Raw genomic sequence first — 56,342 nt, 5'->3', positions numbered from 1 at the left:
AATTCCCTCCTACTATAACTGGATAACCTGGTTTTCCTATGTCCAATATACTCGATTATGCCTATTTTTTCACTTTTTTAAAATTGTATTGAAACAGATGTTGACATGAAATTTCTGTTATAATACAATGAACTTAAATAATCAAACTATTTAGAACAAAAACACAAATCAGGAGGCTTCAATATGATTCAAAACATTATGGAGTTTTTTAGAAACCTGCCGGCAAAGCAATGTTCAGAATGCGGGAAGTCGATCGACGAACAGCATGAATGCTACGGAAACAAGTGCGAAAAATGCATGGGAATGACAGATTTATAGAATAATATATTTAAAGCCAGCCCACACAGGGCTGGCTTTGCTTTTATTTGGTCTGCTCTGCAGCAGCTGCAAATTTTTTCTTGTGCATGGCAGTAAAGTAGACAAAGGATCCTGCAATGAACAAGGCTCCAAAGCTCAGGAGAATTGCCGCATTCTCCCACATAAAATCAAAATTGCCGCTTGAAATGACTGCCTTAAAACCGGAAACTGAATAGGTCATAGGCAAATATGAACTGATTGGCTGAAGTGCATTAGGAATCAGCTCAAGCGGAAAAGTACCGGCACTCGTTGTCAGCTGGAGTATTAAAATAATAATTGCAACAAACCGGCCTGGGTCACCCATGACAGTAACAAAGAATTGAATAAGCGCTATGAAAGTCAAACTGGTCAGGATTGTAAACAGAAGAAACAATGGTACACTCTGCACTTCCAGGCCAAGTCCCAGCAATAGGATCACCGCTGCAATAAGACCTTGAATAATGCCTATTCCTGCAAGGATTCCGAACTTGCTTGCAAACCAGCTGAATCCTGAGCGCGGAACGCCAGCCGGTTCCCTAAGCGGGAATACAATGGAAAGCAGCAGAGCTCCAACAAAAAGACCAAGAGACAGAAAATAAGGTGCAAATCCTGTACCGTAGTTTGGAACTTCAGTAACCTTCTCATTATCTATTTCTACCGGATTTGCCATCATGTTATAAGTTTTATCACTGGCATTTACTGATGAAGCATTTTCAGCGCCATCAGCTAATTTATTTGCTAACTCAGACGATCCTTCATAAATTTGTGAATTACCCTCAGCAACTTTGCCTGCACCAGCTTCAAGCTGCTTCGAGCCGTCTGCAAATGCAGCTGAACCTTGTGTCAGTTTGCCAAGACCGCCTGACAAATCTGCTGCACCGCCTGCAAGCCTTTCTGCTCCGGCCTGTGCTTCACCAAACTTCTGAGCAAATGTTTCCATTCCCGCATCGAAATCTTTATGGCCCTGTACCAGCTTAAGAGAGCCATTTTCCAGCTCGGCTGTTCCCTGGGCAAGCTGATTTATTCCCTGCTGGAGCTGCTGCTGTCCTGCCTTTAACTGCCCCATTCTTTGGGACAATTCGGCTCCTCCACTAGATAGTTTGCCGGCTGATTCGGCAAGCTGGGCTGATCCGGTTTTCAGCTGTGCAAGTGCAGTCTGAAGCTCAGCCTTTTCAGGAGAACCTTCTGGAAGCTGCGATAAGATGCTCTGCAGCCTTTGTTCTAAAAGAGCAGTGCCTCCGCTGAGTTTTTGCGCTTCCGTCTGCCATTGCTCCAGAGATGAAGATAATGTGTTTGCTCCATTTTCAAGCTGTTCGGTTCCATCGATCATAACTGGAAGTTTTTCTTTTACCGTTAAGATTCCTTCTTTTGTTTGTGTAACACCTGCAGAAAGATCTTCACTTCCTGACTCTAGCTGACCAGAAGCATTTCTCAATTCCGATTGGCCTCCTGCAAGTTTGCCTAAACCTTCTGAAAGAGATGTAGCTCCTTCTGCTATTTCCATAGAACCCTTGCTTGCTGTGCTTACGCCGTTATTGAACTCAATGGATTTATCGGCCAAAAGCTCAAGTTTCTCATGCAAGGTTCTGGAGCCGTCCTTTAGATCAGCTGCTCCTTCACTGATTTGAAGGGCACCATCACTTGCCTGTCCAATGCCATCTGCAAGTTCCCCTACCTTATCAAACATGGTTTCTGCATATGTTTCAGTTACTTTTTCTGACAGTGACGCTTTAATTTTTTCAACAGCTGTCCCGCCAATTTGAGCAGACAAGAAATTATAGCTCTCATTTGGAACGTAAATCAGATTCATTTTCTGCGGTTTGTCTTCCAGCAGAGTGGTAGCATTCTTGGAAAAGTCCTTAGGAATTTCAACCAGCATATAGTATTGCTGATCATTTAGATCCTTGTATGCCTCTTCTTTATCAACAAATTGAAAGTTAAAGTCCTTGCTTTCCTTTAAATTATCAACAAGATCATTGCCCAGGTGCAATTCATTTCCTTCCAATACAGCACCGGCATCTTCATTAACGATGGCAACCGGGAGATCATCTAAATGATCGTATGGATCCCAGAATGCCCACAGGAACATTCCACTGTATAAAACCGGAATAAACATGACTGCTATAATCGGAATCAGCAGCTTTTTGTTTTTTATTATGGCTGAAAACTCCTTAAGGAAAAGTTTGCTTTTCACCGTAAATCCCTCCAAATTACTTTTTGACCAATTTTCTCATTTGGTCATTTTTCTGAAAAAATAGAGGACTATCTAGTTCGATAATCCTTTCATAATGTATTGTTCAAATAGAAGAGCTATTTTTTCTTTTTCCAGTGGTTCATGACGCTGTTCCCAATCAAAAATAAGTGCAATATAAAGCTTAAGCATGACAAAGGAAGTCAGTTCCGGATCGCATTCCCGGATTTCTCCTCTTTCAATGGCAAGTGTAACTTTATCTTTTACATATTTAATTATCGCATCCTCCACTTTCCCAATCACCTCCGTAACAGCAGGAGTGCCCATTTCCTTTGCTTCCTGGAAAAGCTTTATTGTCAGCTGATGCTTCATGCGGAATTCAAGTATTTTATACAATCCCCGATGAACATTTTTGTGAAATGGCAAAGAAGGATCAAGCGCTTCATCGGCTGCATTTTTCATTTCCGTGATAAGCGTATGGATAATTTCATCAAACAGCTCTTCTTTATTTTTAAAGAAATTATAGATAGTGCCTTTTCCAACATTCGCAAGCTTTGCAACCTGATCCATTGTGGTTGCTTTATAGCCGAAAAGAGAAAATGATTTTGTGGCTGCTTCAAGAATCTGCTGTTTCCGATCTGCTGACATAAACTCACCTCTTCGAAAATGACTAAATGAACAATTTGGTCATTAGTACAAAAAATAATTTATCATACTCTATTTGAAAAAGCAACCTGAAATGATGCCAATTTAAAAAGCTGTCACACACGGACAGCTTTTGGCTTGTTGAGTTGCAGGTATTCTAATGTATTTCGAACTGCTTCTTCTGCCTGATCTATGCAGTCTGGAACACCAAGACCTTCATACGAACTTCCTGCCAGAAAAATGCCCGGGAGTTCATCCTGCGCCTGTTTCTTTGCCAGTCCGACGCGTTCTTTATGTCCAACGGTATACTGAGGCATAGAATCCTTCCATCTTGTTACATAACTAAATTCAGGATTCATATTAATATTCATCGTTTTATTTAAGTCATCAAGCACAACTTTAACAATTTGATCATCTGACAGATCCACAACTGCTTCATCACCGGCTTTGCCAACGTAACAGCGCAGAAGCACTTTTCCTTTTGGGGTAGAATGAGGCCATTTTTTATGTGTCCAGGTACAGGCAGTAATGGTGTAATCACTGTGGCGTGAAACAACAAAACCCGTTCCGTCTATATCCTTTTCAATCGCATCCTCTGGAAAAGCCAGAGCTACAGTTGCCACTGAAGTGGACGGCATTTCTTTAAACTGCTCAAAAAGTCCCCGGCCGGAGAAAATGCTGCACAAAGCATGGTGGGGAACAGCCATAACTATGCAATCTGCATTAAGGCTTTCTCCCCCATTCATTTCAAGGGTATAGCTTTCGCCATTCTTAATAACCGATTCAATGCGATGGCCTTTCAGAACAGTCCCGGGTTCAAGCTTGCTCTCGAGAGCATCGACAAGTGATTGAAGCCCTGATTTCAAAGTAAGGAACATACCTTCTTTGCTCTTGCTGTTTCCGGCTTGTTTCGGCTGAGAGCCTGTTGCCTTTTTCATTCCAAGAATTAAACTTCTATGTTTCTGCTCAACCTGATAAAACTGCGGGAAGGTGGCCATTAGGCTCAATTGATCAATATCGCCTGCATATATGCCAGAGAGAAGCGGTTCAATCAAGTTATCGACAACTTCGTCACCAAGCCTTCTTCTGAAAAAGGCACCAAGAGACTGATCAGTGGAAGGATTGGAGCGAGGCAGCACAAAATCAGCCGCTGCTCTTGCCTTTCCTGCGGGAGAGAATAAGCCGGTTGTAATAAAAGGAGCAATTTGTGTCGGAATTCCCATGATGGATCCGCCAGGCATTGGATATAGACGCTGCCTTACAAGTACATAGGATTTGCCGGATGTATTCCTCACAAGTTCCTTTTCCAGGCCTGCTTCCCTGGCAAGACGCGTTGCACTTTGCTTGCGGGCCAAAAAGGAATCTGGCCCTCTTTCGATCACAAAACCGTCTCGTATTATTGTTTGAATCTTGCCCCCAAGGCGATGTGAAGCCTCTATGAGCTTAACGTCCAGAGCCAAGCCCTTTTCTTTAGCTTCCTTCTGCAGATAGTAAGCTGCAGCAAGACCCGTAATTCCTCCTCCGGCAACAATAACTTTCTGTCTCTCTCCCTGCACGGTAAATCGCCTTCTTTTCTAATTTTTTGCATTATCGCAGTCTAACAGGCAGCAAGCCCCACTGAGTGAAGCTCCGCTTTATCTATTCAGCAATTTAAAAATGGCATCTGACATTGCATCAATAAACTCAGGCTGAGAATTCGGCATTTCAGGGCGGTAATAGCTTGCTCCCAGCTCATCAGTGACAACTTTGCATTCATAATCGTTATCGTACAGCACTTCAAGATGATCCGACACAAAACCTACAGGTGTGTACACGAATGCTTTGTAGCCTTTATTTTCATAAAGATCTCTTGTCAAATCCTGCACATCAGGCCCAAGCCATGGCTCAGGTGTGTTTCCTGCACTTTGCCAGCCGACAGCATAGTTGTTGACACCAGCCTGTTCGGCTATGAGGTCAGCTGTTTCCTGCAGCTGGTGCGGATATGGATCTCCGGATTGCAGGATTTTTTCCGGCAAACTATGTGCAGAAACAATTAACACTGCAGAATCTTTTTCGTCAGCAGGCATTTTATCGAAGGTTTCTTTTACCCGATCAGCCCAATATTTAATAAACTTAGGCTCTTTATACCAGCTTTCAACTGACGTTATTTCAAGGCCGCCAAGCTTTTCAGCCTCTTCCTTGGCTCGGCCGTTATATGATTTCACGCTGAAGGTTGAGAAATGAGGTGCAAGAACAATGCTTACAGCTTCCTCAATCCCATCTTCATGCATTTGTTTAACCGCATCTTCTATGAAAGGTTCAATATGCTTCAATCCAATATACATTTTGAATTCATACTCGTCCTGAATTTCATTTAAATGCTGCTCAAGCTTTTCAGCCTGATCTTTAGTAATTTCTGCAAGCGGCGATATTCCGCCGATCGCTTCATACCTGCTTCTTAAATCTTCAAGCATTTCCTCAGAAGGCTTTCTTCCTCTGCGGATATGTGTATAGTAACGCTCAATGTCTTCTTCCTTATAGGGAGTTCCATAAGCCATTACAAGTAAACCCATTCTTTTTTTACCCATGTCATCCACCTCAAATTCTGTCTCCAGTTTTTATTGTGCCAAAAAACAAATCGATTACCAAAACTAATGCTCATAGCAATATGCAAGTGCAGCCTGCTATCGCTTTAAGCCAGCCGGAGGCTACTTGCTTAATTTTGAGGCAGAGTATTCGTGAATAAAAGCAGTCAATTTCTTTAATGTATCAGGATTAACCTCTGGGAAAACACCGTGTCCAAGGTTGAAAATATAACCCGGCTGAGCCATTCCCTGATCAAGAATAGCTTTTGCTTTTTCCTCGATAACCTCCCAAGGGGCAAGGAGAATCGCAGGGTCAAGATTACCCTGAACTGTTTTGGTGATGCCTTTTGCCCTGGCTTCCTGAATCGGAAGTCTCCAATCAAGCCCCACTACATCGAGCGGCAGATCATGCCACTCCAGTGCAAGATGGCTTGCGCCTACACCGAACATGATCAGAGGAACATTCTCTTCTTTCAGGGCAGAGAAAATGCGATTCATTACCGGCTTGATAAAATAGCGGTAATCTTCCACATTCAAGGCACCAACCCATGAATCGAAAATCTGGATGGCTTTTGCACCTGCTTTGACTTGGGACTTCACGTAGGTAATAGTCATTTCTCCAAGCTTATCCATTAATGCAAACCAGGCTTCAGGCTCTGCATACATAAATGCTTTTGTTTTGTTGTAATTCTTTGATGGACCGCCTTCAATCATATAACTGGCAAGAGTAAACGGAGCACCTGCAAAACCGATAAGAGGAACAGTCAGCTGTTCTTGAGTAAGAAGCTTAATAGTATCCAGGACATATGGAACATCCTCTTCCGGATTGATTTCACCAAGCTTCTCTACGTCTGCTTTGGAACGGATTGGATTTGATATAACAGGGCCGATTCCTGATTTAATTTCCACATCCACCCCAATGGCTGGAAGCGGTGACATAATGTCTTTATAAAGAATGGCAGCATCATTGTTATACTGCTCTACCGGCAGCCTTGTTACATAAGCACAAAGCTCAGGCTGGTGTGTAATTTCGAATAGGGAGTACTTTTCTTTAATTGCTCTATACTCCGGCTGTGAGCGGCCGGCCTGGCGCATGTACCATACAGGAACATGCTCTGTCTGTTCTCCTCTTGCTGCTTTCAGAAATGTATCATTAAATGAGTTCGTCATTAAATTTTTATCCACCTTTCAAGACTTGTCTGCGTATTATTGTAATATATATGTAAGCAAATTAGAAATCTCGAATATCTATCCTTTATGACTATATCCTTTTTTCTCTGTTTTTGTATAGATATGAACACCAAATGTCAAAAAATTGACGTTTTTAACTGTTTAAATAAGGGAAAATTGAAGATTGTAAGGATATAAGCACAATATAAAAATATTTTAAATAATGAACACTATAAAAATTATCCAAGTGGAGTGAAAAAAATGAAGCTTTATATGGCCAGAGGAACTTACGATTTTTTGAAGAAAATAGAGGAAAAGCAACCCGATGAAAACATGGTTACAATGCAGAATACGGATAGTGCTTTATTAATTCATGAAACTTCAGGCGCCTCCATCTTTAAGGAGCCCCGTTCCTATGAAGTAATCGATTCTTCCGGAACCTTCTCGGGCGCAGGATTTGCCGTTCTGAATAATGTACCTGTTACAGATGAAGGCAGGCCGCTATTTGAGCACCGGCTGAAAAACAGGGCAGGGCTTATCGAAAATGTACCGGGATTTATGGCTATCCGTGTCCTTCGGCCTCTTGAATCCAACACATATGTCACCCTGACTCTATGGCAGGATGAAAAGTCATTTAAAAACTGGCAGAATTCCAAAGCATATGAAAAAGCACATGAAAAGCGCGGAACGGAGAGCGGCATTGATAAGACACCGAACATTTTTTCCAGCGCACCATATATGACTCAATATTATATCCCTGAAGAAGAGTAACAAGAAGCATGCTGGACCTGGAAGTTCAATTGTATCTTTCTTATTGTAAAAAAGGATGAGCTATTACTACTCATCCTTTTTCCGCCTGTTTTTTTATAATTCCGTTTCGGTTGGCGTAAACGGCTGCCTGTGTACGGTCTGTAACGCCCAGTTTACTGAGGATATTGCTTACGTGGGTTTTGACGGTTTTGATGCCAATGAACAATTCCTCACTGATTTCCTGGTTTGTCATCCCTTCCCCAATGCAGAGCAGGACATCAAACTCCCTTTCAGTTAAATCATCATGAGGCTTTTTCTCTTTTTCTCTGAAACGGCTTACCATTTTCCCCGCAACCTTTGATTCAATGACAGGCTCACCCTGCGCAGCTTTCTTAATGGCATTCACAACTTCAGCAGCATTGGCCGTTTTCAGCATATAGCTGAAGGCACCCGCTTCAATGGCCGGAAAAACTTGTTCATCATCGTAAAAGCTGGTTATAATAATAATCCTGCACTCAGGGTAACTTTTTAAAATCTCCCTTGTCGCTTCAATTCCGTTCCCATTTTCCATCAGGAGATCCATCAAAACGATTTCCGGCCGCTCTTTCAGTACAAGCTTTACAGCTTCATTCCCACTGCCTGCTTCCCCAATGATCTCTATGCCGGACTCAGTAGCCAAATAAGAAATAATGCCCCTTCTTACCATTTCATGATCATCCACAACTGCTATCCTGATCATTTCAGCCTCTCCCCTTTTGCCGGAATTTTAATATCTATATAAGTTCCTTCGTTTTCTTTGGATCTTATTTTGAATATTCCGCCAACTTCTTCACAGCGTTCCCTCATAGTTTTCAGTCCGTATGAAGTGATTCTCTCTTTATGAGGATTAAACCCTTTTCCATTATCAGCAATAAAAAGAAAGATGTTATCATCCTCTTCCGTTAGGGTTACTCTGATCTTTCCTGCATCCGCATGACGGAGCACATTTGATAAAGCCTCCTGGACAATCCTGAATAAATGCTCTTCCGCTGCTTTAGAAATGTTTTCGATCTCATCAATACTTGCATGGAATTCAATGTTTGTCTTTGCCTTTAACTCCTGTATCAGCTTAATAATACCATCGCAAAGTCTGTCATTACTCAGCTGAACAGGCCTAAGATGGAGGAGAAGCGCTCTCATTTCCCCCTGGGCTTTCGCAGCGATTTCAGAGATTTCATTTAACTGTTCTCTCGCTTTATCACTATCCAAATCAAAAACTCTCAGGGCTGCTGAAGACATCATACTTAATGCGAAAAGCTGCTGGCTCACTACATCATGCAGATCCCTGGCCAGGCGCTGTCTTTCTTCCATTACAGCTGCTGAATGGGCTGTTTGTGCCAATGCAGACTTTTCATCGGCAAGCCGCTGCATGAAAAAAACCTGCTCCTGAATATTTTCGGCCAGCTGATTCAGTTCATCTGATATTAATCCTATTTCATCTTTTTCATAAGATTCCATCCGATCAGCATACTTGCCGCTTCTTAAGGTCGAAACAAATAATAAAATATCACCGAGCCGCCCTTTTATTAAGTAGCTGCCCTTGAGCCCAAAATAGGCACCCGTAAGGAGTAATACCGTTAAAACATACAAAAACAGCCAAAATGTGCTCTTAATAGTCAATGGTGATCCAGAATTATAAAATAGATAGACCTGCAATCCGACAAAAAAGATTAATGAACTTATAATGGCCATCATAATAAAGCTCTGCACAAACCAATACCTGATTCCGCTTTTTCTCATCTTATACCCCTATACTTTATCGATCCGAATGGATCCAATTTTTACTTGTACAGCGATTTTCAGCTTTCTGGATGCTTCATCATAACCAGGTGACTTATAGTCAAGGGTTCGATTGATGTCACTTGTCTTTTGATCAAATATGCGGATGTCTCCTATATTAATATTTGACTGGATCATTACCGGAATGTTTTCGGGGATGATCATTTTCACATCGCCAATCCACCCTCTCACAATGACAGGCGTCTCTTTCTCCGGGATGAAAGCTTTGCTGAAATCGATAAAATAATCACCGATCATTGTATATAAATCCATCGGCTCGAGAGACCAATTCGGCTGTTTAAAATCCACATCGCCAATTGAAAAGCCTCTTATATTTTTTAGCGGCTGAGGGCTTTCATATTTTGAGATATTAATGACTTTTTTCTCAGCTGCACCTTTGTCTTTCCCATAGATATCTGCCGGAAACTCCTGTTCAAAATGTATCTTTAAACGATCTTTTTTCAATAGAATATTAATGCCGATGAAAATAAGAAACAGGGGCCAGAGTTTCCAGATTTCCATAAACCTGAATTCAATTATTCCGAAACGATCAAGGATTAATAGCAATGAAAATACAATTAGAAATAACCCTGTAAACATCCCGCTCCGGCTTTTCTTCAGTATGTATGACAGCAGATAATAAAAACCGGCAGCCATCAGGATAAAGGGGTAAATTACGACAAAAACCTCTTTTATTTCCAAGGAAATGACACCTATGTTCATAAGAAGAAGCAAAACCCCAATAGCTGATAAAGTTATCGCGAAGATTATTTGATTAACGGACCTGTATCTCATAGGCTTTCCCTTCCCTCTTTTCTCCTATTCTTGTATTCGCTAGTGCAAAAACATTTTCCTCCTGTACATTCATTTTATCAGTCAGCAATTCTATTGAAACATCCCCCGGTGTGTTTCAGCCTCCTCCTCTGGACGGATTCAATTCATATCACCATTTATTTCATTCCATCATATTCTGTACTACATTCCGAATCGGGTGATTCGCCTAAACCGGCGCTTCTCTTATGGAATTTTGAAAGGGGGAAAATTAAGTGGGAGTTGAGTTAACAGCCATCCATTGGATATATGTTCTTTTTATTCTCTTCATCATTGGCTTCATGGTTATGAAGAGAGATACAACTCTTGTCTGTATTGCGGGCATCTTTTTAATTGCCATTACAGCTACCGGCTCCTTAAGCGGCTCAATCAGCAGTATTTTTAACAGCTTTATATTTGCGATAACAGAACTTCTTTCCACTATACTGGTCATTTCCATTATAGTGGCCATGAGCCGGACACTGACCACAACCGGAATTAATGATGTCATGATCTCTCCTTTTACCAGATTAATCAGAACACCGGCACTTGCCTACTGGACGATCGGAATTTTGATGATGGTCATCTCCTGGTTTTTTTGGCCATCTCCTGCTGTTGCCTTAATGGGGGCCGTCCTTCTTCCCGTAGCCATCCGGGTAGGATTACCTGCTCTGGGTGTGGCAATGGCCATGAACCTGTTCGGTCATGGCATCGCACTATCCGGAGATTTTATTATCCAGGCTGCCCCGAAGTTAACTGCCGACGCGGCAGGTCTTCCTGTAGGCGAGGTCATATCAGCCAGTGTTCCGCTTGTTATTATTATGGGTGCAGTCACGACTATAACCGCTTTTTATCTTATCAAGAGAGATATGAAAAGCGGCAAGCTGACTGCAGATACTGGGCTTACTGGGGATACACCAGCTGAACTTCAGGCTGATGCCAGTCAAAAACATCGGCTTTCACTTAAACAAAAACGTTTTTTTGCGTTATTAATTCCAATCTTATTTGCTGCTGATGTAACAGCCATGTTTGCGTTAGATCTTCAGGGCGGTGACGCAACCGCTTTGGTAGGCGGTACATCGATATTTATTCTCCTTCTGATAACGCTCGCTGCCCATCGGAATAGGGGCCTTGAAAAAACTACAGCCTATTTAGTTGAAGGCTTCCAATTTGGATTTAGAGTATTTGGTCCTGTCATTCCAATTGCAGCTTTCTTTTATCTGGGGGACGCTGGATTTTCTAAGATGATAGGAGACTTTTTGCCAAAGGGCTCTCATGGAATTGTTAATGATCTTGGAGTGGGGTTAGCATCTGTTGTCCCTTTAAGCAAAGAGGTAGGCGCCATTACACTGACTATCGTTGGAGCCATTACGGGGCTTGATGGTTCCGGTTTTTCCGGCATCTCACTTGCCGGCTCCATTGCAAATCTATTTGCGACAGCTATCGGCACAGGTGCGGCAACCTTAACGGCCCTCGGGCAGGTAGCTGCCATCTGGGTAGGCGGTGGCACTTTGGTTCCCTGGGCTCTTATACCTGCAGCCGCAATCTGCAATGTAGATGCTTTTGAACTGGCCCGACGGAACCTGCTTCCGGTCACAATTGGTTTAATCGTGACAACTATTGCAGCCATGTTCCTCATCTAAAACAACAAAGAGACTATCGGCGATAGTCTCTTTGGCTGTTAAGCTGATTCTCTCTTATATGATTTCCTTCTGAACATTGACTTTAAGGCCGCGTAAAGGGAAATTGATATGAATACCCAAATATAGCCTGCTGCAAATCCTGCTGCAATATCAGAAGGATAATGTACACCCATCACGATCCGGCTGATCCCCATTAAAAAAATCCAAATGCCGGCTATAATCCCCGCGATCCATTTCGCTGACGCTTTCTTCAGCTCGGTAATGATAAAATAGGCTATAATCGTATACAAAATCATCCCAATCATCGCGTGCCCGCTCGGAAAGCTGAGACTTGCCACATCAACCAGATGCTCCTGATCAGGGCGCGGCCTTCCAACAGACTCTTTAAGCCACTTATTTACTTCATTTCCCGCTGCAACAGCAAAAACAACAGCTGCCATCGCCTCATAATTCCTATACTTGAACCAAAGCAGCGCTAAGAAAGCCAATGTAATAATCCCTACACCGATTTTACTCCCCATATTGTCCATGGCTTCAAAAAATGGATGGGTGCTTTCAGAAAATAATCCTGTAAAGAATTTTGACAAATAACGGTCAAAATCAAGAGGTTGTCCGTTAGATACGGCAACAAGAAAATATAGAAAAATTGATGCGGATACAGTCAGGAAAAAATATGTCCATTTAGATTTAAGCATTTCCAATCCTACTAATACCTCCCATTTTGGTCTTAATTTATAGTATCATCTCTACTTCACTTTTATTATGGTAATTTTGCATAAAAAAACATTTTCCCTTTATCCCATTAAAGAATGTTATAATAATGGAAAAATTACATCGATAGGAGAGGAAATCATGTCTGAATCACTATTTAAAAAACTGGAAAGCTATTACGATGAAATGGTCTCCATCCGGCGCTATCTTCATCAGAATCCTGAAGTATCCTTTAAGGAAGAAAAGACCGCTCACTATATCAAAACCTTTTATGAAAATCTGGGAATTGAAGTCCGGAGCCATGTAGGGGGAAATGGAGTGGTTGCCAGAATTCATGGCAGCAAACCAGGAAAGACCATCGCTTTAAGAGCCGATTTTGATGCACTTCCGATCCAGGATGAAAAGGATGTCCCATATAAATCATTGATCCCTGGTGTAATGCATGCTTGCGGACATGATGGACACACGGCCACTTTACTTGTACTGGCGAAGGCGCTCAATGAACTTCGCGATGAATTAGAAGGTACATATGTAATGATTCACCAGCACGCCGAGGAATATGCCCCGGGCGGAGCAATTTCGATGATCAAAGATGGCTGCCTTGAGGGTGTCGATGCCATTTTTGGAACTCATCTGTGGGCATCAGAACCAACAGGGAAGATCCAATATCGGGTTGGCCCATTTATGGCGGCAGCAGACAGATTTGAAGTTACCATCCAAGGAAAAGGCGGGCACGGAGCACAGCCTCACAAAACGAAAGATGCAATAGTAACTGCCTCCCAGCTGGTTGTCAATCTTCAGCAAATCGTCAGCAGAAAAGTAAATCCAATTGACTCTGCTGTTGTAACAGTTGGTTCTTTCGTAGCTGATAACGCATTTAATGTAATTGCAGATAGAGCAAAATTGATTGGTACTGTCCGCACATTTAACGAGGATGTCCGCACTAATATCGAAGAGGAAATCGAGCGCATTGTCAAAGGAACATGCTACACAGCAGACAGTGACTATGAGTATCGGTTCCACAGAGGCTACCCTGCAGTTATAAATCATAAAAGGGAGACTGAATACCTGGCTGAACTGGCTGGGAAAATTGATGAAGTCAAATGGACAGAAGAGACAGACCCTGAAATGGGCGGTGAAGATTTCGCATACTATCTGCAGCATGTGAAAGGCACCTTCTTCTTTACCGGGGCAAGACCTGAAAATACATCAGAAAATTACCCGCACCACCACCCCAAATTTGATATTGATGAAAAAGCCATGCTAATCGCAGCAAAAACACTGGGAACAGCAGCTTTAAACTATCATAGCTATCAGGAAAGCAAGGACTCTGTAGAAGTAGGACAATAAGAAGAAATTCGAGTGTAAGTTAAAAACAGCCCCAAGCCTAATCAGGCCTTGGGGCTGTTTTTAATATCCGCAGACGATAAGCATTTTTAGCGGTTTCACCTAAGTGGTCAAGCAAATTATAGTTTGCATACGCCCCGACAGCAGCACCTATACCCGGCACCAGCTGGAGCATTTTGACAAAGTCGATATAATCCCGGTATTCCTGCTGAAATACCTTCCAGTCCATGTCACCCAATGTTTCTTTCCTGTCATCCCATTCTTCAACCAGCTTCAGCGTTTCTTTCCTTTTATCATCACTGGAAAAAGCGAGCTGAAAAACGTGGAGGAGAAACAGGCGTTCTTCATATTCATTTGTGTTAAATCCATAGATGGAAGCAGTTTCAAAAAGAAATTTCATCTTAATGCTCAGCAGTAATGGAAAATCAGCAATGCCAAGGAGAATTCCCCCTGCCCCGGTTCCTGCACCTTCGACAGCAGCTGTTTTGCGGTAAGCTGCAACCTTCTCTTCAAGCATGTGATCCATCATTTCCAGGCTGCGGCCGGCAGATTGTTTTTTTCTGGTGAGTGCATTTGATCCAATCAAAGTGGCCTTTACCATATTCTTTATGCTGTCTGTGATTATTTGATGAGCTTTTTCAGGTATTATACTATTTACCTTTGTTTGAGCTTTTTTGGAAAGGCGATTCAGCATACTGGAACGCTTGTTAATCCGTCTCTTCCATTCATCAATTTCTTTATATGCCTTTAATTCATACTCCTTCATTTTTCTACCTGCCTTTTTTCCAGGATGACTCTATATACGCACAAAAGACAGCAATAGTTTCATTTTAAGCACGGCTGCCAGACAGCCGTTTCTGAATATAGATATGAGTATATACGTATGCAAATAAAACTCCAACGGCTAAAGCCAATAGAGAGGCCAGCCATCCGCCATTTGCCAGTACAGCAAGCGATAAAAAGAATGCCTGAACATAAAGGATTCCTGTCAGCAGCTGTTTAAAGGACTTCTCCTGTACATTCCCTTTAACCGGATATAAATTCACCCACAGCTTATCCTGATGATGGTTCCATAAGGGCAGCAGCTGAAATCCGGTTAGGTACATGAATAACGGCACAAGCAGGATTTGTCCCATACCATAAGAAATTAAATAAATTGCTCCAGCACCAATAATGGTTAAACGAATGAATAAACCGAAGTAATCACCGGAACGGAGAAATGTACGGACATAAAGGTTTTTAAAAGTTGCATCCTGTTTAAATGGGATACCTGAAAGCAGCCAATCAAGCCACTTCCGTCTTTTTACGCGGTCTTTCAGCTTTGGAACATCTGTAAACATATTGGCCAGCCTGTAGAAGGATGTCATTCTTCTCTCTTCCTGATCAATCAAATATTCCCATTTCAGCCCTTTATCCCTGGATTTCATGGTAAAGAACAAATACAGCAGGATCAGCAGCACACCTGCTGCCAGCATAAAAATGGGGGAAGCACCGCTAAAAAGAAAATATAAAAACACAGCGTTAACAGCATAACGGACACATGCATCCAGTATGTGTACGCTTGTTTCGATATAATATTGTATCTTCCAACGTATCAGTAAATTGATCATTTTTAGAGTCAGCAGAATCAGCAGAAAGGGTAAAAACACTTTAAAATTGCCATCATTCACCGCTGCATACAAGGGCAATAAAACTCCCAGCCCCATAACAAGGAGATATGAATGTACAAAAAAGCTGACTGCCATCGAACGTCTGAAATAACCTGAAAGCCTGTCTTCAAGCGGCAGCAGAAAAATTTTATCTGCTTCAGAAAAAAATGTATAAATCGGGCTGTATGTAACCAGGAGAGCTAAGATGATTGCTATAACCGCAGCAGCAGGAAAATCACCGGGCAGGGTTTTTATCCACTCCTGATAATAAAAAGCTGCAGTTCCCAGAAGAAACACCATGACAATGACAATATGGCCATTAAAGATATAACGGAGATAGCGGGAAAGCTCTTTGACTGTCCTCCCGAATCTCTCCTTCCATAATTGTTTTTCTTCAAACATAATCTTCTTCCTTTGTGAGCTGGATATATAAATCATCTAGGGTTGCTCCCGGCATTGCAAATTGCTGCTGCAGCTCCGCTAAAGTTCCCTTCGCCCTTACTTTGCCTTCATGTAAAATCACAAAACGATCACAATACCTTTCAGCCGTCGCCAGAATATGGGTGGACATAAGAATGCCGGCACCGCTCTCTTTCATTTTCTTCATCAAATCGAGAAGTGACTGGATGCCAAGCGGGTCCAGACCTACAAATGGTTCATCAACAATGTATAATGACGGCTGCACCAAAAAAGCGCACATGATCATTACTTTCTGTTTCATCCCTTTAGAAAAATGAGCTGGAAACCATTTCAGCCTTTTTTCCATTCTGAATTCCTTCAGCAGTGTTTCTACTCTTTGTTTATACTCTGTTTCAGGCAGACCGTATGCCATGGCTGTAATACGCAAATGCTCTTCGAGTGTCAGTTCATCATACAAAATCGGGGTTTCCGGAACAAAAGTGAATTGCTTGCGATATCCTTCCTTATCCTTAAGGAATTGCATGCCATTAATCGATATTTCGCCCTCCTTCGGTTCCATTAAGCCAATTACATGTTTGATGGTCGTACTTTTTCCGGCTCCATTAAGGCCAATCAGGCCGACGATTTCATTTTCACCCACTTCAAAGGAGACATCCTTTAAGACCGGGTTTCTCGTATAGCCGCCGGTAACGTTTTTAATTTCAAGCAGCGCCATTCTCAACGTCCTTCCTACTATGTATAAGTCCATTGTAAAAAAAGCCAAAGTAAATTGTCCAGTTTGGGCAAAATTCCTGTATATAAATTTCGGGGCGGGACATTCTAATCTATGAAGGGGAAACAAATCATTTGAACATCATTCAGATGATCAAAACTTGAAATGAGGTGTCTGTCGCAGACAGTTTCCTTTCAGTATAAGCTTCAAACGTTCCTAATAAGGGGATGGTTGCATTGCACATGAAACCTGATGATCTTAAACACTTGATCGCTTTACCCGAAAGTGGTCACTAAGTCATTTTTAAATGAGGTGTTTGTTAAAGACTATCATCCATGCTTTATACGCCTGTAAAAGCTTATAAAGAAAATAAGGGGATGGTCCGATTGAACAAAGATCGATTTTCTCTAGATATGAACACAATTCATTCATAAATGAGGTGTTTGTTAAAGAGAATTTACCTGAAGTAGAAACGTACCAATAGAAGCTTCCCCTTCACGAAGGCAGGATTCCAAGCGGATCCTGCCTTTTATTTTATGGATAATACTATCCATCCACTTTTGCTTTTTTGTTTTTTGGAGGATATGGTAGAATTGTGAAAAAGAAATTTGGTTAGGAGCTGACATAATGAACGATTGTATTTTCTGTAAAATAATCAATGGCGAGATTCCTTCAGCCAAAGTTTTTGAAAATGACCATGTGATGGCATTTCTGGATATAAGCCAGGTCACAAAAGGGCATACACTTGTCATTCCGAAAGTACATAAAGAAAACTTGTATGAGATGGATGCTGAAACAGCCCGGAACTATTTCGAAGCTGTGCCGGAGATTGCCAGAGCCATCAAGGCCGAATTCGATCCAATTGGCCTGAATTTAATTAATAACAACGGTGAACACGCCGGGCAGACCGTTTTCCATTTCCACTCCCATCTTATTCCCCGTTATGGTGATGGAGATGGCTTAGGGGTTGTGTGGAAATCACATCAATCTGATTACTCAGCAACAGATCTCAAGGAAATCTCTGATGCCATAAAAAAACATCTATAACCCTTTGATCCTCCTGTTTCTGCAGGGAGGATTTTTTTCTCCAATTTTTCAAAATGTTCATTTTTTTCTCTGTACAAATCAATATAATTTGTTAACATATTAACTATCTTTATTTCTTCACAGCGTTATAGTGAATTGATTTTATATTTGGAGGGAGAAAAATGTACCGTGCTCTAAATTTTAATGCAGGCCCCGCAGCCCTGCCGGAAGAGGTATTAAAAGAAGCGGAAAAAAGTTTGCTGAACTTCGGCAATACAGGAATGGGCATTATGGAGTTGAGCCATAGAAGCAAGGAATATCAGGCAGTACATGATCAGGCAATCACACGCTTAAGAAGGCTGCTGGCCATCCCGGATGACTTTGAAGTGCTATTTATTCAGGGCGGGGCCAGTCTCCAGTTTTCCATGGTGCCGATGAATCTGCTGGGAAAAGACCAGGCAGCCCATTATGTTCTTAGTGGTTCCTGGTCAGAGAAAGCTTTAAAAGAAGCAGATAAAATTGGCGAAACTGTCATTTCTGCTTCCAGCAAGGATCAAAAATACAGCTTTATCCCCAAATTTAGTCAAGATGATATGCCGGACAATGCTGCCTATCTTCATATTACCAGCAACAATACAATTTACGGCACACAATGGCAAATCTTTCCTTCAAATAAAAAAACACCATTAGTAGCAGATATGTCAAGCGATATTTTAAGCCGTCCTTTGAAAGTAGACCAATTTGATTTGATCTATGCCGGTGCCCAGAAAAATCTCGGCCCTTCCGGTGTAACAGTAGTCATTATCCGAAAAGAACTATTAAAAAGATCTTCTGAAACGCTCCCTGTAATGCTGAATTACAATACATTTGCCAATAACAACTCTTTATATAACACACCTCCTACTCTTTCAATCTATTTACTGTCACTTGTGCTTCAGTGGGCAGAGCAGATAGGCGGCCTTGAGCAGATTGAAAAGGCCAATGAGAAGAAGGCAAAAATGCTCTATGATGTTATTGATGAAAGTGAAGGCTTTTACATAGGGCATGCCCATAAAAACAGCAGGTCCCGTATGAATGTTACTTTTAATCTTCACAGCGAAGATCTCTCCAGGGAATTTCAGAAACAGGCAAAAGAAGCAGGATTCGTCGGGCTTGGGGGGCACCGTTCTATTGGCGGCTGCCGCGCATCCATTTACAATGCTGTGCCAGAGCACCATGTTGAAAAGCTGGCCGCCTTTATGAAAGCTTTTAAAAATAATAATTAAAAAATATAGCACCTTTGAATTCCAGTGATATATGTTATAATGAGTTAAAGTTTTTCGCTGCAGGCAAAGAGTGCACTGCAGGAGAGACGACAGAGAATAGCAGAGGAGAGATGAGAATTGAATACAAAAAATTTAGTGGCCTTATCCCTATTGGTCGGGATGGGCGCAGTGCTTCATGCCGTTGTTCCAGGGTTCTTTCTCGGAATGAAACCGGACATGATGCTTACCATGATGTTTTTAGGAATAATCCTTTTTCCAGACACCAGAAGCGTTTTGCTTTTAGGTTTAGTCACAGGCCTGATTTCCGGATTTACCACAACCTTTCCTGGAGGATTAATCCCGAATATCATTGATAAGCCGGTTACTGCATTCACCTTTTTCGCCTTGTTCCTGATCGTAAAGAAATTCAGGAAGAATATCGTCAGTGCAGCTGTCTTAACAGCAGCAGGAACAATTGTATCCGGAATAGTGTTTTTAACTTCGGCATACCTGATTGTCGGACTGCCGGGGCCTTTCACTGCATTATTTGCAGCAGTTGTACTTCCTGCAGCTGCAGTTAACACCGCTGCAATGGTAATCCTTTATCCTGTAGCACAATCAATCGCAAACAGAACGAAGCTGACTAAAGTGACGATCAGCCAATAATTATACAGAAAGCCCGCAAATAAGCGGGCTTTTTTATTTGAAAACTATTTAGAAACTGCCGACAATCAGACCCAGCAGGAACAAAAACGCCCCGCCTGCCGCTAAAGCAGCCGCCCTTTTTTTTAGAACATATTTCGGAGGATAGACTCCGGGTTTCTTTATTGAAAGGAAAAAATGGATACCTCCTAAAAACAGCACCACACTTAATGCAAAAATTCCCGCCGCTGCACCGGACAACATGCCTCCCCCTTTCGTAAAATACTTCTTCTATTGAATTGTATGCCTGTTTGCCGTGAGCTATGAGGATATGGTTTACTCTTATATGTTTTGTGATATAGATATAAATAGAACACTTTTCATTTTCAGCTTTAGAAAAATGAAGATTGTAGTAAAATAGACATATAAATAAGATTCTGAGGTGATGGTTATGAAAGCCAAATCGTTATTGCTTGGACTATTAGCTGGCGGTGCTGCAGCCGGCATATCCACCCTATTAACTGCACCTGCTCCTGGAAGGGATACCCGACGGCAGTTAAAAGAAAACACAAACCTTCTGAAAGAGCAGCTTTTAGAATTAAAAACCGAATTGATGGCCATAAAGGATTCCGCTTCATTTGCTTCTAAGGAAGGTAAAACAGCCTTTAAGGAATTCTCAAGTGACATCAAATATTCAATCAGCAATTGGAAAAACGAGATTCTTCCCCATCAGCACAGGCTGCAGCGTGAATTGCAGGAAATTGAAGCAGCCATACACGAACTTGAAACAAATATAAAATAAATAAAAAAACCCTTCTTTTTTCTTTGGTTAAAAAGAAGGATTTTTTTATTTTTGAACGAAAACTAATATATTATTAAAATGCTTCAAATTTTTTTAAAACTTTAAATTGGCTTTCATCCCTTGACCTTAAGCCTTTTGTAGAAATATTTAATTATATTTCTAAAAATTTTGTAAATTTATATCTTTATTAATTTTTGTTTTATTGGCATAATGATACTATAAAAGAAAAATAAACTTCCGGCTGAATAGCCAGAATAATTAATTTTACAAAGTAGGTGAACTTTTGAATGTCGGACAAAGCAATTTCTATAAAGGAAGCAATGATTTTCAGCCAGCGAGTGGCACAGCTGAGTAAAGCCCTGTGGAAGTCTATAGAAAAAGATTGGCAGCAATGGATTAAACCCTACGATTTAAACATTAATGAACATCATATTTTATGGATTGCCTATCATTTAAACGGAGCATCAATTTCCGATGTTGCCAAGTTTGGTGTAATGCATGTTTCAACTGCATTCAACTTCTCCAAAAAGCTCGAAGAACGGGGTTTTCTTCAATTTTCTAAGAAAGAAAGCGATAAACGAAATACCTATATTAAATTGACTGAGGATGGCGAAAAGGTATTATTAAGTCTTATGGAAACCTATTCACCTGAAAAAAACGCCGTGTTCTCTGGTGCAATGCCACTAAGAGAGCTTTATGGAAAATTTCCTGACATCATCGAAATCATGGCGATAGTCCGTAATATATATGGTGACGATTTCATGGAGATCTTTGAAAAATCTTTTGCAAACCTTGAAAATCAATTTGATGAAGATGAGGGCAAATTAAAGAAAAAACAAGCAGAAAAGGAACTTGTTTAATTAATAAAGTTCCTTCCATCAATATGTAAACCCTTACAAAGCGAATCACATGCATTCGCTTTGTATTTATGAAAACGGTTGCTCACCGCTTCACATTGGTTTCATTTTAGTAAAGTTTTTATTCGACAAAATCTGTTTGTTTTCCCTATTGATTTTTTTATTTATTCATCGTAAAGTATCATAAGTGAGTTTGAAAGATTACTATTTTACTCCTTGTGGAGGTATTTTTATGATGAATTGCTGGAAGACGATTAACTTCACGAAGCAATATGGATCGCAGAGACTTTTTATTTTGTCTTCCTTAACTATGCTGGCTACTTTCATATTTACATATGTTCCTGCAACGTATGTATTTATGCCGGGCTCCTTTTACGATAATTATTTCATTTTCTTTGCAGCGGGACTATGGCTGATGTACCCAGTCCATAAGCTGCTTCACTATCTTCCGATTGCACACCTTGGAATAATCGTAAAAAAACAGCTGATAATTAAATATGGATTTATGCCAATTATATATATTCGAATAACGGAGCCTATTTCAAAACGGCTTTTCTTGACTGCCACTCTGGCCCCTATGTTCATTATAAACAGCCTGATTCTGGCTGCTTGCTTTGTTTTTCCTCATTATGTACATTATTTAGTCATTCTGTTTGCTTTCCATGCAGGCCTGTCTTTTTCTGACATTGTCTGCGCAAAAAACGTCCTTTATGCTCCAAATCAATCTTTTGTAGAAGAAAATGAAGATGGATTTGAGATTTTACTTCGTTCGAACCATTAGCAAAAATCCCGGGTATCCTGACAAAGGATACCTTTTACTTACCTGACAGGCAATCTTAAATACTATCTTTTTTTTGTGAACTTTGTTATTGTAATTAACAGACAAAACATGTTACAGCAATCATATGACTGCCCAAGGAGGGAATCTTGGATGATCTCCATCTTTATTATTTTTGCCGTTTTTATTTTATTTTATATCAACAAGATGACAAATTCACTTTGTCTCCAAAAAGAGATTCCTGAGGAACGGCAGCCCAAAGTATTCAGAACCATTAATATTCTTATCACCATATTGCTAATCTCTTCATTTGTAGAAATCTTGTATGCTTAGGATATCCTAAGCGCTCTTACCATGAGCAAAAGCGGCGGAAAATTTCCGCCGCTTTTTATATTGTGAAGGTTTTTATCTTAGTAAAGCCAAGATGCTCCTATGATGATCAGCAAAATGAATAACACGACAATTAGCGCAAAACCTCCGCCGTATCCGCTTCCTCCGGACATTTGGAATCCTCCTTTCGATTTGCGGCACAGAGCCCAGCAGATGGACTCTATACCCAAACTAGGCTTACAGCCAAGCTGCGCCTACAATTATCAATAAGATAAACAATACAACGATTAACGCGAAACCTCCGCCGTATCCTGCACCCATGGATAACACCTCCCCTTTAGGCTGCTACCATATCCTATTCATTTGCCTCTGTGGTCGGATAGGCTACTATCCCGGCTATCCAAACTTTTTTAGGCTGCTTGAATTTGAAACCTCTCATCAGAGGATTCCATGTATCATATGTACAATTGTCCTGAATGGGATGGGCGAACACCCAATTTTTTTTAAAAAACAATGGTTTATGGACCAAGCATTACTTTCTTCTTTTGTTATTTTTTTCATTTATGGTATAGTAGAGAATGTGATAAATGAAGGCACTGTGAAGGAAATTGCTGGTTTTTAAGAAGTCTAAAAATTCAGCAGAAGACAGCAGTCAAGCTCACCAGAGCCAAATTTGAAAATTAATTTAGGAGTGTTCAACATGAAGAAATGGATGCTATCGCTCTCCATTGCAGCCGGAGTAATTGGATTAAGCGCATGCAGCAGCACCGGCGGCGACTCAGGAGATGTCGTTGTTGAAACAAAGAGCGGAAACATTACAAAGGACGAGCTTTATGAAGCAATGAAGGAAAAATACGGCGAACAGGCGCTCCAGGAGCTCATTTATGAAAAAGTTCTTTCTGATAAATACAAAGTAACAGACAAAGAACTTAACGAGAAAATTGATGAACTAAAACAGCAGCTTGGTGCTAACTTCGAGATGGCACTTATGCAATATGGCTATAAGGATGAAGAAGATTTAAGGGAAACCTTTAAAACAGGCTTACTCCAGGAAAAAGCCGCTATTAAAGATATTGAAGCAACAGAAAAAGAAGTGAAAGAATACTACGATAACTACAAGCCGGAAATTAAAGCACGCCACATCCTGGTAGAGGATGAAAAAACGGCGAATGAAGTAAAGAAAAAGCTTGATGAAGGCGGAAAGTTTGAAGATCTGGCCAAAGAATATTCTAAAGATCCTGGATCTGCTGCAAATGGCGGAGATTTAGGCTGGTTTGGACCAGGTAAAATGGTTCCTGAATTCGAAGAGGCAGCTTATGCCCTTGATGTGAATGAAATCAGCGCTCCTGTTCAATCAGAACATGGTTTCCATATAATTCAGGTAACTGAGAAAAAAGAGAAAAAGTCCTTTGATGAAATGAAGAAGGAAATGGAATATCAAGTAAAAGTCTCCAAGCTTGATGGCGAGAAAATACAGCAGGCAATGGATCGTGAACTAAAGGCTGCTGATGTTGATATTAAAGATAAGGAACTAAAAGGGGTTCTTGATAAACCTGAAGCTGAAGGTGAAGGTGGAACTGAAGCGAAATAAAAAAAACGGGGCTCCATGCTGGAGTCCCGTTTTTTTTATGTTATTAAAGTCAGCCTGCTGATGCTTTAGCGGATTTCCGCTCTTCTTTTTCCCGTTCAAGACGCTTCATATAAATTTCACCCTCGCGTTCTATGCTGTCATGCTCCACTTTTTTCTCTTCCCTGCCTGTCCTTACCGCCATATATGCACTTATAACGATTCCGGCTGCAACAAAATATACCCAAATTGGAATCATCTGTTTCCCCTCTTTCTTTTCATATGGTTGTCCATTTACTATAAAATGTATGCTGAACCGGAAAAAATATGATGACAGACACTAAAAATGCCATCCTTTCCCATTAGGAAGGATGGCATTTATTATTTATGAAAACTAGGTTTATAGAATGAACGGTTATCCAGAGCAAATACCCGCTCCGAGAATTCTCCAGGTTTTACCCTCTCAAGAGCTCTATCAAGCATATTCATTTTTGCATCAATATTATCAATATAATGAAGAATTTCTGCTTCCTTGATTAATGGCGGCTTCGGACTGCCCCATTCTGCTTTGCCGTGATGGGACAAGACCAGGTGCTGAAGGACCATAATCTCTTCACCGCTGATTCCCAGTTCCTCAGCAGCTTTTCCTATTTCGTTGATCATAATGGTTATATGCCCTAGCAGGTTTCCTTCTATTGTGTAGGATGTTGAAATCGGTCCGGACAGCTCTGTAATTTTCCCTAAATCGTGCAGGATGACTCCAGCGTACAATAAGTCCTTATCGAGGCTTGGGTACAAACCGGAAATTACTTTAGCCAAATCCAGCATGGAAACAACATGATAGGCAAGACCGGAAACGAACTCATGATGGTTCTTGGTAGCAGCCGGGTATTCAAGAAAGTCCTTTTGATGCTTTTTCAGTAAATGGCGGGTAATCCGCTGGATGTTCGGATTTTTCATTTCAAATATATATTGAGTGATTTTACTCATCATTTCATCAGTACTTAAGGGTGCTGTTTCGAGAAAGTCTGCCAGCTTCACTGGATCAGTTGGAGAGGCCGGCCGTATTTGGCGGATTCTTAACTGATTGCGTCCACGGTAATTTAAAATATCCCCTGCCACTTTTACAATGGTTTCAGGACTGTAGTTTTTGGCATCTTCATCAGACACATCCCAAAGCTTTGCTTCAATTTCCCCGCTTTGGTCCTGGAAGATAAGGGTCAAGAACGGCTTTCCATTACTCGCAATTCCCTTAGTTGCATTTTTGATGAGCAGAAAAAGCTCGATTTGTTCTCCTACTTCGTAATAAACAATTCCTTTTGACATACGCGCGCCGACGCTCCCTTCACGAGGTTGTTTAAAATAGGCAATCAGAAATAGACAAATCTTTTGCAGCCTCTTTAAACATGCAATTCTATTAACCTAGTATACCATACAGATACGGCACTCTCCTAAATTAATCATGTCACTTGCCCGCCATTAAAACCCATTCACTTTTTCATGAATGGGTTCAATTAATACAAATGCAGCAAATCCTCTCGATGTCTTAAGGAAAGGCACCTCAGTTATCATTAGACAGACAGTTTTTCCTTTCTAACGGACTGTATCTGTTCTTCCTGAAAATACGGCAGAAGGTGCTTATGACAAGTGAAAAATAAAACTTGCCGATTTTTCAGGCTTTTTAACAGGGTAATCATTCTTTCTGTTCGGACATGATCAAAATTCACGAAGCTGTCATCAATAATAATCGGAAATGGGTATTTACCATAAATTGTCATGGCGAGTGCAAGTCTAAACGATACGTATATCTGTTCCGCAGTCGCCTGGCTCAGCTCCTTTGCTTCAAAAACTGCTCCTGTCCTGCTTTCTATGAGAAAACCGCTCCCTTCCTCTTTAGGAAAAATCCGTACATAGCGGCCATTGGTTAAGTAAGAAAGATAGTGCTCTGCTTTATCCAGCATTTTTGGCAAGCGCTCATCTTTAAAGCTTCTTATCGTCCGATCTAATATATCCTTGGCAGCAGCATATTTTGCCCACTCCCTTGCCTCTGCTTCAAACTCAGATTTCAGCAAAGCGAATTTATGCAGAAGTTCCGCATATGTTCCGCCCTCTTCAAGAATTCCAATTTCATGCTTTACTTCTGCAAGCTTGGTCTGCAGACCAGGAATACTTTCCTTGAGCCGAGCAGCTTTTTCGCTGACGGCTTGAATCTCTGCTTCCGGTTTTGTCACATTGAAATATTCGCCGATTTCCTCCTGTGAAAAAGAGTTAAGGCTCATTTGCTTGCGGACCTGTTTTATCTGTTCCTCAAGTTCTGCTAATCTCTGTGCTTCAGCTGCTTTTTCCCGGTATTCATCTGAATTATCAGTGCCTGCGCTTCGGAACAGGTTCCTGCATTCATTTTGGAAGTGGCTAAGTTCGGCAAGCACTGTGCTGAGTTCCAGCTTTAACTCTTGAAGCTTGGCTTCTTTTTCACCCTGCTTTATCTGTTTCTCGGTTTCTTCCTTCAGCCTTTTTTTCAGTTGATAGCCGACTTCCTGAATACTTCCCGGCTCGCTATTTAATAGAGACTTTAGCTTTTGAAAAGTTTGGAGCTTCTCATTGATTCCCTTTTCTGCTGATGCCTTTCTTTCAAGGGTGTATTTTTTTTCCCTGGTAAGAACTTTCAGCTTTTCAATCAGACTAAAAGCCTCGCTTAAGTAGTTTTTGGCAACTTCAGAAGGAAGAAGCAGCTGTTTCCCCAGCTGCAGGAGTTCAGATTCAAGTTCGGCAGATTCCTTTTCCCATTTTTCAAAGGAGTTAATGACCTTTTCATATTTTTCATTTGTTTGTTCAAGCTGAAATTGTAATTGGATAAGCTGATTTTGCCTTTCACTGTCTTTCTTCAGCTGTGCCTCCAGGCTCGCAGCATGCTGAATGTCAGGATGCTGCGATTTCTCATGCAGTGATTTTTCTTTTTCACTCAGTGATTTTATCTCATCTTTAATAAAGCTATCCTCTCTCTTAGGCTCCTTTTTGTTTGCACTTGTAAAACAAAAGGCTGCGCCTATCAAACCTGCACCTGCAATCACCCATAATTGACTAAAGATTCCCCAGCCTGCAAAAGCTGCAAACAGAACTCCCAAAAACAAAAGCTGCCTTTTTTCCCGGTATGCTTTTTGCTGTCTTTTTTCCTGTTCCTTTTTTTCTGTTTTGTGAAGGAACTGAAGCCTTTCCTGTATATCCTGCAGCTCTTTTTCGATATTGTGCTTATTCGAGGTGAAGCTCAGTGTTTCTTTAATGGCAGCACGTTCGTCCTCCGTAAGAAGCAGTTCTGTCAATTCGCCAAGTTTCTGTTCCGTATTCTCCAGCGCCGACGTTTCATCGTTAAACCGCCCGTCCAACTCCAGTTTCATTGCTTGCAGATGATTTCGCCGGGAATTAACCGCATTAATCTTTTCCTTCATAAAAACACTCGTATCAGCCTGTTCAAGCTGCTGTTCGTCAATTTGAAGATGAAGTCTTTCCTGAAGATTTATTATTTCATCTGAGATATTTCCCAGTTTTATCGATAATTCTTTATCCTCTTGAATTAATCTACCCAGCAGCGGCAGCCCTTCAACTGCTGCATTGATTTGCGGCTCATGATTTAAGAGCAAAAGATCAGGCTGACTGCTTTCCAGCTCTTGTTCCAAAATGTTTATTCTGGATTCCAGACTGGCTCTTCGTCCTTCCAGCGGCTTTATCAGGCTTTCAAGCTTCTCCAATAAAGAAAGCCCATCTGCCGGAAAAGACACATCTCCAAATCTTCCCCTTTCTTTAATCAGCTCCTGCTCCATAGCTAATAAAGGATAGAATTCCTTCCACTCTTTTAGACGGGATAGCTTCTGCTGGTATTGCTCCAACTCATGCTGTATTCTCTGTAAATCGTTTGCGATACTATCTTTTTCCTGCAGCAATATCCAATAATGTTCATTATTCTGCTCTGCTTTTTTCAAATCCCGATGCAGCTGCTTCATCTCTTTCAGCTTTACATTAAGGGTTGGCTTTTTTCCATTTGGCTTAAAGCGGCTTTCCAATTCCTTTTGTAGTATATTTTCAGCAGTAACGAGATGATCCGTACCCAGTGAACCTGCTGAAAACAAATACCTGCCCAAATCCTCACCCTTCATTTGGTTCACATTTTGCAGTCCATGAATATTAAAAGAGAAAATAGACTGATATAAGTTTTTATCAATATGGTGAAGGAGTTCGCCTAAAAGGCCTTCTCCTCCCCTGGTGCCATCCTCAAGAAGGACGCTGACATCACCTGACGCTTTGCCTTTAACCCGCTCTATGACCGCCTTCCCTCTATCAGGAAAAACAGCGGTAATTCTGCCGCCATATTTCGCTCCTTCCTTAGGCTCATACCTTAATTCCGATTGAGTCTTTGCCGGAAAGCCAAAAAGAACGCTATGAATAAAAGACATGATGGTTGATTTGCCCGCCTCATTTTCTCCGTAAATAACCTGCAGGGATTGAATATCGTCAAGTATAAAGTCAGTAAGCTTTCCATAACCGTAAATATGTATGTCTGTAATTATCAAGGGTCCACCTCCATTCATTGTCCTCAAGCTTTGTATAATAGGCCCACCAGCAGTGCTTCGGCTTCCTCCGCGATTCTCTGTTTTTCATCCTTAGTGAGCTCGTTCAAAAATCTTCTTGCCAGGGGATGTGAATACAAGGACAAAGAACTTTCACTGCACTCTCCAAAGTGATCCGCAGTTTTAAAAAGCTCACTGAAAAAATCTGATTCATGTGCAAGCTTTTCCTTATTCCACATTCTTTTTTCATTTACTGTGATACCGGAAATCCATACAAATGATTCCTCATCTGCCTCTTCCTCCTGCAGTGTTTCGATGAGCTCGCCATTGGTTATGCTTCTTAATTCGTGATCTGGCATGCATGCATCTGCAAGTGTCAGATTTAGGAATGTTCCCTGCCTGTTTTGCCGTTTTTCTTCCATCAAATTTAAGCAAGTTTCATAAACATCCTGATAATTCTCCAATCCGGAAGCATCTATTTTTGCATTTTCCCAGATAAGAGGAGCGGCTTCCAGAAACTCTGTCTTCGCACCAGAACTATCAAGCTCAACTAAATAGCATCCTTTCGGACCTGTTTCTTTCCGGTTTCTTCCCTGTATATTACCGGGGTAAATGACTGGCGGCTGGGAAATGATGATTTCCCGTTTATGTATATGCCCAAGAGCCCAATAATCAAAGCTCTTTCCCAGCAAATCATTTATTCGGAACGGTGCATATGGATCATGATCATTGCTGCCTTCAGAAGAGCCATGAAGTATTCCAATATGCAGATCAGCTCCATCTGCCCTGCTGTATTGATCGATCATTCTTTCCAGCACATGTCTCTTAGGGTAGCTGAAACCGTAGAGATGAACAGATGTACCATTTTCAGCAGTATGCTTTACCGCTTCAACCTCATGGGAAAAAATATGGACATTTTCCGGCATTGGCAAATGGGCCCATCGGCCATCCATATGGTCATGATTACCATGGACTGCATAAACAGCAATCCCGCATTCCGCCAGCCTTTCCATTTCCTTACGAAAACGGGTTTGTGCCTTTATGCTCCTGTCTTCACCGTCAAATAAATCCCCGGCTAAGATGACAAAGTCAACAGCATGGAAAATGGCTAAGTCAATTATTTTAGTAAATGCATCGAAGGTACTTTCCTGAAGCTTTTTAAATATGGCTCCGGGCAAATGCTTCAAACCGGACATTGGACTATCCAGGTGCAAGTCAGCAGCGTGAATAAACGTAACCCTTTTCATGGAAACTTCCTTTCATTCCTTTTCTTTCATTTTACCTCATCCAAAAAACGAATGCACGTTCCTATCCGAAATGATTTATATCTTTACTGATTTTCTTAATTAGTTTTAGACAGGGAAGCTTGTGCATAAAAATGTACAAGACTCTTTCTTGAGGACCGCATAAAACTTCAAGGAGAACTTTAAGGGCGGAGTGGTATATTGGGAATTGGAATTTATTTAAGTTATGTGTTTCTCGGACTGTCTCTGGCAGCTCCAATTGGGCCGGTTAATGCCGTCAGGCTTGAAAAAGGGATCAAAAATGGATTTTGGCATGCGTGGATTGTTGGAGTGGGTTCGATGTTTGCTGATGGGTTTTATATGCTGGTTGTATACCTTGGACTCGTCCACTTTTTGGACACCCCTGTTGTACTGATCTTCCTGTGGCTTTTTGGAGGATTTATTCTTTTATATACGGGGTTCCAAAGTATTGTAAATGCCAATAAAATTTCCATAAGCTATGTGCGCAGCCAGGATTCCCTGTTTAAATGCTTTTTCTCCGGGTTTATTATGTCCATATCCAGTCCTCTTTCCATTCTGTTCTGGCTTGGCATTTACGGATCTGTACTTGCAAAAACAGCCGCAGCCTATGGAAAAACAGAGCTCTTTTTATACAGTACTATGATTTTTCTGGGACTCATGCTATGGGATTTATTTGTTGCAGGGTTAACTACAGGGTTTCGGCGTTTCCTGACCTCTAAAGGGATCATCGTTATATCGATTCTTTCAGGATTATCGCTAATTGGATTTGGAGCTTATTTTGCATTTGAAGGTTTAAAGGCATTATTTGCATAACGAATTACATGGAAAAAGCTCCGTTTCTTAAAGACGGAGCTTTTATCAGATTATTCGTTTTTAGTAAGCTGTAATGCTTTTTTAATATCTTTAAATGAATTGGATTTGCCATACATCAATACTCCGCCCCTGTAGACTCTCGCTCCAAAGACAGCTAGCAGTATAATGGAAACTAGAAGGATCGCAATTCCAAGAATCGGCTCCCATACCGGCAGTGACAGCATCCCCACTCTCATGAACATGAGCATCGGAGTAAAGAATGGAATATAAGACGTGATCGTTACAAAGGAAGCTTCCGGCTGGCCTAAGCCAAACATAGCAATCATAAAGCCTGCCACAACCATCATAGTCATTGGAGTAATCATCTGCTGGATATCTTCAATCCTGCTTACAAGCGAACCAAGAAAAGCCGCCAGTGTGGCGTAAAGGAAATATCCAAGAATGAAAAAGATGAGTGCATAAGCGATAGTCGAAGCCGGAATGTTTCCAAATCCAAAGAATTCAAAAAAGCCGCCTTCCATCGTATCAAGATTCTGTTTGACTGAAAAATAACCGACTAATAGAATGAGAGCCATCTGTGTCAGACTAAGCAGCCCGATTCCCAATATTTTTGCGAACATCTGCTTGATTGGCGAGACACTGGATATCAGTATTTCCATGACACGGGAAGACTTTTCTGTCGCTACCTCCATGGCAATCATATTAGCGTATAAGATGACTGCAAAATAAATGATGAATAACAGAACATAAACAAGTCCTCTTGCCTGATTCAGTTCTTCTTCTGTTTTAGCGTTTTCTTCAAGAGCGGTCTTATCAAAAGGCACCGGCTCATACAGTTTGCTTAATTGCTCCGGGCTAAGGTTTATTTGAGTGGCGGCCATTTGCGTTTTCAGCTGCTGCAGCCCGCCCTGCAATTCGGATGGGATGGCTGAATCGGCTATACTTCTTGCTTTATAGGCTGCTTCAGGCAGCTCTTCTTCTGTAAAGGATAACAGTAAAAGTCCTTTATACTTTTCATCCTTAACAGCATTTTCTCCTTCTGCCTCTGACCCTTTGTAGGCAATTAAAGATATCTTGTTATTCAGGGCATCCATTTGTTCCTGAAGAGGAGCTAACAGCACCCCTGTCTCATCGATTACTGCAATTCGTTCTTCATCATCCTTATTAAAATAATCAATAATACCGGATAAGTTGGCAAGCCCTGCAACTATCGCCACAGTAATGAGGGTCGTAACAATAAATGACTTGGTCTTCAGCTTGCTTAAATAAGTATGAAGAAGAATCGTCATAAAGTTATTCATAGGAAGCACCAGCCTTTTCTATAAAAATATCATTCAGAGACGGCTCTTCCAAAACAAATTTACGGACAAACCCCTTCTCTGCAACCTCTTTGAAAATGGCTTCAGCGGCATCTTCACCGGAAATCTGCAGCTGAATGCCCTCAGCTGTCTGTCTGGCTTTCACCACTCCCCTGCTATCCTTTAAAAAGCTCAAATCATAATCGGCATGGATAACCAGATTCTTTCTGCCGAAGGAACGTTTAATTTCTTTTAAAGACCCGTGCACTACCGGCCGTCCTTTTTGCATGATGCATAAATGCTCACAAAGCTCTTCTACATGCTCCATCCTATGTGAGGAAAAAACAATCGTTGTACCGTTATCCCTTAACTCCAGTACAGCATCCTTCAGCAGTTCTACATTAACCGGATCCAGTCCGCTGAATGGTTCATCCAGAATTAAAAGCTTTGGCTTATGTATAACTGCAGTAATAAACTGGATTTTCTGCTGGTTTCCCTTTGAAAGCTCTTCAATTTTTTTATTGGCATATTCAGGAACTTTGAATCTCTCAAGCCAATAAGTTAATTCCTCTAAACAGTCCTGCTTTGCCATCCCTCTCAGCTTAGCTAAATAGATAACCTGATCTTTGACCTTCAGCTTTGGATATAAGCCTCTTTCTTCAGGAAGGTAGCCTATCAGCGGGCTGGTTGAATAATCGATGGGATTTCCATTCCACGTAATCTTTCCTCCACTGGGATCCAGTAGTCCCAGTATCATTCGAAAGGTCGTTGTTTTACCGGCGCCATTCGCCCCCAGGAATCCAAACATCTCACTTTCGGGAATAGAAAGTGACAAATCATCCACTGCCGTAAACTTACCAAACCGCTTTGTTACATGCTCAAGCTCTAAAGCCATATTGAATTCCTCCTTTTCCTATTTAGCAATACGTACAGAATGGGAAAAAGTTCCCTCATATAAAACTATTTTTCCGAATAAATTTTGCACATTCTAAGAAATTATGCAAGAATAATAGTAACTATCTGAATTTTATAATAAGAGGGGTGTCCCATTATGAAGACTTACAAGCTTACTGCATTTGAACAGGACGGGGAAAAGATACTGGATGAAGCATTCCAGGCAGCTTCTGATGACGAAGCTAAGAGTGTTGGAGAAAATCTCCTTAAGGAAAAAGGGCTGAATGAGAAAACTCACCGCTGCACTTCTCCTGCAGGCAAGCTGATTTTGTTTCATAGATAGGAAGAAAAGCAAAGGGCTCAGCTCTTTGCTTTTCTTCTATCAATCTTTATTTCCCCTTAAACACAGGCTTTCTTTTCTCAATAAAGGCCTGGATTCCTTCTTTGTGATCCTCTGTTTGCCGCATTTTATGCTGACCAAGCTTTTCGAGCTCAAGCACTTTCAGCAGGAGCGGCCGGTTTTTATCAGCAAGAATTTTCTTTGTCTTAATCATTGCTTCTGTTGGTCTGTTCAGCCATTGGCTTAATTTTGCATCAACTGCCGTGCTTAAATCAGCTTCTGCTATTTCGTGAATCAGCCCCATTTTTAGTGCTTCATCTGCAGTAAGCACATTTCCTTCCCAGATTAAATGCTTCGCTTTCTCTTCGCCAATGCGCTGCTGCAGGAAGAAGTGAGCCCCACCGTCAGGAATTAAGCCAATTCCAATAAAATTCATGGCAAGCTTGCTGTTCCTGTCTGCCATTATATAATCAGTGGCAAGTGCCAGGCTGAGTCCCAAACCGGCAGCTGCCCCTGTTACAGCACTGATGGTCAGCTTCGGCATGCTATAAAGAGTTACAGCCAGCTCGCTGATGCATTCCATCACATCCGGGAAATCGCTTTCATTTGTTTCCAAAAGCATTGTTTTAATATCCCCGCCTGAGGAGAATGCGCGCCCCCTTCCTTTCAATACAACAATATCAATCTCATCTCTTTGGCCAATATCTTTCATGGCAGCCAAAAGCCCTTTCAGCATTTCTACATTCAATGCGTTCAATGATTCAGGCCTGTTCATTTCAACCGCCGCCACACGCCCATCAAGCTGAACACTTACAGTATCAGTTACAAAATCTGTTGTCAAAATCTTTCCCCTCCTTTAAATGCTTCTTTTATTATAAAGAGTATTATTATATTTAAAAAGCTTTTTGTCTAAAAATTTTTAATTTTGTCACTTATTTGTCACTTCCTCGATACGCTCTCTCAGAAAGAACTGTAATTGACCCATTTAGCTAAGCCAAAAACTAATTTGATGATATTAAAAACAGCATCCCAAAAGGATGCTGTAAATGACCCATATTTACTTTGCATGTCCTGTATATTCTTTTTGGACCTGCTCTCTTAAAGCCATTTTTAGGAACTTTCCTACAGAGGTTTTTGGTATTTCCTCAAAGAAAAGTATTTCATCCGGAAGCCACCATTTTGCAAATTGCGGTTTCAGGAAATTATAAAGCTCCTCTTTTGTGGTCTGCCCTTTAAATGGCTCTTTCAAAACAACGCATGCCACCGGCCTCTCCTGCCATTGCTCATGCGGGACAGCAACAACCGCTGCTTCAAATACCGATTCATGAGCCATTAAGGCATTTTCGATATCAACGGAAGAAATCCACTCCCCTCCGCTTTTAATTAAATCTTTTGTTCTGTCAACGATTTTCATAAACCCTTCTTCATCAATGGTTACGACATCTCCTGTGTAGAGCCAGCCATCACGGAATGCCTCATTGGTCCGTTCATCCTTATAATATTCAGAAGCAATCCATGGGCCTCTTATCGCTAGTTCCCCCATTTCCTTTCCGTCCCATGCTGCTTCGCCATCCTTGCCGGCAATCTTCATTTCCAGCCCAGGTACAAGAATGCCCTGTTTGGATTTTATATCCAGCTTCTCTTCTGCTGAAAGCTCTTCCTGATAGCTTTTTAAAGTCGAAATAACAACAAGCGGGCTTGTTTCAGTCATTCCGTAGGCATGCATGAATGGAATTTTATGCTTTTGCTCGAAGGCTTTAATCATGCCTTTTGGCGCTGCTGAACCTCCACATAGCACCGATCGGAGTGAGCTCATATCATAGTTATTTTCATCAAGTTCTTTTAATAATCCAAGCCAGATTGTCGGCACTCCGGCTGTTATGGTAACTTTCTCAGATTGAATAAGCTCTGCCAGAAGTTTAGGTGTAAAATATGGCCCCGGCAATACAAGAGTGGTTCCAAACCAGACAGCAGCAAACGGCAGCCCCCACGCGTTTACATGAAACATCGGCACTACCGGGAGAGCGATATCTTTCTCGCTTACCGCTGCACTGTCTGCCATCCCAAGCGCCATACTGTGGAGAACAATGCCTCTGTGGGAATAGACGACCCCTTTAGGGTTACCAGTAGTTGCTGAGGTATAGCACATTCCCGCTGCCGAATTTTCATCCAGATCATCAGGATATTCATAGGCACCGCCTGCTTCATCGATAAGCTTTTCATAATGATATACCGGCGAAAGAGAAGTCTCCGGCAATTCTTCTTCATCTGTCATAATGATGAACGCCTTGACCGTCTTCAATTTATCCTTAACCTTCTCAATTAGCGGTACAATGTCAGGGTCGATCAGCAGCACTTTATCTTCTGCATGGTTAATAATATATGTAATATGCTGAGGTGACAGACGGATATTAATCGTGTGAAGAACGGCTCCGCTGCATGGGATGGCGAAATAAGCCTCCAGGTGGCGATGATGATTCCAGGCCAGTGTCCCGACCTTATCCCCTCTTTCCACTCCCAGCTTTTGCAGGCTTTCTGCCAGCTTCCTGGTCCTTTCTGCAATCTGCTTATATGTCAATCTCTGAATTCCGCCAGCCGTTCTTGATACGACCGTTTTCTTTGGAAAATATTTTTCTGCCCGCCTGATCATTTGCGTCATAGTCAAAGGTGTCTGCATCATCATTACAATTCCCCCTTTTTAGAAAACGCTTACATTTAGAAACATAGAAATCTATGATCTTGTACCTATTCATTCTCTTTATTTTCAAGAATTCCTTTAATATTTTTCTTAATTTTCCAAAATATATTCACTAAAAGAATCCCCGCCTATTCGGCAAGGGATTCATGTTTATTAAATAGCTCTTTTAATATTTTCAATTTCTCATCTGTATAATGTTCAAAGCTGTCATTATACGATTTTGGATCCTTCGGGTTTGCAAAATGAGTGATTTTTCCTGTCCCGGGATCAATGAACTTACTGGAAGCTCCGCACCCAAGCCCGATAATTGTCTGCTGTTCTTCCATAATCATAATGTTATAGATGCTTTCCTGATTTGGAAGGGCATAGCCGACATTTTCAAGATTGCCGAGAATATTTTTCTGGCGATAGAGATAATAAGGATGGTAATTATGAACTTTCGTCCAATCCTCAGCCATGTCCATCATTTTTTCAATCTCTTCACGATCGGCAACTTTATATTTTTGCTTGTTCTTAGTCATTTCCGAAGCTCGTTTAAAGGATAAAGTATGAACAGTCAGGGATTCCGGCATTAATTTCTCTGTTTCACCCAGAGTATGCGCAAATTCCTGAACCCCTTCTCCAGGCAATCCAATGATCAGATCCATATTGATATTGTTCATGCCCATATTACGGGCCAAATGGAATTTATCCACGGTTTCTTCCACTGTGTGGTGACGGCCAATTGCTTTCAAGGTCTCCTGAATATAGGACTGAGGATTAATGCTGATACGGTCAATATTCCATTTTTTAAGCACTTCAAGCTTTTCAGGTGTAATCGTATCAGGACGGCCTGCTTCCACAGTGACCTCCCGAATGTTTTTTACATCCGGGAAAGATTCATACATTTCCTCATAAAGCATATCCATCTCTTCTGCCGTAATGCTTGTCGGGGTCCCTCCGCCATAATAGACAGTGGTGATTTTCACATTATTTTCTTTCAGCCAATCACCAATTTTGCGCATTTCAAAATGAAGGCCGCCAAGAAATGAGTTAACAGAACCCTGCCTGCCATTAATCGCATAAGCAGGAAAAGTACAATACGCGCACTTTGTCGGGCAGAACGGAATGCCAATATATATGCTTACCTCTTTTTTCAAGTCATAAAGATCCGGTACCACAGCAAGCTGCCGGTCTACAATATTCTGCATAAGCTGAATTTTTTCATCTGTAATCAAGTACTCTTCCTTCAGCTGATGATGAGCTTCCTGGAGAGGTGTCTGATTCTGCATGGCACGGTGAAGCAATTTTGTGGGACGTACTCCGGTCAGAATCCCCCACTTCTGGGTAATGCCCGTCCAGTCCTGCAAAACAGTCAGGTATACATGTGATACTGCATTCTTCACTTGTCTGAAAGTCTCTTTTTCTGACTCAGCCGGAACAAATTCTTTTTCAAAAGTGGCAGTAAGGTTCCTGCTGTCTTTATCAGTAAGCTTAGCAAAGGCTTTAATGCGATCTCCCTGCTCAAGCTGAAAAGAAATTGTCAAATCTGCTGCAGCATTCTCACCCAGCAACACTTCACATTCTTCAAAAAAGAGGTTTCCGATCAGCCGGAGCGGACGATGGAACCGTTCATCCTTTATGCCTAAAATTGATATGTTCAAATCTATCACCTTTTTTTAAAAAATATAATAAATCTGCCGGTGTTCAATCTCACGGGCAGCTGCATAGTCTTTATTATTCATGTTGACAAACTCCTTTTAGTGTACAGAACTGGGGAAACAAGGTCAATATACTATTGACTCGCTTTATCCAATGCCCTAAATCAAAAAGAGAGCCGATCTGCCTTGACCGGACTCTCTTTCATGCATTTATTTCAGCAGATTCATTTTCTTCAGAAAGTCGATTGGATGCTGTTTGCGGAAATGTTCTTTAACCATGTAGCTTACGCCGCTCTGGTCATTGGATCGTGTCAGCCAGTCTGCTGCTTTTTTTACTTCTGCCGGAGCATTACCCATTGCCACCCCCAGACCGGCGGCTTCAATCATTTCCAGATCATCTTCAGAATCTCCAATTACGACCATTTGGTTTCTGGAAATTCCAAGGTGTTCACATAAATAGAGCAGCCCATTCAGCTTTGAAACTTCTGAAGGAACAATGTCCATCCTCAGATCATTCAGTTTAATGACTTCTACATTTTCAAACATGCCCCAGATGGCTGTCTTAGCATCCTCAAGGTCTTCTTTATCTTCAAAGTACACTTCAATTTTTGGCGGGGTGACCGGCTCGTCTAAGATGGTGTCACTTAATGAATCCACAAATTGCTGGGAGTAAAAAATGGGATCGCCGGTTGTAAAAACAGTTTTAGCAAGCATATTGGTATTGAGCTTCGTTTTGTTGGCAAGGGAATATTTTTCGTGCACCAGCCTGATTTGACAGGTAAAGCCTTCAAGCAGGCGCACGATTTCAAACGTTTCATCTTCCTGAATTCTTTTTACAAAGATCGGCTTTTCCTGGGAAGCTGCAATATATGCTCCCCTGTGAGTGACCAGCAAAGAATTGATTTTCAATGCTTTGGCCACTTTTTTCGCGGATGGAAAGCTTCGGGACGTAACAAGTGTTACATAAATTCCCTTTTGCTGCACATATTCTATCGCTTCTTTTGTTGATTTATGAAGTCTTCCATTTGTTTGGAGTAGTGTTCCGTCTATGTTTAAAGCAAGCATTCTGTATATCATCCAATTTGCCCCCTATTCTCGGTGTAAAATTGTCCTATTACACTTTTATGAAGGGAAGGACTGGATTAGAACATGACATGGACAATGGAGAAATTTTTTCATAGCTTAACCGCTGCTGTCTGATTTCACAGATCATTTGATATAAAAAAGATAAATTATTCATTTACATTTTGTTTGCTCCGTATTAAGATGGAGTCATTAAAAACTGCATATCCAAGTTTTGCACTAGGGGAGCTTTTTGGCTGAGAAGAACAATCCGTTCTGACTCTTATCACCCGATCTGGATAATACCAGCGTGGGGAAGTGCAGGTGAACGGCTATCATTTATTTGTATTGATAACATTCAACTGCATTTCCTATGGGAATGCAGTTTTTTATTTTCATAAATAATAGGAGGATGGAAAAATGCAGGAAAATTTTTTATGTGGGACTAGTGAAATTACAGGGTGCAGGTTTTCAATTTACCCAATGACTGACAGGTTTGCGGAGGTTATTTTATCAGCACTAAAAGAAGTGGATACGAGCAAGGTATGGATGGAAACTGATGATGTGAGCACCTGTGTGCGTGGCAGGTCCATTCATGTTTTCGATGTGGTCAAAGCTATTTACCTTGAATCAGTTAAGCATGGAGATCATGTAGTGTTTAACGGGACTTTTTCAAATGGATGTCCCGGTGATACTGCAGGCGATGCTTATCTTGCTGAAAATGAGGAACGGGCAAATGAAGAATCAGCAGCAGTAATCAGCCAGGAAGTCGCTGTCCAGTTCGCCCTTTATCCGATGGGGATTCCTGATTACATGAACGTCATTATGGACCAGGTCGAACTCGCTGCGAATCGGGGTACTTTTTCTAAAGGAGTTCATTATGCTTCAAGACTGGATGGAGATGCACACGCTGTTTTTAAAACACTTGAGGATGCTTTTGAAAACTGTAAGAAAAGCGATTCTACACATATTGTTATGACGGTGAATATGTCTGCCAACAGTCCATCCAAAAAGGAGGCTGAGTAAAATGCTCGAAAAGTGGAAGCTTCGTGAGGTCATTGTCCTGTCTGTACTTGCTGTCGTGTTTGCAGTTGTATATCTGGCGTTCCTGCAATTTGGCAACGTGCTATATGGAATGTTCGGCTTAATTGGCTATGATTTGATTTTTGGCATTTGGTTTGTTGTTTCAATCATCGCAGCGTACATAATCAGAAAGCCCGGAGCAGCCTTTTTATCGGAAACCATCGCTGCAGCCATTGAAGTCATGATCGGCAACGCAGTTGGTCCCCGCCTGATTCTGTCAGGGATGATTCAGGGGATTGGAGCGGAAGCTGTTTTTGCGGCTACAAAATGGAATAATTACCGGACATGGGTGTTAATTGCTGCCGGAATGGGCTCATCTGTTACTAGTTTTATTTGGGGCTATTTCATTTCCGGCTATGCGGCCCTCTCACCCGGTTATGTAACAGCTATGTTTTTTGTGAGGCTGATCAGCGGTGCTTTACTGGCTGGATTGCTGGGCAAATGGCTGAGTGAGAGCCTTGCGAAAACTGGGGCATTAAACAGCTTTCCAATTGGAAAAGAGCGGAAAAGGGGAAAACCGGAAAATGGAATTACAGCATAACCGGCATATATTAAAAACCGAACAGCTTTCCTTCAGGTATGAAGATGTGGAAAAACCTATTTTTAAAGATGTGCAATTCAGCCTTTATCCAGGGGAAGCAGTTCTATTATTGGGCCCAAGCGGATCGGGAAAAAGCACACTTGCTTTCTGCTTAAATAAATTGTATCCGGAGGCCGTTGATGGCGAATTGGAAGGGACCATTTCATTCAAGGAAAAGATGCTTGCGGAATTCGGTCCTGGCGAAATTAATCAGCACATTGGCATTGTATTTCAGGACCCTGAAAGCCAATTTTGCATGACCACAGTCGAGGATGAGCTGGCCTTTGGACTTGAGAATATGAAAACACCTAATGATGAAATCGAGAGAAAGATTGATGAAGCATTAGAGCTTGTTCATCTTTTGCCGTATAGACATTCCTTAATCCACACTCTTTCCGGGGGCCAAAAGCAAAAGCTAGCACTGGCATGTGTATTGTCATTAAAACCGGATATCTTGATTTTGGACGAACCGACAGCAAATCTGGACCCGGCTTCAAGCTATGAACTCACACGCATCATTAAAGAGCTTAAAGAAAACCAGGCAATTTCCCTTCTAATCATTGAGCACAAGCTGGATGATTGGATTGATTTGACCGACCGGTGCGTGGTCCTAAACAAGGAAGGAGAAATTTTATTTATTGGAAGCACGGCAGATTGCTTTAATCAATATGCAGAAGAACTTCTGCTTGAGGGCATCTGGCTGCCAAGCACGGTTAGAGCCGGCCTATCAGGAAAAAAAGCTGGGATCTACAGCGGGGAAAAGCTTCCGTTAACTGATCGGGAGCTAATTGCTGGATTTGTAAATCCCTCTGCTGCACTTCAGATTTTAGATAACAGGAAGAAAAAACACCAAGCTCCTGAAGAGCAGATCATCCTATCAGCAGAGAATCTATACTTTAATAAAGCTGGTAAGGACTTGCTAAGAAATATTAGTTTTTCTGTTAAAAAAGGTGAATTTGTGGCAATTGCCGGTTCAAATGGATCAGGAAAAACAACGCTTTCCAGACTGCTGGCAGGATTATCTGCTCCATCCAAAGGCAATATTCTTTTTAATGATCGCCCCCTTTCCCAGTGGAAGGAGCAAGAGTTAAGACAGAAATCAGGTTGCGTTTTTCAAAATCCCGAACACCAATTTATTGCAGATTCTGTCTATGATGAAATTGCCTTCAGCCTAAAAATACAGCAGATTCCTGACGCCGATATTCAAAAAACAGTTCAGGCTGCTCTGCTTCAAGTGGACTTGCTCAAATGTGCTGACATGCATCCTTTTTCCTTAAGTCAGGGGCAAAAGCGGCGGCTTAGTGTTGCATCAATGCTTGTGAATGATCAGGACCTTCTCCTCCTTGATGAGCCAACATTTGGGCAGGATGCCAGGACTTCCGGGGAGCTTATGAAGCTTTTGGAAACAAAGATACAAAGTGGAGGCTCCGTGTTGATGATCACGCATGACATGGAAATCATCCATTCCTATGCGGACAAAGTGCTTGTTCTTTCAGAAGGAGAGAAAATTTACGATGGTATGCCTGATGCATTATGGAAGAATGATGAGATTATGGAGATTGCTTCCCTAAAGGTTCCTTACATTGAGAAGCTCATGAACGATATCGGGTCCATTGCAGGGAGGGAGAAGCTTGCTCTTACATGAATTCAACCCAAGCATTAAAGCATTCACTGTGATAGTCTGTGTGTTAATTCTATCGGTAATCTTTGATCCCGTTACACCTTTTCTGACCTTAGTGATAACAGCAGCAGCCACCTTTATCTTTGGAAGAGTTTCATTCAAAAGATGGATTCTGCTTTTCTCGCCATTTATCTTCATGGCTGCAATATATATTTGGTCAGCTTTAGTTTTTTCTAAAACGATTGAAGGTGAAACCATATTATGGACATGGGGGATCTTCACATTGACTGAGGAGGGCTTTTTGCGGGCACTCTCCCTTGGAATGAGGGTTTTAAGCTTTACCTCTCTGTCTCTTCTGTTCATTTTAACTACTAAGCCGACAGAATTTCTGCTGAGCTTAATGCAGCAATGCCGGCTCCCTCCAAAGCTTGCATATGGAATCATGGCAGGCTACCGGTTTCTGCCATTAATGAAAGAAGAGTTTGAGATTATCAGAAGCGCCCACCGGATCAGGGGAGTACCAAAAGCAAGGACAATCCAGGATAAAGCGGCTGAGCTTAAGAGATATACAGTTCCTCTCCTTGCCGGAGCGATCCGTAAAGCTGAGAGGACAGCCATGGCAATGGAATCAAAAGGGTTTACCGGAGATAAAAACCGGGATTTTTATCATAATATCCCGGTTTCCTGGAAAGATTGGGCTTATTTTGCCTTCTTTATAGGTGCAGTACTGGCCAGTGCCTATACTTCATGGCTATTCGGGTTTTTGCAGATTTATAATGGCGAACTTTAACAGGCTATTTTTGATTTCTGTGCGGAAAGACTCTTACCCGCATTTTCAGAATCGGCAAAATACCACAAAATACCATAAATAACTATGAATAAATCTTATTTACTCTCCTAAAGCTATAATTGTAACAATCAAGAAAACTACACCAAGGAGATGATTTACATGGCAAGAAACAGCAATTCTAATCAGCTTTTAGTATCAGGAGTCAGCCAGGCAATTGATCAAATGAAGTATGAAATCGCAACAGAATTCGGTGTGAACCTTGGCCCGGAAACATCTTCAAGAGCTAATGGATCAGTAGGCGGAGAAATTACGAAGCGCCTTGTTCAAATGGCTGAGCAGCAGCTTGGCGGAGCACGCTAGTCCTGCAATGAAATCATAGTAAATTAAAATGCCGCTTCCTGCCGTTCCTGGAAGCGGTTTTTCACCCTATTTAAGCATATCCAATATATCTTCCACTGCCTCAAAAAGAGATGAAGCCCGGATATCTGCACTTGTTGGATCGGAGCCGATAAAAACCGTTTTACAGCCGGCCTTCTTACCTGCCTCAATGTCGCGCTCGTGATCGCCTACCATAATGCTGTTAGTCAGATCCAGCTGGTGCCTTTCTGCCAAACCCATCAGCATGCCAGCATTTGGCTTGCGGCATGCACAGCCTGCTTTCGGCTTATGAGGGCAATAGGCGACCTCTTTAATATGTCCGCCTTTTTCTGCAACAAGCTCCTGCAGTCTTTCATGGATTCTCTTTAGCTCCCTTTCTTTCAAATAACCGAGTCCCACGCCGCCCTGATTGGTCACAACGAAAATTTCATAACCGGCTTTGGTCAGTTCTGCCACAGCTTCTGCAGCCCCTTCCAGTAAATATAACTGCTCAGGCTTGTTAACGAATTTTACCCTGTCTGATAGAACCTCATTCAAAACGCCGTCCCGGTCCAAAAAAATGGCTTTTTTCAATGTGCTGCCCCTTTCATTAAATGGATATCTATCATAAAGGTACCCAAACCTTGTTCAGTTTAATATCGGAAGATGCTTTTTTCGTATAAAAAACTCCCGGACCAATTTCCGGGAGTTTTCTCATGGTATTATTCAGCTGCACCATAAAGGTCTTCAAGAGGCTTCATGATGATTTTGTTCATTTCTGCAATCATCATGCTCATGCGCTGTTCTGCTTCCATAAGCTTTGAGATCTGGGCGTGCTGCTGTACAAGCGCGACTGTCTTTTGAGCCTGTTCTACTTCTTCCTGTGTAATATCCTGGCCCATCATTTGTTTTTGCTGAAGTTCCATCTGGATTTTGCGGAAGTTATCAAACATTGCTTTTGCAGACGGATCTGCATTCACATCATCATATGCTTGCTTTAGAGCCTTATATTCATCGCTTTCCCGCACTGCTTTTTCTAATTCATAGGCTGAGTCATATAAATTTACTGCCATTAAAAACACTCCTTCCGATTCTTGTTCAAAATGGACCATTCATCTTCCGTTTCGAACATCCACTACACTATAACAAACTATGAGAGTAAACGCGAGGCGATACCCTTTAATTAATCAATATAGCAATGATTCCCTGTACGAGACCAATAATACCCCCAAGCAGGAAACCTAAATTTGTAATCATGGCTAACTCGCTTTTGATGATGGAAAAGACCATATCTTCTAATCTTTCAACCGAAAAATTGCTGACCTGTTCCCGGACAATTTCTGCCAGACGAAGCCGTTCCATAACCATTTCTGTCTTTCCTGAAAGCCAATCAGAAAGCATCTGAACACTTTTAGGAGCCAGCTCTTCTATCAGTACTGTCCTATAAGGGTCCATAAAAGATGAGATAGGCTTTTTAAATACATTCTCCAAATTAATGACTCTGTGTGCAATATTCTTTAATACTGAAAGAATCTGTTCCTTTTCGAGCTGCTCTTCAATAACTGCAGCTTCCATCTCAAGGATTTTGTGCCACTCTTTTTGTAAAAGCGTTGTAATCAGGTCGGCCGTACCCTCATTACTTAAAAACCTAATGATTTCCGGCTGAATTTTATCCGCAAGATTGATGTTCCCCATGAACATCTGCAGCATATTGCTGAGCACGCCGCTGCGTTCACGAACAAAATCATCAGCCATTCTTTGGATCCTCATTTTGCCTTCAATACTGGAGAAATAATCAACCCCCTTTTGAAGGATCATTGAACTGATAGCCGGAATTTTCTCATCCGCTTTATCCAAAAGGCCCTGAGGAATAACATCTTTAAGAGGCAGGCCTCGATATTCACTTATAATTTTTTCATATTTTTGCTCAATTAATAAATTTATGCGGTTCTCCGTTTTAGATTGGCCATCCGTGATTCCAAACGCTGCAAGAATGTCCTCTGCTGATTTTTCTGATTGCAGGATAGTTTCCATCTCTTTCTGAACAATCCCGGTCATATCACGCTGAAATTTATCATTGATGAACTTTTTCTTGATGCTTTCCGGTGTAAGAAGATGATTAACAACCAGCTTTCCCATCTGATCTGCCATTTCATCTCTTCGTTTAGGAATCAGCCCAGGGGTAAATGGAACCTTCCATTTACCTATGTAAACGGCATTATAAGGTTTAAAGAGCATTTTAATAGCCAGGTAGTTAGTAAACCCGCCAATGAGAGCCCCAATTATCATCATTAAAATTATTGTCATTGCAATTTCCATAGATATCTCTACCTTCCTTAAGTTACAGGCGCCTCTCTTGACGCACCATTTAATTGCCCAGAACATACGATATGGTATCAGCTTTTGCCTATTTTTTCATTATACAGTGAAAACTTCATCAATGGGAGTTTTGCACATTCTGCGGAATAAATTCAGCATTCAATTTGCAAATTGCATGAGGTTGTTCAGAGTAGGCTCAAATAAAGATAAGCAAATGAGGAATGATCATGACAGTTTCTTTATTGCCTATTACGATTGTTCCGGTAAAAATGTTTCAGGAAAATCAGTTTCGCATTCAACTTAGCCATTCTCTCGTACATTACTGGAATATTGATCTGCAAATGCCCCATTTGCTGCGGATTGGCAAGCATGCCATTCAGGTAACCATTGAAGGAGCAAACATTACGAAAGATGAAATTATGTTCTGTGAAGGGCTTTTTCAGGTATGCTGCCTGCCAATGGAACATCTCCATTTTGCCGCCAGTTACTCCAGAAAGGACTTTACTATTACTGCCGGGCCGGTTATTGGACTGATGACGGATTTTAATGAAAGTGGCGAAGAGCCTGACTTCCGCTCTATTCATTCTTTTTGTGAAGAATTACATGAGGTTGTTTCCGGCCAGCACGGATACTTTTATGTATTTCATTTTCGCGACTGTATTGAAGGAAAGCTGCAGGGATACTGCCTGCGTGAGGGAAAATGGATAAAACGTCCCGTTCCTTTGCCAAGTGTAATTTATAACCGGATCCACTCCCGGATGCTTGAAGCAAGTACTGCTTTTCAATCATTTAAAAATAGCATGATAAACTATAACATTCCAATGTTTAATGACCGTTTTTTATCGAAGAAGGAAGTTCATAACCTCCTCTTTTCTGAGGATCATATGCATCCCTATCTGCCTGATACAGTCATTGCAGATGAACAAACCATCAGGGAAATGCTGGCCAGACACAGATTAATATTCCTTAAACCCATACATGGCAGCCAGGGACGGAATATTATCAGATTGAGTATACAAGGCGAAGAAATCATGACAGAAGTATCGACCGGAAACGGCAGGGAAAATACGCTCACATTCAAAAATTATGACCGTTTTGCACAATGGTTTAAGCAGTACCAAAAGAAAACGATTTTTCTGGCACAGCAGGCCGTACCTCTGCAAACTTATAAGAACAGGCAGCTTGATTTCCGCGTGCTCTGCCATAAAAACTTTCAGGATATCTGGAGGGCCACTTCTGCAGTGGCAAGGATTTCTGCCGAGCAGCAATTTGTTTCCAATATTGCAAGAGGCGGGGAAATTATGAAGCCTCTAAGAATTTTCACGATGCACTCTGATCAGAAAACAGCGGTTCAGCAGCTGGCATTACTGAAGGAGCTTGCAGTTGAAACAGCATCAATCATCAGCCAGAAATGCGAAGGCCTTGTTGGAGAACTAGGGATTGATATTGGACTGGACACTAATGGGAAGCTTTGGATCATTGAAGTGAATTCTAAACCCTCCAAGAACTTCGAAGATAAAGAAAAAAGAGTAAGACCCTCTGCCAAGGCACTGATCGAATATGCTACGGCTTTATCATTTATCCAAAAAGGAGGACTACAAAATGCTTTCATTCGGAATCATGACATTAAACAAACGGAGTGAACAGCCATACTTTACGGAATTGGCGAAGAGAGCTAATGAATATAACATTAATTGTTTCAGGTTTGTGCCTACAGATATCAATCCTGTTTCAGAAAGGATTGCAGGTGATTCCTATAACCCCTCTTCAGGAAAATGGGAGCCGGCAGAATTTCCAGTGCCGGAGATTCTTTATGATCGCTGTTTTTACAGAAATGACTCCCACTCGAAACAATGTGTATCCATCGTAAATTGGCTAAAGGCAAGAAGTGACATCCAATTCCTAGGCTACGGATTACCTAATAAGCTTGAATTATATGAAGTTCTCTCCTGCTCAAACATATCACCTTATTTGCTGAAAACGGCTCGATTTACCGGAGCAGACATTTTCATAAACAGCCTCATTCCTGATCAGCCCTGCATTTTAAAACCGGCAAGCGGGTCACAGGGAAATGGAATCTATTATTTTGAGAAAACGGGCAAAGATATTCTTGTCAAAACAGATAAAAGGAATGCCCAGGTTTCACGCAGCTTTGAAACTGAAGAAAAGGCAGCCCGATGGCTGAATACATTGACCGCAAAACAGCAATACCTCATCCAGCCATATGTGAATCTATCAAACAAGGACGGTCAGCCCTTTGATATAAGAATATTGCTTCAAAAGGACAGGAATGGTGCCTGGAAGGAGCTGGGCCGGGGCATTCGCACAGGAAGAGAAGGAGGCATCGTCTCCAACTTAAGCGCTGGCGGCAGCAATATTTCTTTTGAGGAATGGATCACTCAATACCCGCCTTCTTTAAGAAGTTTTCTTTCCGATGAGCTTTATGACATTATCGATACACTTCCTGCTGCCCTTGAACGAAAGCTTCCCCCTCTATTTGAGATGGGAATCGATATCGGAGTGGAAACTAACGGCTCTATTTGGATACTGGATATTAACTCAAAGCCAGGAAGGAAAACCATCCTAAACAGTCAGCCTGAGAAGGAGGAAGAGTTATATACCGCTCCCCTTCTCTATGCCAAATCCCTGGCAGCCAATAAGGAATTGGAAAGGAGAACGAATCATGAGAAAACAATATCAAATTGAAATTTCCGATTCCGCCTCCAAAACAGTATATATTCCAAATGAGCTGAACCTTCATACTCATTTGACTAAACTGGCATTTGGCACTCATTCAACAGATTCTTCTTTTTTACTCCAGAAAACAAAGAAGAACTCCATCATCATAAGTAAAGATATTGCAGAAGCACTGCATTTCCCTGATCTCAAGATTCCTCTGCATGCATTTGCCAATAAGGGTACTCTGTACCTCGGCCCGCTCGTAGGTATCTTCACATCAGGATTCACCTCTTTTCCTTTAAGGCCGGTTGGGGATCGGACCCTATTTTTTGCCAAACTGCTTTCGGTCAAAAAAACGGTTGGTGCCATTCCGTTTTTATTCGGTGACCAGCAAATCAACTGGGAAAAAGAAACCATCCACGGGCTTTTTTATCATGAGGAAGGCTGGGAAACCTTTGAAGTCCCTTTTCCAAATGTTGTTTATGATCGGCTTCCCAACCGAAGAAGCGAAAGAAGGAATGAGCTGAAGGAAGTTCGCGCCCGCCTTCAGAAAGACTATTCGATTCCCTGGTATAACCCTGGTTTCTTTAATAAATTAGATGTTTATGAAAGACTGCAGAACGATGATGATATTAGTCATTACCTGCCTGAAACCCACCCTTTTTCTTCTTTTTCTGTAATTGAAAGAATGCTGGCTGATTATGGCCATGTTTTCCTGAAACCTATTAATGGAAGCCTTGGGCTTGGGATCCATCAAATTATTTATGATAAGAGGGATGGGTATTATTATTGCCGATATAGAGTGAGGGACGAAAATCGGCTGAGAAGGTTTAGCACTTTGGAAAATTTAATGCGGAATGTTTTCGCAGGACGAAGTTTAAGCCGGATGCTTGTACAGCAGGGAATTCATTTGCTCCGTCATGAACAGAGAGCAATTGATTTCAGGGTTCATACCAATAAAGATGAGAATGGGGAATGGAAAGTAACCGCTGCAGCTGCAAAAATGGCGGGACCCGGCAGTGTTACAACTCATGTAAAAAGCGGAGGCGAAATCAAAATCCTTGAAGAAGTATTTGAATCGGATGCTGAAAAAACAGAGGCAATGGCGAAGTTAAGTGAGGCGGCACTTCATATCAGCAAGGCACTGGAATGGAACATGGAAGGTATTATCGGTGAAATTGGCTTTGACTTTGGGTTGGACCGCAATGGCCATGTGTGGCTGTTTGAAGCAAATTCAAAGCCCGGAAGATCCATTTTCAAACACCCTCAGCTCAGAGAGTTCGACTTTCTTACCCGCAAGCTATCACTTTCATTCGCCGTTTTCCTTGCCGAAGCCTCTATTATGAAGCCCCAGGAAATTGTGAGATGAAGGTTTATTATGACCGGGCCAGCAGGACCTGGTTCGGCAGCATCAGTTGTACCCTTGGAAGCAGTCAACACCCTTTAAGCATTATTAACCCGCAGGCGGCACAAGATTCGCTTTCCTTTTCATTATCCTTGCGGAACGGTAATGCGGGACCGGTGATTGGGATTCTTACCGGAAAAGGAAAGGATCAGGCTATTGCCGGCAATGGTCCTTTATTTAAGGCCCTCCAGAATAGCATACTGCAAAAGAGCGGGGTTTCCTTTGTATTTACTCCAGATGACCTGAAGGATCATTCCGTGAACGGCTATATTTATATTCCCCGGCAGGATAAGTGGATTGAAGCCAGGTGCCCTCTCCCGCATCTTGTCTACAACAGGGTGCCATTCCGGAAAACAGAAAAAACAGAAGCGTTTCATAAAGCAAGCCGTTTTTTTAAGGAGCAGGCTATTCCATTTTTCAATCCGGGCTTTCTGGATAAATTCGACGTTTATCAGCTGTTAAAAGACCATCCGCCCCTGCAGGATTATATTCCTGAAACCATTCTTGTCACCGGGCCAAAGGCTCTGAAGGATCTTATCCACAAATATAATACCATCTACTTAAAGCCGGCAAACGGGTCCAAAGGCAAAGGAATATACCAATTAATCCGGCTGGGAAAAAGCATCACATTAAACGGTCTGCACGATTCATTCAGTTACGCTGATTTTGAACATTTCTGGCTCCAATGGGACACTCACCTGATGGATAAACCTTATTTAGCACAGAAAGCGATCAGCCCTGCCAAAATCGAAGGCAAGCGATTTGATTTTAGAATCTTAGCCCATTTCAGCGGAGGCAGCTATTCGGTTACAGGGATTGGCATCAGGCAGTCTCAGGAACAGGACATTACAACGCACATCCCCAATGGAGGGGTAATGATTCCATATGAAAGTGTCCGCACAAAAGAACATGATGCGTTTATTCATACTGCAGCATCGGAGGCAGGAAAACTTCTTGAGAAAACGAAAGGTTTTCATGGTGAATACTCTATTGATGCCGGATTAACTGATCAGGGCAACTATGTGATTTATGAAATAAATTCAAAGCCGATGAGTTTTGATGAAATTTGGATAGAAGGAAAAAGAATTGAAGAACTGACCCGCTTATTTATCTCGTTGTCCGGGTTCTAGAATCGCATAAAAATAGCCGTACACGCTGTGGGTGCACGGCTATTTTTATGCGATTCTTACAAGTGTCCCTGACAAAGAATTAATAAGTCGTTACAGGGCTTTTCGCTGTCTTAATCCTATTTTTTTTAGAGGCACTTCCGGCGAAAGATTTAAACTGGTCTTTAAGCTTTTCACGTGACTCCGGGTTTCTCATTAAATAAGCTGCTCCAAGGGCCATGGCTGACATCATAAATTTGTTATTTCTTTTCATCCTTTTTGCCTCCTTTTAATGTTAAAATGTTTCTACATCTGTTCCATTCCCTTTTTCAGGAACGTTAAACGGAATATTACAACATCTGGAGGAATCCTAATGCTGACACACTTTCAATTCAAACCTTTATATGAAAACAAACAATTGCCGGGATGGACATTTTCTTTTTACTTCAAAAAGCAAAAAATGACCGGCATCTATCATCCTGACGGAAAAATTGAATGGACATCCGGAGATCCTGCCGGACAAGAGGAGGACCTGAAATCCCAGATTCACGAATTGATGTTGTTTCATGTGTATGAATAAGAAAAAGATTAGAGTATTCATGCATGACGATAAAGCTCTTTTGGGAAAATAATCCCGCCAGGATATTACACTTAAAAGGAGCGATTGTCACATGGATAAAAAACGCAAGGTTTCTGACGACGTCCAGTATGAAGGCAGGGATAAAGCTTATATGGATATAGACAGGATCATTAACGAGGGTCTTTCCGGAGGCTCCGTCCACGGGCGCGGCGATGATGTTAATATCGAACAAGCCAGGGAACTGAATGAGGAAGAACCTCCATATGAGGCTGAGTAAAAATAAAAGGCACCTGAATTCAGGTGCCTTCCGCTTTTCTGGTTATCTGCTTTTCACAATCATGTTCACAGCTTCCTGGATTGCATCTTCCGCATTTTTGCCTTCATCATTTGCTTCACGGATGCATGTCTCCAGGTTTTTAGCTACAATATATCCCATTGCACGGTCAACTGCAGAACGGACAGCAGATAATTGTGTAACAACATCCTTGCAGTGTTTTTCTTCTTCCATCATTCGGATCACACCCCGCACCTGGCCTTCCAGCCTTTTCAAGCGGTTTTTCATTTCAGGTGTATATTCCATGAGTCTCACTCCTCACACTCTCAATTCCCTTTATAGAAACATTCACAGATTAAGTTAATTTTTTCAATTAAATTATAACTGCTATAATATAAGAAACACAAAAATTTATCAAACCAAAGGGTAAAGATATGTTAAACAAATTACATGACCGGTATCCGGGCTCTCAACTTCAATTTATAAAACCTGATTTTAGCTATAATTCTGATTTGTACTGGTTTCATCATGAGGAGTCAGGCCAATGGCTTGGTATTCCAGTTCAAGAGGTATCTGCAGATAGTCTGATGGTATTGAAAACTTTGTTTGAATTCCATGACAGTTCCATTCACCTTGCCCCTGCTGCCCAAGCCTGGTTTCAATACTTATTTTCAAATGGGGATCATCCTTCATTTGCAAAAGATGTTCCATACAGGCTGGTTCAATTCAAAGTGTCTGAGGGCGAATGGGTACGTGAGGATATGGAAGCTGCTTTTAGAGGTTTTTTTGAAAAGGACATAACGATTTTATGGAACGGGAAAGCCACAGGGGTCATCATTGAAGAGAGTAAAGACTCTCTTGCAGAAGAAGAGTTCCTTGCTGTTTCCAATGCTTTAGAAAGTGATTTTTTTGTGAAAACAGCCTTTTACATTGGCATTCCGAATAAGGCGGGAACACAATTACACAAGATTTTTAAAGAGGAACAGCTTCTATTCGAGCAGGCTTCCTCATTGATTCCCGCTGAAAGAGTGCTGAATTTTGAAAAGCTCTTCCCCTCTCTTATCACCGGGCAGCTGGATCCATTTTTAAAAAAGAGCCTGCTTTCACGCCTTTCTTTACTCGAAGAAGACCCTGAACTCCTGCACACCATAAAAGTGTTTTTACAAAACAGCTCCAACGCTTCATTAACGGCGAAAAAGTTGTATATTCACCGGAACACTCTGCAATACAGGCTTGATAAGTTCACAGAGAAGACCGGCATTCAACTGAAGGACTTTAACAGCGCGCTGACTGTTTATTTAGCGTGTTTGCTGATTGAGCAAACCTGACTTGAGCACATTGCATAAAAACGCTTTCAGTATTTTTGTGCAGTTTGGCCATATGGGAAAACCCCCGTATCCATTAAACTGTAATTAAGAAAAAGATTATTGGGAGGTTACCCTGATGGCAGAATTAAAACTCGATAATATTTATAAAATTTATGATAATAAAGTAACAGCTGTAGAAGATTTCAACCTTCATATTAAAGATAAGGAATTTATTGTTTTTGTCGGTCCTTCCGGCTGCGGTAAATCCACAACTCTCCGTATGATTGCAGGTCTTGAGGAAATTTCAAAAGGCGACTTCTATATCGATGAGAAGCGTGTAAACGATGTTCCTCCAAAAGATCGAGATATTGCAATGGTTTTCCAGAACTATGCACTTTATCCGCATATGTCCGTGTACGATAACATGGCTTTCGGACTTAAGCTTCGCAAGTTTCCAAAAGATGAAATCGACCGCCGTGTAAAAGAGGCAGCAAAAATTCTGGGGCTGGAGCCTTACCTTGACCGCAAGCCAAAAGCATTGTCAGGCGGACAGCGCCAGCGTGTAGCTCTAGGCCGTGCGATTGTCCGTGATGCAAAGGTATTCCTCATGGACGAGCCTTTATCAAACCTTGATGCAAAGCTTCGTGTTCAAATGCGTGCAGAAATTGCCAAGCTTCATCAGCGTCTTCAAACAACTACTATCTATGTAACACATGACCAGACAGAGGCCATGACAATGGCTACCCGCCTTGTTGTTATGAAGGATGGAGTGATCCAGCAGGTTGGTGCACCAAAAGAAGTATATGAAAAGCCTGAAAACGTATTTGTAGGCGGATTTATCGGTTCACCTGCCATGAACTTCTTTAACGGAACGCTTGAAGACGGCAAATTTATTATTGGCAAAACTCAGATTGCTGTGCCGGAAGGTAAAATGAAGGTCCTTCGTGAACAGGGATATACGGGCAAGAACATTATCCTTGGCATTCGCCCGGAAGATATTCACGATGAGCCGGTATTTATTGATGCATCTGCCGGTTCAAAAATCAATACCCGCATCGACGTTTCCGAGCTGACTGGTGCTGAAACTATGATTTACTCAAGCATCGAAGGCCAGGATTTCGTTGCGCGCGTGGATTCCCGCACAGATATTAATCCAGGCCAAAACCTTGAACTGGCTTTCGATATGAACAAAGCACACTTCTTTGATGCAGACCATGAAAGAAGAATCCGTTCTGAAAAAGAATAACATTGAAGCCCCGTCAAAGCTGACGGGGCTTTTTAATACTGTCAGCCTCTGCCACGCCGTCACCAGGTGCTGCAGCCATCTATTTTCGTTCTACTCTTTGATAAATTTCACCGAATCATTGCCGCATGATGGACACTTCAGCAAATGGGGACATTCCTCCTGCTGATAATCCAGGGGATAGCCATCTTCCATTTTCATCTGGTCAATTGGCATATAGGCACTATAATCATCGTAAAAATCCATTACTCTTCCACTGTCCTCCATCCTGCTTCCGCAGGAGCTGCATGCTGCTTCAATTTTCTCAAAGCCGTTGCAGACTGGGCAAATAGCCATTCCAATCCTCTCACTTTCGTTTTCTTTGCTGATATTAATTATGATTTGTCTGTTTAGATTTCCTTATGTAAGTCTCTTAATCAGAGGGTTTTCTCAGGAAAAAATTCCCGATTATCTGAAAGAATAAACTTTTATAAATCAAACATAATAGAGAGTAAACACAGCGGCATCAAGCACCCGCACTAAGAAACGATGGGTTACGCCAGGCAGTGGAGCAGGATATAATCCTTGCGCTGGTGCAATTCCAGCTAACCCAACCAAAAACCAATACACTAATATTTCGAGGAGGAAATCACATGAACAACCAATCATCTAGCAGAAGCAATTCCTCAAACCAATTACTAGTACCAGGAGTAGCTCAAGCACTTGATCAAATGAAGTACGAAATCGCTACTGAATTTGGTGTAAACCTTGGTGCAGAAACCACTTCCCGCGCTAACGGATCTGTTGGGGGAGAAATCACAAAACGCCTTGTACAAATGGCAGAACAACAGCTTGGCGGCGGTTCTTTCTAATAAAGCAAAATAACAATTGAATAAATATGGCTTTGGCCCTCCTTCTTGAAAGGGGGGCCATTTTATATTTAGACCATCTTTTCGGGCACAACCCAATTCTCATATTGTTCTTCCGTAATATACCCTGTTTTTAAGGCTGCTTCTTTCAGGGTTGTATTCTCCCTGAATGCGAGTTTGGCAATTTCCGCTGCCTTTTCATAGCCAATATGCGGATTGAGTGCCGTAACAAGCATTAGTGATCTCTCAACATGTCCATTAATCACTTCTTTATTAGCCTCCAATCCCATCATGCATTTTTCATTAAAAGAGGCCATTCCATCCCCTAGAATACTTATGCTTTGAAGAAGATTATAGATTATAACAGGCTTGAACACATTCAATTCAAAGTTCCCCTGACTTGCAGCGAATCCAATCGAGGCATCATTTCCAAAGACCTGGCAAACCACCATCGTAAGGGCTTCGCTTTGTGTCGGATTTACTTTACCGGGCATGATTGAACTGCCTGGTTCATTTGCCGGGATCGATAATTCCCCAATTCCGCTGCGCGGCCCGCTTGAAAGCCATCGGACATCGTTGGCTATTTTCATCAAATCTGCTGCCAGACCCTTCAATGTTCCATGAAAATGGACAATTTCATTATGGCTGGTCAGTGCCTGAAATTTATTGTCAGACGAACGGAATGTATAGCCTGTAAGTCTGGATATTTCGTTTGCCATTTCAGGTCCAAATGATTTCTCTGCATTAATGCCCGTTCCGACTGCTGTACCGCCAATGGCTAAGTCAAGCAGATACTGCTTTGCGTCCATCAGCATTCTTTCATTCTTTTCAAGCATGGCACGCCAGCCGCTGATTTCCTGACCCAATGTAAGAGGTGTTGCATCCTGTAAATGGGTCCTGCCTATTTTGACGATTGATTTGAATGCCTCTTCTTTCGATTTAACTGTCCTTATTAATTCCTTCAATGCCGGAAGCAGCTTTTGTTCGGCCGCCGTATAAGCTGCGATATGCATGGCAGTCGGAAACGTATCATTAGAGCTTTGAGACATATTGACATCATCATTTGGATGCACTTGACTATCCCGAATCCCCTTCTCAGCCAGCAATTCATTCGCCCTTTTAGCGACAACCTCGTTTACATTCATATTTGATTGTGTGCCGCTCCCTGTCTGCCATACAGCCAGAGGAAAGTGGCTGTCAAACTTATGATTTAGGACTTCATCGCAAGCTCCTGTGATAGCTTCCATTTTGTCATGGGAAAGCTTCCCAAGCCTGTTGTTGACTACTGCAGCAGAACGCTTTACCTTGGCAAATGCATAAATCACTTCCATCGGCATCTTTTCAATTCCGATTTTAAAGTTATCCTTGCTCCGCTGTGTCTGGGCTCCCCAGTATTTATCAGCGGGCACCTTCACTTCACCAAGAGTATCTTTTTCAATCCTAAAATCAGCCAACTGTCATTCCTCCTTAAATGATTACTATGATTCCTTTTTAATCTTTTCCCTTATTTTCTAAATTTAATGATAAAAAACGATATAAAGTGAAACTTCAATCAGTGGGGGTATT

60 protein-coding genes and 1 riboswitch are annotated in these 56,342 nt (G+C 41.6%); of the genes, 28 read left to right on the top strand and 32 right to left on the bottom strand.

Annotated features, from left to right (window positions below):
• Positions 1-183: 183 nt before the first annotated feature.
• A complete protein-coding gene (gene yhfH / locus CHI10_RS08225) occupies positions 184-318 on the top strand; it encodes a protein YhfH (RefSeq protein ID WP_095243839.1) in 135 nt (44 codons plus the stop codon).
• 43 nt (positions 319-361) lie between these two features.
• Here the strand turns inward: yhfH and CHI10_RS08220 are convergent, their stop codons facing one another.
• The 5 genes from CHI10_RS08220 to hemE all read right to left on the bottom strand — a co-directional run bounded on the left by CHI10_RS08220 (position 362) and on the right by hemE (position 6,906).
• Complete coding sequence (locus CHI10_RS08220; protein ID WP_095243838.1) at positions 362-2,530, bottom strand: YhgE/Pip domain-containing protein; 2,169 nt, start codon at positions 2,528-2,530, stop codon at positions 362-364.
• A 72-nt stretch (positions 2,531-2,602) separates the two neighbouring features.
• Positions 2,603-3,175, bottom strand: coding sequence for a TetR/AcrR family transcriptional regulator (locus CHI10_RS08215; protein WP_095243837.1), 573 nt, complete (start codon positions 3,173-3,175; stop codon positions 2,603-2,605).
• A gap of 113 nt (positions 3,176-3,288) precedes the next feature.
• Positions 3,289-4,728 carry a protoporphyrinogen oxidase gene (gene hemY / locus CHI10_RS08210; RefSeq protein WP_095243836.1) on the bottom strand — a complete coding sequence of 480 codons (1,440 nt, stop codon included), beginning with the start codon at positions 4,726-4,728 and terminating at the stop codon, positions 3,289-3,291.
• 78 nt (positions 4,729-4,806) lie between these two features.
• Positions 4,807-5,739, bottom strand: coding sequence for a ferrochelatase (gene hemH, locus CHI10_RS08205; RefSeq protein WP_095243835.1), 933 nt, complete (start codon positions 5,737-5,739; stop codon positions 4,807-4,809).
• Between the two features lie 120 nt (positions 5,740-5,859).
• A complete protein-coding gene (gene hemE / locus CHI10_RS08200; RefSeq protein ID WP_048010698.1) occupies positions 5,860-6,906 on the bottom strand; it encodes a uroporphyrinogen decarboxylase in 1,047 nt (348 codons plus the stop codon).
• Between the two features lie 261 nt (positions 6,907-7,167).
• On the opposite strand from hemE, the gene CHI10_RS08195 reads away from it, so the two are divergent.
• Positions 7,168-7,677, top strand: coding sequence for an antibiotic biosynthesis monooxygenase family protein (locus tag CHI10_RS08195; protein ID WP_095243834.1), 510 nt, complete (start codon positions 7,168-7,170; stop codon positions 7,675-7,677).
• Positions 7,678-7,747: 70 nt separating this feature from the next.
• Here CHI10_RS08195 and CHI10_RS08190 read toward each other — a convergent pair whose 3' ends face one another.
• From CHI10_RS08190 to liaF, 3 genes are read right to left on the bottom strand one after another with little or no spacing between them, the layout of a single operon-like run.
• Positions 7,748-8,395: a response regulator transcription factor gene (locus CHI10_RS08190; protein ID WP_095243833.1), complete on the bottom strand. Its 648-nt coding sequence runs from the start codon at positions 8,393-8,395 to the stop codon at positions 7,748-7,750.
• On the bottom strand, positions 8,392-9,435 hold the full coding sequence (locus tag CHI10_RS08185; RefSeq protein ID WP_095243832.1) for a sensor histidine kinase: 1,044 nt from the start codon (positions 9,433-9,435) through the stop codon (positions 8,392-8,394). Before CHI10_RS08185 ends, CHI10_RS08190 begins: the two co-directional genes overlap by 4 nt.
• A 9-nt stretch (positions 9,436-9,444) precedes the next feature.
• On the bottom strand, positions 9,445-10,176 hold the full coding sequence (gene liaF / locus CHI10_RS08180) for a cell wall-active antibiotics response protein LiaF (RefSeq protein ID WP_286137244.1): 732 nt from the start codon (positions 10,174-10,176) through the stop codon (positions 9,445-9,447).
• A 344-nt stretch (positions 10,177-10,520) separates the two neighbouring features.
• On the opposite strand from liaF, the gene CHI10_RS08175 reads away from it, so the two are divergent.
• On the top strand, positions 10,521-11,927 hold the full coding sequence (locus tag CHI10_RS08175) for a hypothetical protein (RefSeq protein ID WP_095243830.1): 1,407 nt from the start codon (positions 10,521-10,523) through the stop codon (positions 11,925-11,927).
• A gap of 38 nt (positions 11,928-11,965) precedes the next feature.
• Here CHI10_RS08175 and CHI10_RS08170 read toward each other — a convergent pair whose 3' ends face one another.
• Positions 11,966-12,622 carry a phosphatase PAP2 family protein gene (locus CHI10_RS08170; RefSeq protein ID WP_286137253.1) on the bottom strand — a complete coding sequence of 219 codons (657 nt, stop codon included), beginning with the start codon at positions 12,620-12,622 and terminating at the stop codon, positions 11,966-11,968.
• 157 nt (positions 12,623-12,779) lie between these two features.
• Here CHI10_RS08170 and CHI10_RS08165 point away from each other — a divergent pair, with 157 nt between their 5' ends.
• The gene (locus CHI10_RS08165) at positions 12,780-13,988 is read left to right on the top strand and encodes a M20 family metallopeptidase (RefSeq protein WP_095243828.1); all 1,209 of its coding nucleotides are present in this window, start codon (positions 12,780-12,782) and stop codon (positions 13,986-13,988) included.
• 37 nt (positions 13,989-14,025) lie between these two features.
• Here CHI10_RS08165 and CHI10_RS08160 read toward each other — a convergent pair whose 3' ends face one another.
• The 3 genes from CHI10_RS08160 to CHI10_RS08150 all read right to left on the bottom strand — a co-directional run bounded on the left by CHI10_RS08160 (position 14,026) and on the right by CHI10_RS08150 (position 16,769).
• On the bottom strand, positions 14,026-14,751 hold the full coding sequence (locus CHI10_RS08160; RefSeq protein ID WP_095243827.1) for an EcsC family protein: 726 nt from the start codon (positions 14,749-14,751) through the stop codon (positions 14,026-14,028).
• 64 nt (positions 14,752-14,815) lie between these two features.
• Complete coding sequence (locus CHI10_RS08155; protein ID WP_095243826.1) at positions 14,816-16,036, bottom strand: ABC transporter permease; 1,221 nt, start codon at positions 16,034-16,036, stop codon at positions 14,816-14,818.
• Positions 16,029-16,769, bottom strand: coding sequence for an ABC transporter ATP-binding protein (locus tag CHI10_RS08150; RefSeq protein ID WP_076261122.1), 741 nt, complete (start codon positions 16,767-16,769; stop codon positions 16,029-16,031). The genes CHI10_RS08155 and CHI10_RS08150 overlap by 8 nt, the downstream gene beginning before the upstream one ends.
• 624 nt (positions 16,770-17,393) lie before the next feature.
• Here CHI10_RS08150 and CHI10_RS08145 point away from each other — a divergent pair.
• From CHI10_RS08145 to CHI10_RS08135, 3 genes are all read left to right on the top strand, one after another.
• Positions 17,394-17,813: an HIT family protein gene (locus tag CHI10_RS08145; protein WP_095243825.1), complete on the top strand. Its 420-nt coding sequence runs from the start codon at positions 17,394-17,396 to the stop codon at positions 17,811-17,813.
• Between the two features lie 161 nt (positions 17,814-17,974).
• The gene (serC, locus tag CHI10_RS08140; protein ID WP_095243824.1) at positions 17,975-19,057 is read left to right on the top strand and encodes a 3-phosphoserine/phosphohydroxythreonine transaminase; all 1,083 of its coding nucleotides are present in this window, start codon (positions 17,975-17,977) and stop codon (positions 19,055-19,057) included.
• Positions 19,058-19,174: 117 nt separating this feature from the next.
• Positions 19,175-19,702 carry a tryptophan transporter gene (locus CHI10_RS08135; protein ID WP_095243823.1) on the top strand — a complete coding sequence of 176 codons (528 nt, stop codon included), beginning with the start codon at positions 19,175-19,177 and terminating at the stop codon, positions 19,700-19,702.
• A 48-nt stretch (positions 19,703-19,750) separates the two neighbouring features.
• Here the strand turns inward: CHI10_RS08135 and yhzF are convergent, their stop codons facing one another.
• Positions 19,751-19,942 carry a membrane protein YhzF gene (gene yhzF, locus CHI10_RS08130; RefSeq protein ID WP_353615965.1) on the bottom strand — a complete coding sequence of 64 codons (192 nt, stop codon included), beginning with the start codon at positions 19,940-19,942 and terminating at the stop codon, positions 19,751-19,753.
• Positions 19,943-20,129: 187 nt separating this feature from the next.
• Between yhzF and CHI10_RS08125 the strand changes: the two genes are divergently transcribed.
• From CHI10_RS08125 to CHI10_RS22630, 4 genes are all read left to right on the top strand, one after another.
• Complete coding sequence (locus CHI10_RS08125) at positions 20,130-20,480, top strand: YtxH domain-containing protein (protein ID WP_095243822.1); 351 nt, start codon at positions 20,130-20,132, stop codon at positions 20,478-20,480.
• A 287-nt stretch (positions 20,481-20,767) separates the two neighbouring features.
• The gene (locus CHI10_RS08120; protein WP_095243821.1) at positions 20,768-21,340 is read left to right on the top strand and encodes an HTH-type transcriptional regulator Hpr; all 573 of its coding nucleotides are present in this window, start codon (positions 20,768-20,770) and stop codon (positions 21,338-21,340) included.
• Between the two features lie 229 nt (positions 21,341-21,569).
• Complete coding sequence (locus CHI10_RS08115; protein ID WP_095243820.1) at positions 21,570-22,118, top strand: DUF3267 domain-containing protein; 549 nt, start codon at positions 21,570-21,572, stop codon at positions 22,116-22,118.
• Between the two features lie 150 nt (positions 22,119-22,268).
• Complete coding sequence (locus CHI10_RS22630; RefSeq protein ID WP_009331432.1) at positions 22,269-22,448, top strand: hypothetical protein; 180 nt, start codon at positions 22,269-22,271, stop codon at positions 22,446-22,448.
• A gap of 77 nt (positions 22,449-22,525) precedes the next feature.
• On the opposite strand, the gene CHI10_RS08105 is transcribed toward CHI10_RS22630, so the two are convergent.
• Both CHI10_RS08105 and CHI10_RS08100 read right to left on the bottom strand, forming a co-directional pair.
• Positions 22,526-22,618 (bottom strand): YjcZ family sporulation protein, encoded by a 93-nt coding sequence (locus CHI10_RS08105; protein WP_035326930.1) that lies wholly within the window; start codon positions 22,616-22,618, stop codon positions 22,526-22,528.
• A gap of 64 nt (positions 22,619-22,682) precedes the next feature.
• The gene (locus CHI10_RS08100; RefSeq protein WP_064503397.1) at positions 22,683-22,766 is read right to left on the bottom strand and encodes a YjcZ family sporulation protein; all 84 of its coding nucleotides are present in this window, start codon (positions 22,764-22,766) and stop codon (positions 22,683-22,685) included.
• Positions 22,767-23,145: 379 nt separating this feature from the next.
• Here CHI10_RS08100 and CHI10_RS08095 point away from each other — a divergent pair, with 379 nt between their 5' ends.
• Positions 23,146-24,036: a peptidylprolyl isomerase gene (locus CHI10_RS08095; protein ID WP_095243818.1), complete on the top strand. Its 891-nt coding sequence runs from the start codon at positions 23,146-23,148 to the stop codon at positions 24,034-24,036.
• 49 nt (positions 24,037-24,085) lie between these two features.
• Here CHI10_RS08095 and CHI10_RS08090 read toward each other — a convergent pair whose 3' ends face one another.
• The 4 genes from CHI10_RS08090 to CHI10_RS08075 form a co-directional block, all read right to left on the bottom strand.
• Entirely contained in the window at positions 24,086-24,271 is a 186-nt protein-coding gene (locus tag CHI10_RS08090; protein ID WP_061794339.1) for a sporulation YhaL family protein, read from the bottom strand.
• Between the two features lie 122 nt (positions 24,272-24,393).
• Positions 24,394-25,338 (bottom strand): 3'-5' exoribonuclease YhaM, encoded by a 945-nt coding sequence (gene yhaM / locus CHI10_RS08085; RefSeq protein WP_048010717.1) that lies wholly within the window; start codon positions 25,336-25,338, stop codon positions 24,394-24,396.
• Between the two features lie 245 nt (positions 25,339-25,583).
• Positions 25,584-28,577 carry an ATP-binding protein gene (locus CHI10_RS08080; RefSeq protein WP_095243817.1) on the bottom strand — a complete coding sequence of 998 codons (2,994 nt, stop codon included), beginning with the start codon at positions 28,575-28,577 and terminating at the stop codon, positions 25,584-25,586.
• 23 nt (positions 28,578-28,600) lie between these two features.
• The gene (locus CHI10_RS08075; RefSeq protein ID WP_095243816.1) at positions 28,601-29,821 is read right to left on the bottom strand and encodes a metallophosphoesterase family protein; all 1,221 of its coding nucleotides are present in this window, start codon (positions 29,819-29,821) and stop codon (positions 28,601-28,603) included.
• Positions 29,822-30,019: 198 nt separating this feature from the next.
• Between CHI10_RS08075 and CHI10_RS08070 the strand changes: the two genes are divergently transcribed.
• Positions 30,020-30,652, top strand: a complete 633-nt coding sequence (locus tag CHI10_RS08070) for a LysE family transporter (RefSeq protein ID WP_095243815.1) — start codon at positions 30,020-30,022, stop codon at positions 30,650-30,652.
• Positions 30,653-30,702: 50 nt separating this feature from the next.
• Here the strand turns inward: CHI10_RS08070 and CHI10_RS08065 are convergent, their stop codons facing one another.
• Both CHI10_RS08065 and CHI10_RS08060 read right to left on the bottom strand, forming a co-directional pair.
• A complete protein-coding gene (locus tag CHI10_RS08065; protein WP_095243814.1) occupies positions 30,703-31,953 on the bottom strand; it encodes an ABC transporter permease in 1,251 nt (416 codons plus the stop codon).
• Complete coding sequence (locus tag CHI10_RS08060) at positions 31,946-32,845, bottom strand: ABC transporter ATP-binding protein (RefSeq protein WP_095243813.1); 900 nt, start codon at positions 32,843-32,845, stop codon at positions 31,946-31,948. Before CHI10_RS08060 ends, CHI10_RS08065 begins: the two co-directional genes overlap by 8 nt.
• A gap of 156 nt (positions 32,846-33,001) precedes the next feature.
• Here CHI10_RS08060 and CHI10_RS08055 point away from each other — a divergent pair, with 156 nt between their 5' ends.
• Positions 33,002-33,187 carry a YhzD family protein gene (locus CHI10_RS08055; RefSeq protein ID WP_095243812.1) on the top strand — a complete coding sequence of 62 codons (186 nt, stop codon included), beginning with the start codon at positions 33,002-33,004 and terminating at the stop codon, positions 33,185-33,187.
• A gap of 46 nt (positions 33,188-33,233) precedes the next feature.
• On the opposite strand, the gene CHI10_RS08050 is transcribed toward CHI10_RS08055, so the two are convergent.
• From CHI10_RS08050 to CHI10_RS08035, 4 genes are all read right to left on the bottom strand, one after another.
• Positions 33,234-34,025 (bottom strand): enoyl-CoA hydratase, encoded by a 792-nt coding sequence (locus CHI10_RS08050; RefSeq protein WP_095243811.1) that lies wholly within the window; start codon positions 34,023-34,025, stop codon positions 33,234-33,236.
• Between the two features lie 216 nt (positions 34,026-34,241).
• A complete protein-coding gene (locus CHI10_RS08045) occupies positions 34,242-35,864 on the bottom strand; it encodes a long-chain fatty acid--CoA ligase (RefSeq protein ID WP_179288980.1) in 1,623 nt (540 codons plus the stop codon).
• Positions 35,865-36,010: 146 nt separating this feature from the next.
• Positions 36,011-37,525, bottom strand: coding sequence for a coproporphyrinogen III oxidase (locus CHI10_RS08040; RefSeq protein ID WP_095243808.1), 1,515 nt, complete (start codon positions 37,523-37,525; stop codon positions 36,011-36,013).
• 207 nt (positions 37,526-37,732) lie between these two features.
• A complete protein-coding gene (locus tag CHI10_RS08035; protein WP_095243806.1) occupies positions 37,733-38,599 on the bottom strand; it encodes a Cof-type HAD-IIB family hydrolase in 867 nt (288 codons plus the stop codon).
• Between the two features lie 217 nt (positions 38,600-38,816).
• Positions 38,817-38,918: riboswitch (TPP riboswitch) on the top strand.
• An 86-nt stretch (positions 38,919-39,004) separates the two neighbouring features.
• Between CHI10_RS08035 and CHI10_RS08030 the strand changes: the two genes are divergently transcribed.
• The 5 genes from CHI10_RS08030 to CHI10_RS08010 all read left to right on the top strand — a co-directional run bounded on the left by CHI10_RS08030 (position 39,005) and on the right by CHI10_RS08010 (position 43,018).
• Entirely contained in the window at positions 39,005-39,610 is a 606-nt protein-coding gene (locus tag CHI10_RS08030; RefSeq protein WP_095243804.1) for a YkoF family thiamine/hydroxymethylpyrimidine-binding protein, read from the top strand.
• 1 nt (position 39,611) lies between these two features.
• Complete coding sequence (locus tag CHI10_RS08025; protein ID WP_095243802.1) at positions 39,612-40,208, top strand: ECF transporter S component; 597 nt, start codon at positions 39,612-39,614, stop codon at positions 40,206-40,208.
• Positions 40,192-41,892, top strand: coding sequence for an ABC transporter ATP-binding protein (locus CHI10_RS08020; protein WP_095243800.1), 1,701 nt, complete (start codon positions 40,192-40,194; stop codon positions 41,890-41,892). The genes CHI10_RS08025 and CHI10_RS08020 overlap by 17 nt, the downstream gene beginning before the upstream one ends.
• Positions 41,879-42,658, top strand: a complete 780-nt coding sequence (locus tag CHI10_RS08015) for an energy-coupling factor transporter transmembrane component T family protein (RefSeq protein WP_095243798.1) — start codon at positions 41,879-41,881, stop codon at positions 42,656-42,658. The genes CHI10_RS08020 and CHI10_RS08015 overlap by 14 nt, the downstream gene beginning before the upstream one ends.
• Before the next feature lie 159 nt (positions 42,659-42,817).
• Positions 42,818-43,018, top strand: coding sequence for an alpha/beta-type small acid-soluble spore protein (locus CHI10_RS08010; RefSeq protein ID WP_009331452.1), 201 nt, complete (start codon positions 42,818-42,820; stop codon positions 43,016-43,018).
• Positions 43,019-43,084: 66 nt separating this feature from the next.
• Here CHI10_RS08010 and CHI10_RS08005 read toward each other — a convergent pair whose 3' ends face one another.
• The 3 genes from CHI10_RS08005 to CHI10_RS07995 all read right to left on the bottom strand — a co-directional run bounded on the left by CHI10_RS08005 (position 43,085) and on the right by CHI10_RS07995 (position 45,334).
• On the bottom strand, positions 43,085-43,609 hold the full coding sequence (locus CHI10_RS08005; protein WP_095243796.1) for a D-glycero-alpha-D-manno-heptose-1,7-bisphosphate 7-phosphatase: 525 nt from the start codon (positions 43,607-43,609) through the stop codon (positions 43,085-43,087).
• Between the two features lie 128 nt (positions 43,610-43,737).
• Complete coding sequence (locus tag CHI10_RS08000; protein WP_076262456.1) at positions 43,738-44,088, bottom strand: YlbF/YmcA family competence regulator; 351 nt, start codon at positions 44,086-44,088, stop codon at positions 43,738-43,740.
• A gap of 106 nt (positions 44,089-44,194) precedes the next feature.
• Positions 44,195-45,334, bottom strand: a complete 1,140-nt coding sequence (locus CHI10_RS07995) for a DUF445 domain-containing protein (RefSeq protein WP_095243794.1) — start codon at positions 45,332-45,334, stop codon at positions 44,195-44,197.
• Positions 45,335-45,561: 227 nt separating this feature from the next.
• Here CHI10_RS07995 and CHI10_RS07990 point away from each other — a divergent pair, with 227 nt between their 5' ends.
• From CHI10_RS07990 to CHI10_RS07975, 4 genes are read left to right on the top strand one after another with little or no spacing between them, the layout of a single operon-like run.
• A complete protein-coding gene (locus CHI10_RS07990; RefSeq protein WP_095243792.1) occupies positions 45,562-46,977 on the top strand; it encodes a YheC/YheD family endospore coat-associated protein in 1,416 nt (471 codons plus the stop codon).
• Positions 46,937-48,040: a YheC/YheD family endospore coat-associated protein gene (locus CHI10_RS07985; RefSeq protein WP_095243790.1), complete on the top strand. Its 1,104-nt coding sequence runs from the start codon at positions 46,937-46,939 to the stop codon at positions 48,038-48,040. The genes CHI10_RS07990 and CHI10_RS07985 overlap by 41 nt, the downstream gene beginning before the upstream one ends.
• Positions 48,018-49,382, top strand: a complete 1,365-nt coding sequence (locus tag CHI10_RS07980; protein WP_095243788.1) for a YheC/YheD family endospore coat-associated protein — start codon at positions 48,018-48,020, stop codon at positions 49,380-49,382. Before CHI10_RS07985 ends, CHI10_RS07980 begins: the two co-directional genes overlap by 23 nt.
• A complete protein-coding gene (locus tag CHI10_RS07975; protein ID WP_286137242.1) occupies positions 49,379-50,548 on the top strand; it encodes a YheC/YheD family endospore coat-associated protein in 1,170 nt (389 codons plus the stop codon). The genes CHI10_RS07980 and CHI10_RS07975 overlap by 4 nt, the downstream gene beginning before the upstream one ends.
• A 79-nt stretch (positions 50,549-50,627) precedes the next feature.
• Here the strand turns inward: CHI10_RS07975 and CHI10_RS22280 are convergent, their stop codons facing one another.
• Entirely contained in the window at positions 50,628-50,798 is a 171-nt protein-coding gene (locus CHI10_RS22280) for a hypothetical protein (RefSeq protein WP_179288977.1), read from the bottom strand.
• 99 nt (positions 50,799-50,897) lie between these two features.
• Here CHI10_RS22280 and CHI10_RS07970 point away from each other — a divergent pair, with 99 nt between their 5' ends.
• Together CHI10_RS07970 and CHI10_RS07965 are read left to right on the top strand one after the other, a co-directional pair.
• Entirely contained in the window at positions 50,898-51,104 is a 207-nt protein-coding gene (locus tag CHI10_RS07970; RefSeq protein ID WP_095243786.1) for a YheE family protein, read from the top strand.
• Between the two features lie 91 nt (positions 51,105-51,195).
• The gene (locus CHI10_RS07965) at positions 51,196-51,381 is read left to right on the top strand and encodes a hypothetical protein (protein WP_095243784.1); all 186 of its coding nucleotides are present in this window, start codon (positions 51,196-51,198) and stop codon (positions 51,379-51,381) included.
• Between the two features lie 42 nt (positions 51,382-51,423).
• On the opposite strand, the gene CHI10_RS07960 is transcribed toward CHI10_RS07965, so the two are convergent.
• Positions 51,424-51,684, bottom strand: coding sequence for a metal-sensitive transcriptional regulator (locus CHI10_RS07960; RefSeq protein WP_076262472.1), 261 nt, complete (start codon positions 51,682-51,684; stop codon positions 51,424-51,426).
• 128 nt (positions 51,685-51,812) lie between these two features.
• Between CHI10_RS07960 and CHI10_RS07955 the strand changes: the two genes are divergently transcribed.
• A complete protein-coding gene (locus CHI10_RS07955) occupies positions 51,813-52,706 on the top strand; it encodes a PucR family transcriptional regulator (protein ID WP_095243781.1) in 894 nt (297 codons plus the stop codon).
• 115 nt (positions 52,707-52,821) lie between these two features.
• On the top strand, positions 52,822-53,931 hold the full coding sequence (locus tag CHI10_RS07950) for an ABC transporter ATP-binding protein (RefSeq protein WP_095243779.1): 1,110 nt from the start codon (positions 52,822-52,824) through the stop codon (positions 53,929-53,931).
• 90 nt (positions 53,932-54,021) lie between these two features.
• On the opposite strand, the gene CHI10_RS07945 is transcribed toward CHI10_RS07950, so the two are convergent.
• Entirely contained in the window at positions 54,022-54,264 is a 243-nt protein-coding gene (locus tag CHI10_RS07945) for a hypothetical protein (protein WP_095243778.1), read from the bottom strand.
• 296 nt (positions 54,265-54,560) lie between these two features.
• Here CHI10_RS07945 and CHI10_RS07940 point away from each other — a divergent pair, with 296 nt between their 5' ends.
• Positions 54,561-54,779: an alpha/beta-type small acid-soluble spore protein gene (locus tag CHI10_RS07940; protein WP_035326833.1), complete on the top strand. Its 219-nt coding sequence runs from the start codon at positions 54,561-54,563 to the stop codon at positions 54,777-54,779.
• 68 nt (positions 54,780-54,847) lie between these two features.
• On the opposite strand, the gene fumC is transcribed toward CHI10_RS07940, so the two are convergent.
• Positions 54,848-56,230, bottom strand: coding sequence for a class II fumarate hydratase (gene fumC, locus CHI10_RS07935; RefSeq protein WP_095243776.1), 1,383 nt, complete (start codon positions 56,228-56,230; stop codon positions 54,848-54,850).
• Positions 56,231-56,342 lie beyond the last annotated feature (112 nt).

Origin of the sequence: Bacillus sp. 7894-2, assembly GCF_002272225.1 — a bacterium.
Taxonomy (GTDB): Bacteria; Bacillota; Bacilli; order Bacillales; family Cytobacillaceae; genus Cytobacillus.
The sequence above is the reverse complement of the archived record's forward strand: the minus strand, read 5'-3'. Positions and strand labels throughout refer to the sequence as shown.

What these genes read in the sequence shown, in the direction of transcription:
- CHI10_RS08195 (WP_095243834.1), top strand. Translation starts at nt 7,168, where the DNA reads ATGAAGCTTTATATGGCCAGAGGAACTTACGATTTTTTGAAGAAAATA.
- CHI10_RS08035 (WP_095243806.1), bottom strand. Translation starts at nt 38,599, where the DNA reads ATGATATACAGAATGCTTGCTTTAAACATAGACGGAACACTACTCCAA.
- CHI10_RS08215 (WP_095243837.1), bottom strand. Translation starts at nt 3,175, where the DNA reads ATGTCAGCAGATCGGAAACAGCAGATTCTTGAAGCAGCCACAAAATCA.
- CHI10_RS08105 (WP_035326930.1), bottom strand. Translation starts at nt 22,618, where the DNA reads ATGTCCGGAGGAAGCGGATACGGCGGAGGTTTTGCGCTAATTGTCGTG.
- CHI10_RS07955 (WP_095243781.1), top strand. Translation starts at nt 51,813, where the DNA reads ATGTTAAACAAATTACATGACCGGTATCCGGGCTCTCAACTTCAATTT.
- CHI10_RS07985 (WP_095243790.1), top strand. Translation starts at nt 46,937, where the DNA reads ATGCTTTCATTCGGAATCATGACATTAAACAAACGGAGTGAACAGCCA.
- CHI10_RS07960 (WP_076262472.1), bottom strand. Translation starts at nt 51,684, where the DNA reads ATGGAATATACACCTGAAATGAAAAACCGCTTGAAAAGGCTGGAAGGC.
- hemE (WP_048010698.1), bottom strand. Translation starts at nt 6,906, where the DNA reads ATGACGAACTCATTTAATGATACATTTCTGAAAGCAGCAAGAGGAGAA.
- yhfH (WP_095243839.1), top strand. Translation starts at nt 184, where the DNA reads ATGATTCAAAACATTATGGAGTTTTTTAGAAACCTGCCGGCAAAGCAA.
- yhzF (WP_353615965.1), bottom strand. Translation starts at nt 19,942, where the DNA reads ATGTTGTCCGGTGCAGCGGCGGGAATTTTTGCATTAAGTGTGGTGCTG.
- CHI10_RS08000 (WP_076262456.1), bottom strand. Translation starts at nt 44,088, where the DNA reads ATGGCAGTAAATTTATATGACTCAGCCTATGAATTAGAAAAAGCAGTG.
- CHI10_RS08090 (WP_061794339.1), bottom strand. Translation starts at nt 24,271, where the DNA reads ATGATTCCAATTTGGGTATATTTTGTTGCAGCCGGAATCGTTATAAGT.
- hemH (WP_095243835.1), bottom strand. Translation starts at nt 5,739, where the DNA reads ATGGGTAAAAAAAGAATGGGTTTACTTGTAATGGCTTATGGAACTCCC.
- CHI10_RS08030 (WP_095243804.1), top strand. Translation starts at nt 39,005, where the DNA reads ATGCAGGAAAATTTTTTATGTGGGACTAGTGAAATTACAGGGTGCAGG.
- CHI10_RS08145 (WP_095243825.1), top strand. Translation starts at nt 17,394, where the DNA reads ATGAACGATTGTATTTTCTGTAAAATAATCAATGGCGAGATTCCTTCA.
- CHI10_RS07940 (WP_035326833.1), top strand. Translation starts at nt 54,561, where the DNA reads ATGAACAACCAATCATCTAGCAGAAGCAATTCCTCAAACCAATTACTA.
- CHI10_RS08150 (WP_076261122.1), bottom strand. Translation starts at nt 16,769, where the DNA reads ATGGCGCTGCTTGAAATTAAAAACGTTACCGGCGGCTATACGAGAAAC.
- CHI10_RS08190 (WP_095243833.1), bottom strand. Translation starts at nt 8,395, where the DNA reads ATGATCAGGATAGCAGTTGTGGATGATCATGAAATGGTAAGAAGGGGC.
- CHI10_RS08075 (WP_095243816.1), bottom strand. Translation starts at nt 29,821, where the DNA reads ATGAAAAGGGTTACGTTTATTCACGCTGCTGACTTGCACCTGGATAGT.
- CHI10_RS07950 (WP_095243779.1), top strand. Translation starts at nt 52,822, where the DNA reads ATGGCAGAATTAAAACTCGATAATATTTATAAAATTTATGATAATAAA.
- CHI10_RS08115 (WP_095243820.1), top strand. Translation starts at nt 21,570, where the DNA reads ATGATGAATTGCTGGAAGACGATTAACTTCACGAAGCAATATGGATCG.
- CHI10_RS08160 (WP_095243827.1), bottom strand. Translation starts at nt 14,751, where the DNA reads ATGAAGGAGTATGAATTAAAGGCATATAAAGAAATTGATGAATGGAAG.
- CHI10_RS08045 (WP_179288980.1), bottom strand. Translation starts at nt 35,864, where the DNA reads ATGATGCAGACACCTTTGACTATGACGCAAATGATCAGGCGGGCAGAA.
- CHI10_RS08025 (WP_095243802.1), top strand. Translation starts at nt 39,612, where the DNA reads ATGCTCGAAAAGTGGAAGCTTCGTGAGGTCATTGTCCTGTCTGTACTT.
- yhaM (WP_048010717.1), bottom strand. Translation starts at nt 25,338, where the DNA reads ATGTCAAAAGGAATTGTTTATTACGAAGTAGGAGAACAAATCGAGCTT.
- CHI10_RS07970 (WP_095243786.1), top strand. Translation starts at nt 50,898, where the DNA reads ATGCTGACACACTTTCAATTCAAACCTTTATATGAAAACAAACAATTG.
- CHI10_RS08010 (WP_009331452.1), top strand. Translation starts at nt 42,818, where the DNA reads ATGGCAAGAAACAGCAATTCTAATCAGCTTTTAGTATCAGGAGTCAGC.
- CHI10_RS07980 (WP_095243788.1), top strand. Translation starts at nt 48,018, where the DNA reads ATGAGAAAACAATATCAAATTGAAATTTCCGATTCCGCCTCCAAAACA.
- serC (WP_095243824.1), top strand. Translation starts at nt 17,975, where the DNA reads ATGTACCGTGCTCTAAATTTTAATGCAGGCCCCGCAGCCCTGCCGGAA.
- CHI10_RS08065 (WP_095243814.1), bottom strand. Translation starts at nt 31,953, where the DNA reads ATGAATAACTTTATGACGATTCTTCTTCATACTTATTTAAGCAAGCTG.
- CHI10_RS08095 (WP_095243818.1), top strand. Translation starts at nt 23,146, where the DNA reads ATGAAGAAATGGATGCTATCGCTCTCCATTGCAGCCGGAGTAATTGGA.
- CHI10_RS08185 (WP_095243832.1), bottom strand. Translation starts at nt 9,435, where the DNA reads ATGAGAAAAAGCGGAATCAGGTATTGGTTTGTGCAGAGCTTTATTATG.
- CHI10_RS08055 (WP_095243812.1), top strand. Translation starts at nt 33,002, where the DNA reads ATGAAGACTTACAAGCTTACTGCATTTGAACAGGACGGGGAAAAGATA.
- CHI10_RS08165 (WP_095243828.1), top strand. Translation starts at nt 12,780, where the DNA reads ATGTCTGAATCACTATTTAAAAAACTGGAAAGCTATTACGATGAAATG.
- CHI10_RS08125 (WP_095243822.1), top strand. Translation starts at nt 20,130, where the DNA reads ATGAAAGCCAAATCGTTATTGCTTGGACTATTAGCTGGCGGTGCTGCA.
- CHI10_RS08120 (WP_095243821.1), top strand. Translation starts at nt 20,768, where the DNA reads ATGTCGGACAAAGCAATTTCTATAAAGGAAGCAATGATTTTCAGCCAG.
- CHI10_RS22280 (WP_179288977.1), bottom strand. Translation starts at nt 50,798, where the DNA reads ATGAAAAGAAATAACAAATTTATGATGTCAGCCATGGCCCTTGGAGCA.
- CHI10_RS08100 (WP_064503397.1), bottom strand. Translation starts at nt 22,766, where the DNA reads ATGGGTGCAGGATACGGCGGAGGTTTCGCGTTAATCGTTGTATTGTTT.
- CHI10_RS07965 (WP_095243784.1), top strand. Translation starts at nt 51,196, where the DNA reads ATGGATAAAAAACGCAAGGTTTCTGACGACGTCCAGTATGAAGGCAGG.
- CHI10_RS08020 (WP_095243800.1), top strand. Translation starts at nt 40,192, where the DNA reads ATGGAATTACAGCATAACCGGCATATATTAAAAACCGAACAGCTTTCC.
- CHI10_RS07995 (WP_095243794.1), bottom strand. Translation starts at nt 45,334, where the DNA reads ATGGAAATTGCAATGACAATAATTTTAATGATGATAATTGGGGCTCTC.
- CHI10_RS08155 (WP_095243826.1), bottom strand. Translation starts at nt 16,036, where the DNA reads ATGTTTGAAGAAAAACAATTATGGAAGGAGAGATTCGGGAGGACAGTC.
- CHI10_RS07990 (WP_095243792.1), top strand. Translation starts at nt 45,562, where the DNA reads ATGACAGTTTCTTTATTGCCTATTACGATTGTTCCGGTAAAAATGTTT.
- CHI10_RS22630 (WP_009331432.1), top strand. Translation starts at nt 22,269, where the DNA reads ATGATCTCCATCTTTATTATTTTTGCCGTTTTTATTTTATTTTATATC.
- CHI10_RS08060 (WP_095243813.1), bottom strand. Translation starts at nt 32,845, where the DNA reads ATGGCTTTAGAGCTTGAGCATGTAACAAAGCGGTTTGGTAAGTTTACG.
- CHI10_RS07945 (WP_095243778.1), bottom strand. Translation starts at nt 54,264, where the DNA reads ATGGCTATTTGCCCAGTCTGCAACGGCTTTGAGAAAATTGAAGCAGCA.
- CHI10_RS08170 (WP_286137253.1), bottom strand. Translation starts at nt 12,622, where the DNA reads ATGCTTAAATCTAAATGGACATATTTTTTCCTGACTGTATCCGCATCA.
- CHI10_RS07975 (WP_286137242.1), top strand. Translation starts at nt 49,379, where the DNA reads ATGAAGGTTTATTATGACCGGGCCAGCAGGACCTGGTTCGGCAGCATC.